This is a genomic window from Photorhabdus aballayi (assembly GCF_026153155.1).
Lineage (GTDB): Bacteria > Pseudomonadota > Gammaproteobacteria > Enterobacterales > Enterobacteriaceae > Photorhabdus > Photorhabdus luminescens.
Genome location: NZ_JAPFCD010000035.1, coordinates 1 through 56,730 on the forward strand (window position 1 = coordinate 1; position 56,730 = coordinate 56,730).

At 44.1% G+C, this 56,730-nt stretch carries 61 protein-coding genes and 1 pseudogene; 27 read left to right on the forward strand and 35 right to left on the reverse strand.

Annotated elements, in window-relative coordinates; translation table 11 throughout:
• Positions 1 to 310 (reverse strand): hypothetical protein (locus OO184_RS16345; protein ID WP_265380091.1); only part of this gene is annotated, 310 nt, incomplete at its 3' end.
• A gap of 486 nt (positions 311 to 796) precedes the next feature.
• Positions 797 to 940 carry a hypothetical protein gene (locus OO184_RS16350; protein ID WP_265380092.1) on the reverse strand — a complete coding sequence of 48 codons (144 nt, stop codon included), beginning with the start codon at positions 938 to 940 and terminating at the stop codon, positions 797 to 799.
• A 140-nt stretch (positions 941 to 1,080) separates the two neighbouring features.
• Between OO184_RS16350 and OO184_RS16355 the strand changes: the two genes are divergently transcribed.
• Together OO184_RS16355 and OO184_RS16360 are read left to right on the forward strand one after the other, a co-directional pair.
• Positions 1,081 to 1,485 carry a hypothetical protein gene (locus OO184_RS16355; protein ID WP_265380093.1) on the forward strand — a complete coding sequence of 135 codons (405 nt, stop codon included), beginning with the start codon at positions 1,081 to 1,083 and terminating at the stop codon, positions 1,483 to 1,485.
• Complete coding sequence (locus tag OO184_RS16360) at positions 1,482 to 1,715, forward strand: hypothetical protein (protein WP_139656339.1); 234 nt, start codon at positions 1,482 to 1,484, stop codon at positions 1,713 to 1,715. Before OO184_RS16355 ends, OO184_RS16360 begins: the two co-directional genes overlap by 4 nt.
• Before the next feature lie 69 nt (positions 1,716 to 1,784).
• On the opposite strand, the gene murA is transcribed toward OO184_RS16360, so the two are convergent.
• From murA to mlaF, 7 genes are all read right to left on the reverse strand, one after another.
• The gene (murA, locus tag OO184_RS16365; RefSeq protein WP_049582698.1) at positions 1,785 to 3,050 is read right to left on the reverse strand and encodes a UDP-N-acetylglucosamine 1-carboxyvinyltransferase; all 1,266 of its coding nucleotides are present in this window, start codon (positions 3,048 to 3,050) and stop codon (positions 1,785 to 1,787) included.
• A gap of 51 nt (positions 3,051 to 3,101) precedes the next feature.
• Complete coding sequence (gene ibaG / locus OO184_RS16370; protein ID WP_011148158.1) at positions 3,102 to 3,356, reverse strand: BolA family iron metabolism protein IbaG; 255 nt, start codon at positions 3,354 to 3,356, stop codon at positions 3,102 to 3,104.
• Between the two features lie 394 nt (positions 3,357 to 3,750).
• Positions 3,751 to 4,044, reverse strand: a complete 294-nt coding sequence (mlaB, locus tag OO184_RS16375; protein WP_265380094.1) for a lipid asymmetry maintenance protein MlaB — start codon at positions 4,042 to 4,044, stop codon at positions 3,751 to 3,753.
• 1 nt (position 4,045) lies between these two features.
• Entirely contained in the window at positions 4,046 to 4,675 is a 630-nt protein-coding gene (mlaC, locus tag OO184_RS16380) for a phospholipid-binding protein MlaC (protein WP_265380095.1), read from the reverse strand.
• Positions 4,676 to 4,708: 33 nt separating this feature from the next.
• The gene (gene mlaD / locus OO184_RS16385) at positions 4,709 to 5,215 is read right to left on the reverse strand and encodes an outer membrane lipid asymmetry maintenance protein MlaD (RefSeq protein WP_265380096.1); all 507 of its coding nucleotides are present in this window, start codon (positions 5,213 to 5,215) and stop codon (positions 4,709 to 4,711) included.
• A 4-nt stretch (positions 5,216 to 5,219) separates the two neighbouring features.
• Positions 5,220 to 6,002 carry a lipid asymmetry maintenance ABC transporter permease subunit MlaE gene (gene mlaE, locus OO184_RS16390; RefSeq protein WP_049582836.1) on the reverse strand — a complete coding sequence of 261 codons (783 nt, stop codon included), beginning with the start codon at positions 6,000 to 6,002 and terminating at the stop codon, positions 5,220 to 5,222.
• A gap of 10 nt (positions 6,003 to 6,012) precedes the next feature.
• Complete coding sequence (gene mlaF / locus OO184_RS16395) at positions 6,013 to 6,816, reverse strand: phospholipid ABC transporter ATP-binding protein MlaF (protein WP_049582702.1); 804 nt, start codon at positions 6,814 to 6,816, stop codon at positions 6,013 to 6,015.
• Between the two features lie 228 nt (positions 6,817 to 7,044).
• On the opposite strand from mlaF, the gene OO184_RS16400 reads away from it, so the two are divergent.
• The 12 genes from OO184_RS16400 (at position 7,045) to rnk (ending at position 15,609) form a co-directional block, all read left to right on the forward strand.
• Positions 7,045 to 8,019, forward strand: coding sequence for a calcium/sodium antiporter (locus OO184_RS16400; RefSeq protein WP_265380097.1), 975 nt, complete (start codon positions 7,045 to 7,047; stop codon positions 8,017 to 8,019).
• 23 nt (positions 8,020 to 8,042) lie between these two features.
• Positions 8,043 to 9,011: an arabinose-5-phosphate isomerase KdsD gene (gene kdsD / locus OO184_RS16405; protein WP_265380098.1), complete on the forward strand. Its 969-nt coding sequence runs from the start codon at positions 8,043 to 8,045 to the stop codon at positions 9,009 to 9,011.
• 17 nt (positions 9,012 to 9,028) lie between these two features.
• Positions 9,029 to 9,592, forward strand: a complete 564-nt coding sequence (gene kdsC / locus OO184_RS16410) for a 3-deoxy-manno-octulosonate-8-phosphatase KdsC (RefSeq protein WP_265380099.1) — start codon at positions 9,029 to 9,031, stop codon at positions 9,590 to 9,592.
• Between the two features lie 20 nt (positions 9,593 to 9,612).
• Positions 9,613 to 10,191: an LPS export ABC transporter periplasmic protein LptC gene (lptC, locus tag OO184_RS16415; RefSeq protein WP_049582706.1), complete on the forward strand. Its 579-nt coding sequence runs from the start codon at positions 9,613 to 9,615 to the stop codon at positions 10,189 to 10,191.
• Complete coding sequence (gene lptA / locus OO184_RS16420) at positions 10,172 to 10,705, forward strand: lipopolysaccharide ABC transporter substrate-binding protein LptA (RefSeq protein WP_088373734.1); 534 nt, start codon at positions 10,172 to 10,174, stop codon at positions 10,703 to 10,705. The genes lptC and lptA overlap by 20 nt, the downstream gene beginning before the upstream one ends.
• A 6-nt stretch (positions 10,706 to 10,711) precedes the next feature.
• The gene (gene lptB / locus OO184_RS16425) at positions 10,712 to 11,437 is read left to right on the forward strand and encodes an LPS export ABC transporter ATP-binding protein (RefSeq protein WP_265380100.1); all 726 of its coding nucleotides are present in this window, start codon (positions 10,712 to 10,714) and stop codon (positions 11,435 to 11,437) included.
• A 27-nt stretch (positions 11,438 to 11,464) separates the two neighbouring features.
• On the forward strand, positions 11,465 to 12,904 hold the full coding sequence (rpoN, locus tag OO184_RS16430) for an RNA polymerase factor sigma-54 (protein WP_265380101.1): 1,440 nt from the start codon (positions 11,465 to 11,467) through the stop codon (positions 12,902 to 12,904).
• Positions 12,905 to 12,927: 23 nt separating this feature from the next.
• The gene (gene hpf / locus OO184_RS16435) at positions 12,928 to 13,215 is read left to right on the forward strand and encodes a ribosome hibernation promoting factor (RefSeq protein ID WP_036775988.1); all 288 of its coding nucleotides are present in this window, start codon (positions 12,928 to 12,930) and stop codon (positions 13,213 to 13,215) included.
• A 125-nt stretch (positions 13,216 to 13,340) separates the two neighbouring features.
• Complete coding sequence (gene ptsN, locus OO184_RS16440) at positions 13,341 to 13,808, forward strand: PTS IIA-like nitrogen regulatory protein PtsN (protein WP_265380102.1); 468 nt, start codon at positions 13,341 to 13,343, stop codon at positions 13,806 to 13,808.
• A gap of 74 nt (positions 13,809 to 13,882) precedes the next feature.
• Positions 13,883 to 14,734: an RNase adapter RapZ gene (gene rapZ / locus OO184_RS16445; protein ID WP_265380103.1), complete on the forward strand. Its 852-nt coding sequence runs from the start codon at positions 13,883 to 13,885 to the stop codon at positions 14,732 to 14,734.
• Between the two features lie 3 nt (positions 14,735 to 14,737).
• Complete coding sequence (gene npr / locus OO184_RS16450; protein WP_088373738.1) at positions 14,738 to 15,010, forward strand: PTS phosphocarrier protein NPr; 273 nt, start codon at positions 14,738 to 14,740, stop codon at positions 15,008 to 15,010.
• Positions 15,011 to 15,198: 188 nt separating this feature from the next.
• Positions 15,199 to 15,609 carry a nucleoside diphosphate kinase regulator gene (rnk, locus tag OO184_RS16455; protein ID WP_049582713.1) on the forward strand — a complete coding sequence of 137 codons (411 nt, stop codon included), beginning with the start codon at positions 15,199 to 15,201 and terminating at the stop codon, positions 15,607 to 15,609.
• Positions 15,610 to 15,662: 53 nt separating this feature from the next.
• Here rnk and pmbA read toward each other — a convergent pair whose 3' ends face one another.
• Positions 15,663 to 17,003 (reverse strand): metalloprotease PmbA, encoded by a 1,341-nt coding sequence (gene pmbA / locus OO184_RS16460; RefSeq protein WP_088373739.1) that lies wholly within the window; start codon positions 17,001 to 17,003, stop codon positions 15,663 to 15,665.
• A gap of 201 nt (positions 17,004 to 17,204) precedes the next feature.
• Between pmbA and yjgA the strand changes: the two genes are divergently transcribed.
• The gene (gene yjgA, locus OO184_RS16465) at positions 17,205 to 17,744 is read left to right on the forward strand and encodes a ribosome biogenesis factor YjgA (protein ID WP_132343646.1); all 540 of its coding nucleotides are present in this window, start codon (positions 17,205 to 17,207) and stop codon (positions 17,742 to 17,744) included.
• A gap of 30 nt (positions 17,745 to 17,774) precedes the next feature.
• On the opposite strand, the gene OO184_RS16470 is transcribed toward yjgA, so the two are convergent.
• From OO184_RS16470 to mreB, 10 genes are all read right to left on the reverse strand, one after another.
• Entirely contained in the window at positions 17,775 to 18,044 is a 270-nt protein-coding gene (locus OO184_RS16470; protein WP_049582716.1) for a barstar family protein, read from the reverse strand.
• A 4-nt stretch (positions 18,045 to 18,048) separates the two neighbouring features.
• On the reverse strand, positions 18,049 to 18,513 hold the full coding sequence (locus OO184_RS16475; RefSeq protein ID WP_265380104.1) for a ribonuclease domain-containing protein: 465 nt from the start codon (positions 18,511 to 18,513) through the stop codon (positions 18,049 to 18,051).
• 42 nt (positions 18,514 to 18,555) lie between these two features.
• The gene (gene tldD / locus OO184_RS16480; protein WP_265380105.1) at positions 18,556 to 20,001 is read right to left on the reverse strand and encodes a metalloprotease TldD; all 1,446 of its coding nucleotides are present in this window, start codon (positions 19,999 to 20,001) and stop codon (positions 18,556 to 18,558) included.
• A gap of 5 nt (positions 20,002 to 20,006) precedes the next feature.
• Positions 20,007 to 20,864 carry a deaminated glutathione amidase gene (nit1, locus tag OO184_RS16485; RefSeq protein ID WP_265380106.1) on the reverse strand — a complete coding sequence of 286 codons (858 nt, stop codon included), beginning with the start codon at positions 20,862 to 20,864 and terminating at the stop codon, positions 20,007 to 20,009.
• Positions 20,861 to 24,658: an AsmA2 domain-containing protein YhdP gene (gene yhdP, locus OO184_RS16490; protein ID WP_265380107.1), complete on the reverse strand. Its 3,798-nt coding sequence runs from the start codon at positions 24,656 to 24,658 to the stop codon at positions 20,861 to 20,863. The genes nit1 and yhdP overlap by 4 nt, the downstream gene beginning before the upstream one ends.
• 47 nt (positions 24,659 to 24,705) lie before the next feature.
• A complete protein-coding gene (gene rng, locus OO184_RS16495) occupies positions 24,706 to 26,175 on the reverse strand; it encodes a ribonuclease G (protein ID WP_265380108.1) in 1,470 nt (489 codons plus the stop codon).
• A complete protein-coding gene (locus OO184_RS16500) occupies positions 26,172 to 26,759 on the reverse strand; it encodes a Maf family protein (protein WP_265380109.1) in 588 nt (195 codons plus the stop codon). The genes rng and OO184_RS16500 overlap by 4 nt, the downstream gene beginning before the upstream one ends.
• 208 nt (positions 26,760 to 26,967) lie before the next feature.
• Positions 26,968 to 27,456, reverse strand: a complete 489-nt coding sequence (gene mreD, locus OO184_RS16505) for a rod shape-determining protein MreD (RefSeq protein WP_049582722.1) — start codon at positions 27,454 to 27,456, stop codon at positions 26,968 to 26,970.
• Positions 27,456 to 28,490, reverse strand: a complete 1,035-nt coding sequence (gene mreC, locus OO184_RS16510) for a rod shape-determining protein MreC (RefSeq protein WP_265380110.1) — start codon at positions 28,488 to 28,490, stop codon at positions 27,456 to 27,458. Before mreC ends, mreD begins: the two co-directional genes overlap by 1 nt.
• Before the next feature lie 110 nt (positions 28,491 to 28,600).
• Positions 28,601 to 29,644 carry a rod shape-determining protein MreB gene (gene mreB / locus OO184_RS16515; protein WP_011148194.1) on the reverse strand — a complete coding sequence of 348 codons (1,044 nt, stop codon included), beginning with the start codon at positions 29,642 to 29,644 and terminating at the stop codon, positions 28,601 to 28,603.
• A gap of 673 nt (positions 29,645 to 30,317) precedes the next feature.
• Here mreB and acuI point away from each other — a divergent pair.
• From acuI to accC, 4 genes are all read left to right on the forward strand, one after another.
• Positions 30,318 to 31,295, forward strand: coding sequence for an acrylyl-CoA reductase (NADPH) (gene acuI, locus OO184_RS16520; protein WP_265380111.1), 978 nt, complete (start codon positions 30,318 to 30,320; stop codon positions 31,293 to 31,295).
• A gap of 209 nt (positions 31,296 to 31,504) precedes the next feature.
• Entirely contained in the window at positions 31,505 to 31,957 is a 453-nt protein-coding gene (aroQ, locus tag OO184_RS16525) for a type II 3-dehydroquinate dehydratase (RefSeq protein ID WP_265380112.1), read from the forward strand.
• A gap of 29 nt (positions 31,958 to 31,986) precedes the next feature.
• Positions 31,987 to 32,457, forward strand: coding sequence for an acetyl-CoA carboxylase biotin carboxyl carrier protein (gene accB / locus OO184_RS16530; RefSeq protein ID WP_265380113.1), 471 nt, complete (start codon positions 31,987 to 31,989; stop codon positions 32,455 to 32,457).
• A gap of 12 nt (positions 32,458 to 32,469) precedes the next feature.
• The gene (gene accC / locus OO184_RS16535; RefSeq protein ID WP_265380114.1) at positions 32,470 to 33,819 is read left to right on the forward strand and encodes an acetyl-CoA carboxylase biotin carboxylase subunit; all 1,350 of its coding nucleotides are present in this window, start codon (positions 32,470 to 32,472) and stop codon (positions 33,817 to 33,819) included.
• 67 nt (positions 33,820 to 33,886) lie between these two features.
• Here accC and lhgD read toward each other — a convergent pair whose 3' ends face one another.
• Complete coding sequence (lhgD, locus tag OO184_RS16540; protein WP_265380115.1) at positions 33,887 to 35,074, reverse strand: L-2-hydroxyglutarate dehydrogenase; 1,188 nt, start codon at positions 35,072 to 35,074, stop codon at positions 33,887 to 33,889.
• Between the two features lie 490 nt (positions 35,075 to 35,564).
• Between lhgD and OO184_RS16545 the strand changes: the two genes are divergently transcribed.
• The 5 genes from OO184_RS16545 to fis all read left to right on the forward strand — a co-directional run bounded on the left by OO184_RS16545 (position 35,565) and on the right by fis (position 39,748).
• Entirely contained in the window at positions 35,565 to 35,807 is a 243-nt protein-coding gene (locus OO184_RS16545; protein ID WP_265380116.1) for a YhdT family protein, read from the forward strand.
• Positions 35,797 to 37,242 (forward strand): sodium/pantothenate symporter, encoded by a 1,446-nt coding sequence (gene panF / locus OO184_RS16550; RefSeq protein WP_265380117.1) that lies wholly within the window; start codon positions 35,797 to 35,799, stop codon positions 37,240 to 37,242. Before OO184_RS16545 ends, panF begins: the two co-directional genes overlap by 11 nt.
• Before the next feature lie 41 nt (positions 37,243 to 37,283).
• Positions 37,284 to 38,174, forward strand: coding sequence for a 50S ribosomal protein L11 methyltransferase (gene prmA / locus OO184_RS16555; RefSeq protein ID WP_265380118.1), 891 nt, complete (start codon positions 37,284 to 37,286; stop codon positions 38,172 to 38,174).
• 286 nt (positions 38,175 to 38,460) lie between these two features.
• Positions 38,461 to 39,426: a tRNA dihydrouridine synthase DusB gene (gene dusB, locus OO184_RS16560; RefSeq protein ID WP_265380134.1), complete on the forward strand. Its 966-nt coding sequence runs from the start codon at positions 38,461 to 38,463 to the stop codon at positions 39,424 to 39,426.
• A 25-nt stretch (positions 39,427 to 39,451) separates the two neighbouring features.
• Entirely contained in the window at positions 39,452 to 39,748 is a 297-nt protein-coding gene (gene fis / locus OO184_RS16565; RefSeq protein WP_010847912.1) for a DNA-binding transcriptional regulator Fis, read from the forward strand.
• 135 nt (positions 39,749 to 39,883) lie between these two features.
• Here the strand turns inward: fis and OO184_RS16570 are convergent, their stop codons facing one another.
• Positions 39,884 to 41,086: a Bcr/CflA family efflux MFS transporter gene (locus tag OO184_RS16570; protein ID WP_265380119.1), complete on the reverse strand. Its 1,203-nt coding sequence runs from the start codon at positions 41,084 to 41,086 to the stop codon at positions 39,884 to 39,886.
• Between the two features lie 103 nt (positions 41,087 to 41,189).
• On the opposite strand from OO184_RS16570, the gene OO184_RS16575 reads away from it, so the two are divergent.
• A complete protein-coding gene (locus OO184_RS16575; protein ID WP_265380120.1) occupies positions 41,190 to 41,969 on the forward strand; it encodes an AraC family transcriptional regulator in 780 nt (259 codons plus the stop codon).
• Positions 41,970 to 42,297: 328 nt separating this feature from the next.
• Here the strand turns inward: OO184_RS16575 and OO184_RS16580 are convergent, their stop codons facing one another.
• From OO184_RS16580 to OO184_RS16610, 7 genes are all read right to left on the reverse strand, one after another.
• The gene (locus OO184_RS16580) at positions 42,298 to 43,557 is read right to left on the reverse strand and encodes an insecticidal delta-endotoxin domain-containing protein (RefSeq protein WP_265380121.1); all 1,260 of its coding nucleotides are present in this window, start codon (positions 43,555 to 43,557) and stop codon (positions 42,298 to 42,300) included.
• 29 nt (positions 43,558 to 43,586) lie between these two features.
• The gene (locus OO184_RS16585; protein ID WP_088373754.1) at positions 43,587 to 43,988 is read right to left on the reverse strand and encodes a hypothetical protein; all 402 of its coding nucleotides are present in this window, start codon (positions 43,986 to 43,988) and stop codon (positions 43,587 to 43,589) included.
• A gap of 833 nt (positions 43,989 to 44,821) precedes the next feature.
• Entirely contained in the window at positions 44,822 to 45,523 is a 702-nt protein-coding gene (gene livF, locus OO184_RS16590) for a high-affinity branched-chain amino acid ABC transporter ATP-binding protein LivF (protein WP_265380122.1), read from the reverse strand.
• Positions 45,524 to 45,525: 2 nt separating this feature from the next.
• Positions 45,526 to 46,299 (reverse strand): high-affinity branched-chain amino acid ABC transporter ATP-binding protein LivG, encoded by a 774-nt coding sequence (gene livG / locus OO184_RS16595; protein ID WP_265380123.1) that lies wholly within the window; start codon positions 46,297 to 46,299, stop codon positions 45,526 to 45,528.
• Positions 46,296 to 47,573 carry a high-affinity branched-chain amino acid ABC transporter permease LivM gene (locus OO184_RS16600; protein WP_265380124.1) on the reverse strand — a complete coding sequence of 426 codons (1,278 nt, stop codon included), beginning with the start codon at positions 47,571 to 47,573 and terminating at the stop codon, positions 46,296 to 46,298. The genes livG and OO184_RS16600 overlap by 4 nt, the downstream gene beginning before the upstream one ends.
• Entirely contained in the window at positions 47,570 to 48,496 is a 927-nt protein-coding gene (gene livH, locus OO184_RS16605) for a high-affinity branched-chain amino acid ABC transporter permease LivH (protein ID WP_265380125.1), read from the reverse strand. Before livH ends, OO184_RS16600 begins: the two co-directional genes overlap by 4 nt.
• Positions 48,497 to 48,545: 49 nt before the next feature.
• Positions 48,546 to 49,658, reverse strand: coding sequence for a branched-chain amino acid ABC transporter substrate-binding protein (locus OO184_RS16610; RefSeq protein ID WP_265380126.1), 1,113 nt, complete (start codon positions 49,656 to 49,658; stop codon positions 48,546 to 48,548).
• A gap of 443 nt (positions 49,659 to 50,101) precedes the next feature.
• Here OO184_RS16610 and panM point away from each other — a divergent pair, with 443 nt between their 5' ends.
• Positions 50,102 to 50,500: an aspartate 1-decarboxylase autocleavage activator PanM gene (panM, locus tag OO184_RS16615; RefSeq protein WP_265380127.1), complete on the forward strand. Its 399-nt coding sequence runs from the start codon at positions 50,102 to 50,104 to the stop codon at positions 50,498 to 50,500.
• Here panM and OO184_RS16620 read toward each other — a convergent pair.
• Positions 50,488 to 51,627 carry a glycerate kinase gene (locus OO184_RS16620; RefSeq protein ID WP_265380128.1) on the reverse strand — a complete coding sequence of 380 codons (1,140 nt, stop codon included), beginning with the start codon at positions 51,625 to 51,627 and terminating at the stop codon, positions 50,488 to 50,490. The two genes, panM and OO184_RS16620, sit on opposite strands and share 13 nt — an antisense overlap.
• Before the next feature lie 192 nt (positions 51,628 to 51,819).
• Here OO184_RS16620 and OO184_RS16625 point away from each other — a divergent pair, with 192 nt between their 5' ends.
• A complete protein-coding gene (locus OO184_RS16625) occupies positions 51,820 to 52,203 on the forward strand; it encodes a DUF2599 domain-containing protein (protein WP_265380129.1) in 384 nt (127 codons plus the stop codon).
• A 110-nt stretch (positions 52,204 to 52,313) separates the two neighbouring features.
• Here the strand turns inward: OO184_RS16625 and OO184_RS16630 are convergent.
• From OO184_RS16630 to ftsY, 5 genes and pseudogenes are all read right to left on the reverse strand, one after another.
• Positions 52,314 to 52,529, reverse strand: a pseudogene (locus OO184_RS16630) (hypothetical protein); the annotation flags it as partial.
• Positions 52,530 to 52,639: 110 nt separating this feature from the next.
• Positions 52,640 to 53,497 (reverse strand): RNA polymerase sigma factor RpoH, encoded by an 858-nt coding sequence (gene rpoH, locus OO184_RS16635; RefSeq protein WP_265380130.1) that lies wholly within the window; start codon positions 53,495 to 53,497, stop codon positions 52,640 to 52,642.
• A 445-nt stretch (positions 53,498 to 53,942) separates the two neighbouring features.
• A complete protein-coding gene (gene ftsX, locus OO184_RS16640) occupies positions 53,943 to 54,917 on the reverse strand; it encodes a permease-like cell division protein FtsX (RefSeq protein ID WP_265380131.1) in 975 nt (324 codons plus the stop codon).
• Positions 54,910 to 55,575, reverse strand: coding sequence for a cell division ATP-binding protein FtsE (gene ftsE, locus OO184_RS16645; protein ID WP_265380132.1), 666 nt, complete (start codon positions 55,573 to 55,575; stop codon positions 54,910 to 54,912). The genes ftsX and ftsE overlap by 8 nt, the downstream gene beginning before the upstream one ends.
• A 6-nt stretch (positions 55,576 to 55,581) precedes the next feature.
• A partial coding sequence (ftsY, locus tag OO184_RS16650; protein WP_265380133.1) for a signal recognition particle-docking protein FtsY occupies positions 55,582 to 56,730 on the reverse strand: 1,149 nt, incomplete at its 5' end.

Sequence of the window (56,730 nt, forward strand, 5' to 3'; positions counted from 1 at the left end):
GTGGCCATCGGTCACTTAAAGAAAGTGCATGAGCGGACGCACCCGGCAGAACGGCAAACACCGTCAGACGACAAACAGGCCGATAGCGACCAGCCGGACAGCCTGAAGCTGGATTGAACGCGCTGTGTTGCCGGACAATCTTAATGTTAGCCGGTTCCCTGTGAGCGCGTGGGGTGCAGTGAAAGGCAGACTGTGCGCGTCCCTGCGCACAGACTGCCTCCCTACCTTCGGCGTGCCCGGCAGTAAATGCCGGCCGCCCGGCGCTGAACATCGGCGTTCTCGGTGACAATCGTTGCCGGTCAGCCGCCATTCAACATAATGTGGCATTACGCGAAAGCGGGCTTGAACAGCCCGCCAACGCGCAACGGCACATTATGTCGGCGCCGCCCACCCAAGGGCGCTGCGCGGTTACCTGACCCCCGGTGCGCGGCTGGCCGCCGGGTTGGGCTTCTTAGCCCCTGTGGCGCGCAAGGCGGACGCCTTCCGCTGTCAGCTACTGCACTAAAACCCACCGCCGCAGTCGCCGCCATCCGTGGCGGCTCCGGTGCCCAGATCTGCCTGAAACCGTGGCCGGTCAGCCCGTCAAGGTCAACAACCCTGAAGGCAGGCCAGCAGGCTGGCGCAGTTTATGGCCCCCGCCCAACCCCGCTGCACTGGCTGCGTCCGGCTCGCAGTCGCAGGCTCCTCGCTCGTTCCCGTCCTCGCCATCTCCGCCCCGTCTGCCCCCGCAGGCAGGGGCTCCCCGCTTAACGGCTTCACCTGCGGGCCTCGCCGGCCCGCACCCGGCCAACCCGCGTCAGCGGCGCAGACAAGCTGCCCCGCCGTCGCGAGTTCCCGATAAAACCCCGGTTCCGGCAGGAAAAGGGGCTGAAACCCGGCGCTGACATCGGGGAAAAAGTGAGCTAAAATCGGCAAAATGCCCGTCGGGGCGAGTTGGCATGCTCTTTAACAGGGTGGGAAAAAACGGCGGAGAAAAAGGCTGTTAAATCAGGGGGAAAAGTCCGCTAACCTGTATGATGGTGTCGGGATAGTGCCGAAGACCCGCTCGGGCTAAATGGGGGTCCGAATCCTTACAGTTACGTGCATAACCCGGCAAACTGGATTGACCCTTTCGGGTTGGCGAGTTCACCTTCGCAATTATTAAATCGGAAACTTAGAGCCTTACAAAAAGCCCAAGGTTCCGCCGTGAATAACCGCGAATTACCTGATGGGCGAATTCGTTATTATGATAAGGAAGCGTTAGCTAGAACTGAAGGGCCAACGCGTGGACGTTCTCATGTCACAGAATGGAATCCATCAACAGGAAGTGTGAGGTCTTGGGAAGAAACTTACGACCATTCCAGCAAGGTTAATCGTGTACATCCTAAGATGAAAGATGGCCAGGTATTGGATTTACCTCATTATCCACCTACCAAAGCGGATATAGATTCAGGTATAGCAACAACCTCAGGAAAAGCTATCAAAAAATGTGGAGGATTGTCATGAGCGATCTAATCTATCTTTTTATAAGCGGCCTGAATGAAAAACTTCAAGAAAATTACGATACCTCTAACATTGCTAGATATGCATATGAATTTTACCTTGATCATGACATTGACGATGAGAGGCTAAGATATGTTGTTGATTATTTGAAAGGAATGGATGCAGATCCTGTATTTGAATTAAGTAAAGACGAAGTCACTTCTTTTGTTCGAGAAAATCTTTTTTACATCTAAAAACACCGGAAGATCCGCGTGATCTTCCGGCTTTCTTATCTTCACCGAAGCCTTACTAAGAAAACAAAATTACTTTCCCGTTGATTTCACTCGTTCAATGTTTGCGCCAAGTCCACGCAACTTATCTTCGATATGTTCATAACCCCGGTCAATATGATAAATACGGTCAACAACCGTTACTCCTTCGGCAATACAACCCGCCAGAACCAAACTTGCCGATGCGCGTAAATCCGTCGCCATGACCTGAGCACTGGATAATTTCTTAACGCCATGACAAAGCACGGTATTACTTTCAATTTCCGCATGAGCCCCCATCCGAATTAATTCAGGGATATGCATGAAACGGTTTTCGAAAATAGTTTCGGTGATCATACCAGCACCTTCAGCAACCAAATTCAGTAAGCTGAACTGTGCCTGCATATCGGTCGGGAAACCGGGGTGCGGAGCAGTACGTAATGTCACAGCTTTAGGGCGTTTACCGTGCATATCGAGGCTTATCCAGTCTTTACCAATTTCAATATCAGCCCCCGCCTCACGCAATTTAGCCAATACTGCATCCAGCGTATTAGGCTGAGCATGACGGCAAACTACCTTGCCACCGGATATCGCCGCCGCAACAAGAAATGTCCCCGTTTCAATCCGATCAGGTAGTACACGATATACACCACCACCAAGGCGTTCTACACCTTCTATGATGATATGGTCAGTGCCCGCCCCTGTGATTTTTGCGCCCAAGGTATTGAGAAAATTAGCTGTATCTTCGATTTCAGGTTCACGTGCTGCGTTCTCAATAACGGTTGTCCCTTCAGCCAACGTTGCCGCGGTCATAATTGTGACTGTCGCCCCAACGCTGACTTTATCCATCACTATGCACGCCCCTTTCAGACGCCCATTAACGGAAGCCTTAACGTAGCCCTCTTCCAGCACAATTTCAGCACCGAGTTGTTCCAAACCACTGATATGCAGATCAACCGGGCGTGCGCCAATCGCACAACCACCCGGCAAAGAGACTTGTCCCTGACCAAAACGCGCAACCAAAGGACCTAACGCCCAAATAGATGCACGCATGGTTTTCACTAGCTCGTAAGGAGCACAATATTGATTCACATCGCGGGCATCCACAAATACAGAACCATTACGTTCAACTTTGGTCCCAAGGCGATTCAATAATTTGATAGTGGTATCAATATCTTTCAATTCTGGAACATTTTGCAACTCAACAGGCTCTTCAGCCAACAACGCGGCGAACAGGATTGGCAGTGCAGCATTTTTTGCCCCGGAAATAGTAACCTCACCCGACAGACGAGTGGGCCCTTTCACACGAAATTTATCCATCTGTGACGACTCTCTTTATATAATTTGCTGTTCGCGGCGAGGCAAACAACATTAAAAACCGTTGAGCTTGCGATCTCGTTTCCAGTCATCCGGTGTGTAAGCTTTGATTGACAGGGCATGAATACGATTATCAGCAATGTATTCCATCAAAGGCGCATAAACGGCTTGCTGCTGTTTTACCCGGCTCATACCGGCAAACATTTCACCAACCACAATAACCTGGAAATGGCTGCCATCTCCGTTAACGATGACTTCATCCAGTGCTAATTTATCCATCAGCACTTGCTTAATCTCATTAGTATCCATAATTGCTCAATGTTCTGTAGTTATACCCGTTATCTTTCAAGTTGCCTCTTTGTTGGCTGCACTCGCTCACCCCGGTCACATAGTTCTCTATGCTCCCAGGGATTCACTCCCTTGCCGCCGCGATGCATCTTGAAATCCATAGGGTATAGAAATAATAGACAGCCATCTATCCTAATAGAATCCTGCTTATTCTTAAACTATGAAAACGCCCTTGTAATATTTCTGCTTACAAGGGCGCTGATTATACCCGTTATCTTTCAAGTTGCCTCTTTGTTGGCTGCGCTTACTCACCCCAGTCACATAGTTATCTATGCTCCCGGGGATTCGTTCCCTTGCCGTCGCGATGCAGCTTGAAATCCATAGGGTATGTACAGATAATTAATGAGATTATCGGTTAGCTATCAATGATCATTGTTTGCAGATCATAGAGTGTAATCAGGGTATTAAGTCGTTCATTGATGCCAGAAAAACGCAATTTATCCCCTCTCTTTTGCATATGATGTTTGAAACGGACTAAAAGAGCTAACCCGGTAGAATCCACATATTCAAGTTGTGACACATTGATGCTGTTGATATCAGCCAATAATTTCTCTTTTTGCTGCCAGAGAGGAAGCAAACTATCACGATCCAAAGTGCCCTTGAGAATCAATGTTTGCCCTGTTTTTTCCCAGATCAGACTCTCACCCATCTTATTTTTTCTCTTCCAGTGTGATTGGCTGACGGGCACTGATTTCAAGCTGCTTAGTTAGGCCAGCAACACCTTGCTGACGCAAGATAGAAGCCCATTCACCCTGTTTAGTCGTAATCATACTGACGCCTTCAGCAATCATATCGTATGCCTGCCAGTAGCCAGTTTTGCTGTTTTTGCGCCACTGGAAATCAAGACGGATAGGAGGACGGCCATTCGGATCGATAATGGTGACACGAATAGCAACAACATCACTGTCCCCCAACGGCCTTTCAGGGTCAATCTGGTAAGTTTGATTGTGATACATTGCTAAAGCCTGCCCATAAGCCTGCTCAAGATAAGATTCAAATGCAGCAAAATAAACCTTGCGCTGCTCTGGCGTCGTATCTTTATAGTATTTCCCCAGAACCAATGCGCCAGCATATTTAATATGGACATAAGGCAGTAGTTCTTCTTTCACCACTTGACGCAGATAATCTGGATTTTGACGAATTTGTGATTGGCTGTTTTTCAAACGAGTAAAAGTCTTTTCCGCCGCATCCTGCATCAACTTATAAGGATTCGTCTGATCAACCGCGCTCGCTAATGGCGCAACAACTAACAGCGCCACCATTAATAATCTCTTCAACATAATGGATTCCTCTTAATGATATTCAATTGCTGGCTAAGGTGTCGGCTTATGTTCTGCCCCACTTTGAGCATTATCGCCACTCTTATACAAGAACTGGCCGATAAGATCCTCAAGCACCATTGCTGATTTGGTATCCTGTACGCGGTCACCCTCTTTCAGAATACGGGTGTCCATATCGGGATCTTCAAACCCTATATTCAGGGCAATATATTGTTCACCTAACAAGCCAGAAGTACGGATGGAAAGAGAACTGGTATCAGGGATATGGTCATACTGCTTCATAATATCCAGTGCCACTTGCGGTGTATAAGTTTTTTCATCAAGAGAGATACTTGCAATTCGGCCAATCACCACCCCCCCAATTTTTACCGGCGAACGTACTTTCAGACCGCCAATATTGTCAAAAGTTGCATACAAACGGTAAGTTGGCTGGTTGCCTACCGATTTAATGTCTGCCACTTTTAGGCATAAAAAGACGATTGCAGCCAGTGCAATCAAGATAAAAAACCCAACCCAAATTTCACTTTTCTTGCTTTGCATTGACTTAGTTCCCGAACATAAGTGCTGTCAGCACAAAATCCAAACCTAAAACTGCTAACGACGCATGAACCACCGTTCTGGTCGTCGCTCGGCTGATCCCTTCAGAAGTCGGGATCGCATCATAACCATTGAATAAGGCAATCCAGGTCACAGTAATGGCGAAAACGACACTTTTAATAAAACAATTCAGCAAATCTTTCTGCCATTCGATAGCAGACTGCATTGAAGACCAGAAGAAGCCACTGTCAATCCCCTTCCAATCAACACCCACCATCGCACCTCCCCAAATACCTACCGCCACAAAAATCAAAGATAATAGCGGCATACTGATAAACCCTGCCCAGAAACGGGGAGCTATCACACGACGTAATGGATCTACCGCCATCATCTCCAGGCTGGAAATTTGTTCCGTAGCTTTCATCAAACCGATTTCTGCGGTCAAGGCTGATCCAGCGCGACCAGCAAACAACAGCGCCGTGACCACCGGCCCCAACTCACGCAACAGAGATATCGCCACCATCATACCAAGACTGGCTTCCGCACTGTATGTTGTCAGTACCAGATACCCCTGTAGGCCAAGCACCATGCCAATAAACAGCCCTGAAACCATAATAATCAACAATGACCGAACACCCACGCTGTAAAGTTGCTGTCGGAGTAACGGCCACTGTCTGGCAGGTTCTGGCCTGCCAATTATCGCGCGGAAAAGCATAAAACCTGCACGGCCAAAAGAGGCAAATACCTCAATAGCCCGTCGGCCAAGTGCCGCCAGCGCCTGTGTTAACATTAACATCCCATTATCCTAATAACTCAGTTTTATAATCTCCGGCCGGGAAACGGAAAGGTACCGGCCCGTCAGCAATACCATCAAGAAATTGCCGTACTCGCCTATCAGAATTAGAGTGCAACTGCTGAGCAGTACCCTCAGCAATAACCTGTTGTTCAGCGATAATATAAGCGTAATCCGCAATGCTCAGAACTTCCGGTACATCGTGGGAAACCACCACACAAGTCACACCAAGCGCCTTATTCAGTTCATCAATCAACTTCACCAAAACCCCCATCGTAATCGGGTCCTGGCCGACAAAAGGTTCATCAAACATAATCAGATCAGGATCAAGCGCAATAGCACGAGCCAGAGCTGCACGCCTTGCCATACCGCCGGAAAGTTCGGAAGGCATCAAATTGGCAGCGCCACGCAACCCTACAGCCTCTAATTTCATCATTACAGTCGTCTGTATAATTTCCTCAGGCAGGTTTGTATGTTCACGCAGCGGAAAAGCGACGTTCTCAAAGACACTGAGATCAGTGAATAACGCCCCAGATTGAAACAGCATACTCATCTTCTTGCGAGCAGCATACAAGCGAGAGCGGGATAAAGCAGGAATATTGTCGCCATCAAACCAGATTTCTCCGCGTTCAGGACGTAACTGACCGCCAATCAATCGTAATAGTGTCGTTTTCCCTATCCCAGAAGGCCCCATAATTGCAGTGACTTTCCCTCTAGGCACAACTAGATTAATATCAGCAAAAATCGAACGGTTACCACGGGTAAAATACATACCACGGATCTCGATGAGATTTGCTGTCTGTTGGTTCATTATTGATAGCCCTTAACGGTTAATAAATTGGCTTTAATATTTGGTTCACATATTAATCACATATACTACAAAAAAACTGGGGAATTTTCGCCATTAATGTGATGACAAATTTTACTTTTCTATCCGTCGCCGTCAGAATATACCCCATCTAACTGGGCAGGCAGTTTTTGTTTAGAAAATCAACCAGCGTTAACATTAATTCGGAATATACCTTACAAAGGACGCTTCATGCTTCTGACCTTTTTACTTTTAATTACCGGATTGATTTTACTGGTATATGGTTCCGATAGATTAGTATACGGCGCTGCAATTTTTGCCCGTACTCTGGGGCTGCCTCCATTTATTATTGGTATTACCATTGTCGGCATTGGAACTTCCCTGCCCGAATTAATGATTTCAGTTACGGCAATGCTAGATAGTCAACCTGATATGGCAGTGGGTAATGTTATTGGTTCCAACATTACTAATCTGCTACTGATAACCGGTGCTGCCGCATTTATTCGTCCAATGGAAGTAAAATCAGATATTCTGCGGCAGGAGCTGCTGTTGATGCTACTGCTCACCGCCTTCTGTGGTTATTTGATGAGTGATTACTATCTCAGCCGGATGGATGGGTTGGTATTACTCACTTCCGCCATAGTGTATATTTTATTGATGATAAAAATGGTTGCTCTACCACACCGTGCCGAAACGGATATTTACACGCAAGAACAGGCTTCCGAATTACCGGTAGAAGGCAATAAACACATTGCCCTACTTTGGATTCTATTAGGGTTACTTATTTTACCTATGGCAACCCGCATGGTTATTGATAATGCAACGGTTATTGCCCGTATTTATGGCATCAGTGAATTAGTTATTGGGCTTACGGTACTTGCGGTCGGTACCAGCCTGCCAGAATTAGCAACTTCTATTGCCGCAGCGTTCAAAGGCGAAGACAACATTGCATTCGGGAATATTATAGGTTCGAATATATTCAATATATCAACTGTTTTGGGCCTTCCCGCATTACTCTCGCCAGCAGCCATTTCGCCTGAATCTTTCCATCGTGACTTTTGGGTAATGATGGTAGCCAGCATAATATTTACTGCATTTTGTTTGGGTCGTAAACACCGATTAAACCGATTTAAAGGTGTCCTGTTATTAAGCTGCTTTATCGCTTATTTTATCGTACTGTTTATTTCTAATTACAGCATTGAATAAACACAAATAAGTAGGAAAAAGAAATGCCTAAGATTGATTTTCAGCAAGCGGGTAAAAAAGTATTACGCATAGAACGTGATGGATTGACAGAACTTGAACAACATATAAACGAAGATTTTGACCGTATATGTGAATTGATATTCAACTGCGAAGGTAAAGTGATTGTCATGGGGATGGGTAAATCCGGCCATATTGGGTGTAAAATTGCTGCAACTTTCGCCAGCACCGGTACACCATCCTTTTTCGTTCATCCGGGAGAAGCCAGCCACGGCGACCTCGGCATGATTACGCCTAAAGATATTGTTTTAGCCATCTCAAATTCTGGTGAGTCCAGCGAAATTTTGTCACTGATCCCGGCATTAAAACGCCAAAAAATTCCGCTTATCTGCATGACTAACAATTACCACAGTAATATGGGGAAAGCCGCAGATATCCACCTGTGTATCAAAGTGCCACAGGAAGCCTGTCCGCTAGGTTTGGCTCCTACAACCAGTACCACGGCAACACTGGTTATGGGCGATGCTTTAGCAGTTGCATTGCTCCAGGCGCGTGGCTTTACCGCTGAAGATTTCGCCCTATCACATCCAGGCGGCACTCTTGGACGCAAACTTTTGCTGCTAGTGAGTGATTTGATGAATACAGGCAATGATATTCCAAAGGTTAATCGTGATGCATCCTTACGCGAAGCACTACTCGAAATCACCCGGCAAAAATTGGGTATGACCGTCATTTGCGATGAAAATATGTATATTGATGGTATTTTTACTGATGGTGACTTACGGCGAGTGTTTGATATGGGCGTCGATTTGTACAATGTCAAAATTTCAGATGTTATGACAACAGGTGGTATCCGTATCAAACCGAATGCCCTTGCCGTTGATGCGTTGAACTTAATGCAGTCACACCATATCACCTCGCTACTGGTCGCAGAGGAAAATAAATTACTTGGTGTATTACATATGCATGACCTGCTACAAGCGGGTGTGGTTTAACCGGAGAAAACGCCTTAATGAACCAATTAGTTTATCTGGACACCTGTTATGGTCCAGTTAGTAAAGATGTTATTGAAAAAGCCCGTAAAATCCGCTTGTTGATTTGCGACGTTGACGGCGTTCTATCCGATGGCTTGATATATATGGGCAATAACGGTGAAGAGCTAAAAACATTTAATGTCCGAGATGGCTATGGAATTCGCTGCTTAATTACTTCAGGAATCGAAGTCGCTATTATTACTGGCCGTAAAGCGAAATTGCTGGAAGATCGAGCAAACACACTGGGGATTACACATCTTTACCAAGGACAAAGTGATAAGGTTTTGGCGTACAAAGAATTGTTAGATAAACTGGGATTAAAACCAGAACAGGTTGCTTACATCGGTGATGATCTGATTGATTGGCCGGTCATGGAACAAGTGGGTTTATCTGTCGCTGTGGCAGATGCACATCCATTACTCTTACCAAAAGCGCATTATGTCACCCAAATTGCAGGGGGACGCGGTGCGGTAAGGGAACTTTGTGATTTGGTGCTTTTTGCTCAGAATAAGCTAGAAGAGGCCAAAGGATTATCAATATAGTAGGTTGAAGTGAAACGAGAATGGATAGAATCAAATCCTGGTTGGTGATAACTCTGGTATTAATCATCCTGGCGCTAATTGGCTGGAACTTGTCTGATTCAGATGGGATTAAATCATCTTCTGCTACAGATAACAGTCAGCCAACCTATCAAAGTCAGGATACCATAACTTTTGTTTATGACCCTACGGGGAAACTGACGTATAAACTGGTCGCTGATGACGTCCAAAACTATGCAGAGTCAAAACTTACCTGGTTTACCAAACCAGTGTTAATTACCTATGACTCAAATGCCATTGCTACATGGACAGTTCGTGCTAACAAAGCCAAACTGACTAACGACAAAATGCTCTATCTTTACGGAGACGTACAGGTTGACAGTCTGACTAATACGTCACAATTACAACGTATCACCACAGAGAACGCTATTATCAACTTGGTAACTCAGGATGTTTCATCTGACGATCAGGTCACACTGATTGGTGTCGGGCTAAAATCCGTCGGTATGAAAATGCGTGGCAATCTGCGGAACAAAACCGCTGAACTGATTGAAAAGGTTAACACCTACTATGAAATCCAACATGAAAAACAGAATCCGTAATGCCTTTATCGCCAGTGCCATCTTTGCGGTCAGCCTTCCCGCTCTGGCACTGAAAGATGACACACAGAAACCCATTTCTATCGATTCTGTTAAACAGGCCCTTGACATGACAGGGAACACTGCCACATTTACAGAAGATGTGATCGTTAAACAGGGTTCTATTGATATCCGCGCTAACAAGGTTGTTGTGACTCGCCCAGATGGCGATTCTAAAAAAATGATTATTGAAGCATTTGGTAATCCGGTCACTTTCTATCAGCTACAGGACAATGGCAAACCAATCAAGGGCCGCGGTTCTAAAATGCGTTACGAAATGGATAAAGAGCTGGTTACACTTACTGGCAATGCCTATTTGGAACAGTTAGACAGCAATATAAAAGGCGATCGTATCACCTACCTAGTCCCAACTCAGCAGATGGAAGCGTTTAGTGACAAAGGTAAACGAGTGACAACTGTCCTGCTGCCTTCTCAATTACAAGAAGAAGGCACTGGGGTTAATAACAAGAGTAAATAACGATATATGGCAATACTAAACGCAGAAAACCTGGCAAAAGCTTACAAAGGCCGTAAGGTCGTTGAAAATGTCAGCCTAAACGTGAACTCCGGCGAAATTGTCGGCCTGCTTGGTCCGAACGGCGCAGGGAAAACGACAACTTTCTATATGGTCGTCGGTATCGTCTCACGGGATGCCGGGACAATTACCATTGATAATGAAGATATCAGCCTACTGCCGCTTCACGAACGGGCACGCCGTGGTATTGGTTATTTGCCTCAAGAAGCTTCTATTTTCCGCCGTCTAAGCGTATTCGACAACCTGATGGCTGTATTGGAGATCCGCCGGGATCTGACCCAAGAACAACGAAAAGAGCGTGCCGAAGAGCTGATGGAAGAGTTCCATATCAGCCATCTACGCGACAATCTTGGTCAATCACTTTCCGGAGGTGAGCGCCGCCGCGTAGAGATTGCCAGAGCGCTGGCAGCCAATCCTAAATTTATTTTGCTGGATGAACCTTTTGCCGGCGTAGATCCTATCTCAGTTATCGATATCAAGAAGATCATTCAGCATTTGAGAGATTATGGACTAGGGGTCCTAATCACCGACCACAATGTCCGTGAAACATTGGATGTATGCGAACGTGCTTATATTGTCAGCCAAGGGCAACTGATTGCTCACGGCACACCTAATGATATTCTTAATAATGAACAGGTGAAGCGCGTTTATTTAGGCGAAGGTTTCCGGCTCTAATTTAGCCAGGAGAATTGATTTAACGCTATGAAGCAAAGTTTGCAACTCAGGTTTAGTCAGCAACTGGCTATGACACCACAGCTCCAACAAGCTATTCGTTTGTTGCAACTTTCTACGCTTGAACTGCAACAGGAAATACAGCAAGCGTTAGAAATGAACCCTTTGCTTGAACAGGACGAAGATCATCAGGAAATCGGCAATCAGGAACTTCCCGATAACGAAACGGAAGCTATGGATACGCTTGATGCCTTGCAACAAAAGGATATGCCAGACGAGTTACCCCTGGATGCCAGTTGGGATGAAATTTACACCGCTGGCACACCTTCCGGGACACGTAGTGACTATAATGACGACGAACTGCCGCTTTACCAAGGTGAAACTGTTCAAACCCTGCAAGACTATTTGATGTGGCAGGCAGAACTCACCCCTTTCACGGAAACAGATGCCGCCATTGCGACATCAATCATTGACGCCGTAGATGACACCGGCTATCTCACTGTGCCATTAGAAGATATTCTTGCCAGTATTGGTCACGATCAACTCACTCTGGCAGAAGTGGAAGCGGTGTTAAAACAGATACAACATTTCGATCCTATCGGTGTCGCTGCTCGTGATTTAAAAGATTGTCTACTGGTCCAACTATCAATGTTTCCGCCAGAAACACCTTATCTGAAAGAGGCAAAATTGATCGTTTGCGAACATCTGGAGCTATTAGGTCATCGGGATTTCCGCAACTTAACCCGCCTTAGTTGTTTGAAAGAAGATGAACTGAAAGAGGTCATAAATTTAATCCAGTCACTTGAACCGAAGCCCGGTCTGGCAATAAACACCAGCGAATCAGAATATGTCATCCCCGATGTACTGGTTCGAAAAGAGAGCGAACACTGGCAAGTAGAATTAAATACAGATAGTATCCCCCGTTTACACATTAATCAGCATTATGCAGAGCTTGGGCAACATACGCGCAATGAAAGTGACGGTCAGTTTATCCGTAATAACTTACAAGAGGCTAAATGGCTTATCAAAAGCCTGGAAAGCCGAAATGATACTCTGCTGAAAGTTGCGCGTTGCATTGTAGAGCAACAACAGGAATTTTTTGAACATGGTGAAGAACATATGAAACCTATGGTTTTGGCAGACATTGCTTTCCAGGTTGATATGCATGAATCTACCATTTCCAGGGTGACTACCCAGAAATTCCTGCACAGCTCACGTGGTATTTTTGAATTGAAGTATTTTTTCTCCAGCCATGTCAATACAGAAAGTGGAGGCGAAGCCTCTTCAACTGCAATACGGGCTTTGGTGAAAAAACTGGTAGCAGCGGAGAATCCCGCCAAACCATTAAGTGACAGTAAACTGACGAGCATGATAGCCGATCAAGGCATCATGATTGCCCGACGGACTGTCGCAAAATATCGAGAGTCGTTATCCATTCCGCCATCAAACCAACGTAAGCGTCTGGTTTGAAATGAACAGATAAGGAAGACAATATGCAACTCAAAATAACCGGCCACAATATTGAAATTACTGATGCATTACGCGACATTATCACTGCAAAATGCAGCAAACTGGATCAATATTTCGATAGGATCAACCTGACTCAGGTAATCCTCCGAGTGGAAAAGGTACAACAAATCGCCGAAGCTACTGTACACATTAACGGAGGTGAGTTGCACGCATCATCAGAACATGAAGATATGTATGCAGCAATTGATGGACTGGTTGATAAACTAGCGCGTCAATTAACCAAACATAAAGATAAACTGAGACATCATTAACAGTCATTTAACAAAAAATGTAGTAACAACAGCGAAGTTTTGCTGTAAAACAGTGCGCAAATACCGGATGCCACAGATAACCTATGGCATCCGGTATCAATGAGGCACCTAAGTGAATAGAAAAAATGAATAATCAAGCAGATTTACTACTAAGTTCTGTGCTTTCTCTCGCATGTACCCGCAATAATGTACATTGTTCGAGCAAAAAACGGGCTTTAGAGATTATCAGTGAGCTAGCATCTCAGCAGCTTAAGTTACCAGAAAATGTCGTATTCGAAGCAATATTAACCAGAGAAAAAGTAGGTACTACTGGAATTGGCAGTGGTATTGCTATCCCTCACGGTAAGTTAGATGCAGAAAGCTCAGATCAAGCAGTCGGCGTTTTCCTAAATCTGGAACAGCCCATTGCTTTTGATGCGATTGATAATCAACCAGTTGATTTGCTGTTTGCTTTACTGGTTCCAAATGATCAATGCCAGACACACTTACACACATTGTCATTGATCGCCAAACGTCTTGCAGATAAAAACCTCTGCCGCCGTTTAAGAACGGCACAAAGTGATGAAGAATTGTACTCAATTATCACTAAATAACTGTTGCAGTGCATGGAGAGCAACAGATAAGAGTGGCTCATAATAACCACTGAGAAATTAAGGGGAGTCGCCTCATGGTGCTGATGATAGTCAGTGGCCGTTCCGGTTCAGGTAAATCCGTTGCCTTGCGCGCACTGGAAGACATGGGTTTTTATTGTGTAGACAACTTGCCGGTAGTATTACTACCGGAATTAGCAAATACGTTAGCTGAGCGCGATATTTCCGCCGCGGTTAGTATTGATGTAAGAAACATGCCGGAATCTCCTGAGGTTTTCGAAGAAGCCTTGACTAAACTACCCGCGAGTTTCTCACCGCAATTACTATTTCTTGACGCTGACCGTAACACCTTGATCCGCCGTTATAGCGACACCCGCCGTCTGCATCCGCTGTCAAGCAAAAACCTTTCTCTGGAAAGCGCGATTGATCAAGAAAGCGATCTGCTGGAACCCCTTCGTTCAAAAGCAGACCTAATTATCGACACTTCCGAAATGTCAGTCCATGAATTGGCTGAGATGCTAAGAACGCGTCTGCTAGGCAAACGGGAACGTGAGTTGACAATGGTCTTTGAGTCTTTCGGCTTCAAGCATGGCATTCCAATTGATGCTGACTATGTTTTTGACGTACGTTTCCTACCAAACCCACACTGGGACCCCAAATTACGGCCAATGACCGGCCTTGATCGTCCTGTAGCCGCTTTCCTCGACCGTCATACGGAAGTGCATAACTTTATCTATCAAACCCGCAGCTATCTTGAACTCTGGCTGCCTATGCTTGAAACCAATAACCGCAGCTATCTGACCGTTGCTATTGGCTGTACTGGTGGTAAACATCGTTCTGTTTACGTGGCAGAACAGTTAGCCGATTATTTCCGCTCCCGAGGAAAAAACGTACAGTCTCGCCACCGTACTCTCGAAAAGCGAAAATAAATAATGACTGTCAAGCAGAAGCTTGAAATCAAGAATCGACTGGGAATGCACGCCCGGCCAGCAATGAAGCTGTATGATCTAGTACAGCTCTTTGAATCTCATGTTGTTTTACGCAATGATAGCCATGTTGAAGCCGAAGCTAGCAGTGTAATTGCTATGCTGATGCTGGATTCAGAAAAAGGCAGCTATATTGAAGTTGAAGCCAGCGGCCCAGATGAAGAACAGGCTCTTGCCGCCATTATTAGTCTATTTAATTCGGGATTTGACGAAGAATAACGTCGCTCACTCACCTGTAGATTATCATGTTCTTTACTGTTTTCATTAGCGACACAAAACAGTTCGTGATCATGATCTCTTTCTTTTCCAGTAAGAACAGCCTACTATCAGGTTAATCATTTTAAATAACACCCCCCTCCTCATGGTGCGGGGTGTTATTTTGTGTTGGAATCCATTTGGAGTGTGGTATGACTAAACCAGCAATTATCATCAACGAATTAGACGCAGAACGTTTAGATTCCCTGTTGGAACAGCCAGCGTTTGCAGATACTAGTATCGCTGACGCTTTGAATGAGGAGCTGGATCGTGCAGAGATTGTACCTCCAGCAGAAATTCCATCAGATGTTGTAACCATGAACAGCCGGGTTCGTTTTCTTGACCTGACAAGCAATGAAGAGCGGGTACGTACTTTAGTTTATCCCGCATCACTGCAAGACAGTTCAGATCAGCTTTCTGTTATGGCTCCTTTAGGAGCTGCATTGTTGGGCCTTCGTATCGGTGACGAAATCAGTTGGGAATTGCCAAACGGCGAAGAAACCCGCGTCAAAGTACTAGAATTACTTTACCAACCAGAAGCTGCCGGTGAGCTCCACCGTTAATTTAGCCAGCCCATTTGTCCGGGCTGACTAAAATAATCGGAAACGAGTATCTCTTATTGACCAGCGATACTCATTTCCGGTAGTAAGACTGAACCGCACTGGATATTACTGCGAGTTTCAATATCATTCCCGATAGTAACCATATTGGCCCACATATCTTTTAGATTGCCCGCAATAGTAATCTCACTAACAGGATACTGAATCTCACCATTTTCTACCCAAAAACCAGCGGCGCCACGGGAATAGTCGCCGGTTACTGCACTGACTCCCTGCCCCATCAGTTCAGTGACCACTAACCCTGTTCCCATTTGACGCAGCAAACCTGCAAAATCCTGACCTTGCCCTGCAATGCACCAGTTATGAATTCCACCTGCATGGCCAGTACTTGCCATACCTAGTTTACGGGCAGAATAACTTGTCAGAAGCCAGGTCTGTAATACTCCATCCTTGATAATATCCCGATTACTGGTAGAAACACCTTCACTATCAAATGGAGAAGATGCTAAACCTGCCAGCAAATGTGGCCGCTCTTCAATTGTCAGCCATGATGGCAGGATTTGTTTGCCCAGATGATCAAGTAAGAAAGAGGATTTCCGGTAAATACTGCTACCACTGATAGCACCAACCAGATGACCGAAAAGGCCTGTTGCAACTTCCGCAGCAAACAATACCGGCGCTTTCATAGTTGGTAATTTACGTGGCGACAAACGAGATAACGCACGGCGAGCACACTCCTGTCCAACCCATTCTGGCGATTTTAAATCTTCAAAACGACGACTAATGGTATACGCATAATCCCGTTCCATATCACCATCAAGTTCAGCAATCACACAACTCGACATAGAATGACGACTCGAGCAATAGCTTTGCAACATACCGTGGCTGTTACCAAACACTCTGATGCCATAATGGCTGTTAAAACTGCCACCTTCGGTATTGGTAATACGCTTATCTGCCTGTAATGCAGCTTGTTCTGCACGAGCAGCTAGTTCAATCGCGTTATCAGCATCCAATTCTGTTGGATGGAACAGATCAAGATCTGGCGCTTCAAACGCCAGTAGCGCTTTATCTGCCGGGCCAGCACATGGGTCCTGAGAGGTATAACGAGCGATATCAATCGCAGCCTGAACAGTACGGGCAATGGCATCCGGGCTTAAATCTGTTGATGATGCACTTCCTTTACGTTGCTGATGGTATACGGTAATCCCTAAGGCACCATCACTATTGAATTCTACATTTTCTATTTCACCAAAGCGGGTACTGACACTAATACCCGTTGTTTTATTAACCGCAACCTCCGCAGCATCACAACCCGCTTTTGCCAGCTCTAGTGCCTGTGAAACTGCATTTTCCAGTTGTTTGCGTTGTTCCGCAATTTGATCCGTGATTTTCATTAATTACCCGCAATTTGATGAATAAAGGGAAAATCTGTCGGGAAAACAGGGCCGTTTTATCCACACAATCAATGCCGAGTGGTAATCAGGCGTTTTTCCCAGTTACAATACACAATATTAGGATGTTAACACCCACCGGGCTACAGGTCATGCACCAAAAATCAACCTGACAGCTCCGGCCTTTTTAAAAGGAAAACCACTATGGCAAAGCAGCCTGAAGATTGGCTCAATGATTATCCTGCTGAAGAGGAGGAAGAAGAGATAATTTGGGTCAGTAAAAGCGAGATTAAACGTGATGCCGAAGCATTGAAAAAGCTGGGTACAGAATTGGTTGAGCTCAGCAAAAGTGCGCTTGAACGCGTTCCGTTAGATGAGGATCTGCTGGCCGCCATTGAACTTGCACAGAAGATAAAAAGAGAGGGGCGCCGTCGCCAATTACAATTTATCGGCAAACTGCTGCGTACCCGGGATGTCGAGCCAATTACCACCGCGCTGGATAAACTGAAAAATCGTCATAATCAACAAATCACTCTGCTCCATAAATTGGAAGAATTACGTGATAAATTGATTGATGGCAATGATGATGTTATTGATGAGGTTGTGACGTTATTCCCACAAACTGATCGCCAGCAATTGCGTACCTTGATCCGCAATGCTAAAAAAGAAAAGGCGGCAAATAAGCCACCTAAATCTTATCGTCAGATTTTCCAGTATCTTAAAGATATGGCCGAATCCGATTAACAACCTAAAACTCATAAGGTTATAATTCTGTTAGGGGAAAATATTAAAACTAAGTTCCCCTTCCAGCTCTTCTTCAGCTTCTTCAAACAAGAGTACTAATGAAGCAAAATCGTGTCTTTTCTGCTGCGTAAAATGGATAAAATTGACCTCTACAGGTAAATCAATTCCTCCTGTCACAACATCCCACAGAGCATCCAGATTACTACCAAACTCGTCTCCTAACTCAAATTGCTCAGAAAACTGCTGATAGAACATTTTCAGATCAGGGATACGGTCAAAATCAAACTCCACTTTATGCATAGAATTACTCCATTAAGGTAAAACTTCTGTAATGATCCAACGTCAGATAAATCAGACCATCAGATGAATAAAGCAATCTGTCACTCCCTCTGTGCCCACAACGGTAGTTAACATCTGCTTCAAACCACTGACGTTTCGGTTTCATTGGTAGCTTCTTTTCACGATTAGTAAATTTGTCGCCACCAATCGCCCTACCCGGCAGAACCTGACATAAATTTCCCTGTTTTGCATTCCAGCCAAGGTCGCGGGCCTGCATCTTAGTAATATAAATATCGGGCAATTTATTATTCTGTCGTAAGTAAGCCACCACATTATTCTGTTCAGTTAGCCCTTCAATCCGTTGTATTGCTGAGGTATTCCTACCTGTTTCTGGAGCCTGCAACAGTGTCTTATCAACACCTTTAGCAAAAGTACCACAAGTCACAACCAAAACAGTCAGTAACACACCTGCTAGCCAAGTCTTCTTCATGACTATCCTTATAATGATCTATCTCGGATAAACAGCCAAAAATCAGGCTGTTCCTCCAACGGTCAAGTTGTCCAGTTTCAAAGTAGGCTGACCAACACCAACAGGTACGCTCTGGCCCTCTTTGCCACAAACTCCGACACCTTTATCTAGATCAAGATCGTTTCCTACCATAGAGATCTGCTGCATAGCCTCAATACCGGAACCGATAAGAGTTGCACCTTTCACTGGTTTGGTAATTTTACCGTTCTCAATCAGATAAGCCTCAGATGTCGAGAACACGAATTTACCGGAAGTGATATCCACTTGACCACCACCAAAATTTGGCGCATATAAACCATTTTTCACACTACCGATGATCTCTTCCGGTGTGGAATGGCCTGCCAGCAAATATGTATTAGTCATACGAGGCATTGGCAGATGAGCATAAGATTCACGGCGACCATTGCCAGTCGGCGCGACTCCCATCAGGCGCGCATTCATTTTGTCCTGCATGTAACCTTTCAGAATGCCATTTTCAATCAATACATTGTATTGTCCAGGAACGCCTTCATCATCAATTGCCAATGACCCACGACGACCTTTTATCGTGCCATCATCAACCACAGTACAGAGTTCAGACGCGACCTTCTCACCAATCTGGCCAGAAAACACCGAAGTACCACGGCGGTTAAAATCACCTTCCAACCCATGACCAACAGCTTCATGCAGCAACACTCCCGGCCAACCAGCCCCGAGAACAACCGGCATAGTACCCGCAGGCGCAGCAACAGCGGAAAGATTCACCAGCGCCATACGAACAGCTTCGCGCGCAAATTGTTCTGCACGGATCTGACCACTAACCACTTCCAGAAAATATTCATAACCGTAACGACCACCACCACCGCTGGAGCCATGTTCACGTTTGCCATTATCTTCCACCAGCACCGTGACAGATAAGCGAATGAGAGGGCGAATATCAGCCGCCAAAGTCCCATCGGTCGCCGCGACCAACACCCGTTCATAGATCCCTGTCAGACTGGCATTGACTTCCTGTACCCTTGGATCTTCCGCGCGAGCTACCTGATCCACACGCTGCAATAACGCGATCTTTTCTTCACGGGAAAAACTTTGCAGCGGATCAATTGCCGCATAAAGCGGAGAATAGGCCACTTCGCCAAAGGTATGGACTTTACCATTTCCTTTTTCATGGACGATGCTACGGGCAGCCAGCGCACTTTGTTGCAGCGCATTCAACGTGATCTGGTCTGCATAAGCAAAACCCGTTTTTTCACCACTGATTGCCCTAACGCCAACTCCTTGATCAATATTATAGGAGCCATCCTTAATAATCCGATCTTCCAACACCCAAGATTCATGGTAACTGGACTGAAAATAGAGATCGGCATAATCCAACTGACGTTCAGTCAGTTGACCGAGTACTGAAAACAGATCTTGATGGCTTAATTTATTTGCAGCCAGTAAGTGTTCACTGACAGAAGTTAAACTCATAATTGCTACTCTTTAATTTGCGGTATTTTTTCAATCAAGGAAGTCAACTGCGGCCGGAAGCGGTTATGTTTCACCACTTTCATCTGCTCACGCATAACCTTCAAACTATCTGCCCTGACATTCAGTTGCAAGGCACTAACTGCATCGGGGTTTTTCTTAATTACTTTCCCCCAACCGTCTACTGCCATTGAGTGACCCCACGTCTGACGGGTTCCATGTACACCAACCTGAGCCGGCGCTAACAGAATACATTGGTTTTCAATAGCACGGGCTCGTAACAGTGGCTCCCAATGTGCTTTTCCTGTCAAACGAGTAAATGCCGCAGGAACAGATATCAACTCAGCGCCTTGCTCACGTAGCGCCTGAAATAACCCAGGGAAGCGCAGATCATAACATATGGCCATCCCGAGACGACCAACAGGGGTATCCACAACGGTAATATGTTCTCCGCGTTGGAAAACAGATGATTCGTTATATGATCCATGTTCATCATTAATATTGACATCAAACATATGGATTTTGTCATAACGGGCGCAAATCTTACCCTGATCATCAAACAACAGGCTACTACTGGTGAGCCGTTCAGAATTTTCACGACTGATAAGCGGCATAGAACCGATTAATAACCAAACACCATAACGGCGTGCAATCTCACTAACAGCCTGCTGTAAAGGCCCATTCCCTTGTTGTTCCGCATGCTTACGATAGCTATCAGCATTAGCAAACAACAATGCATTTTCCGGGGTCATGACAAACTTGATAGTATCTGGCAACTGCTTAATTTGCTGTTCAATTTGCGCCAAATTATGTTTGATATTCTCACCGCTACATAACTGCAAGAGTGCAACATTGACGTTTCTCATGTTCCTCTATTCTCCTTAAGCTGACGCAGAACTTCATCAATTTTCGGTTGTTCAAGATTACCAGTAATTCGGTAACGAATAACGGATATCTTATTCCATAACGGTCCCAAAACCTTGGTCGCTGCGAATAATGCAGCACCTGCCATCGGATTGATGACAAAAGCCGTCGCTACTCCCACAGTAGCAGAAATCTCCGGCGTGACGATGGCTTCTATATTTATCTGCTGGCGAACAAGATCGATCTCACCTTTCGTTATCACATCGGCAATCAACCCATCGACCCGTAAGTTTTCTGTCTTGAGTATCCCATTTTTTACCGAAACATCACCACGAATTGAATCAAATTCAAAATCCTGGCTAAAGGTATCGCTGAAATCGAGCTGTAATTTACGTAACAGAGCATCAAAACTGACTAATTTTAGTAACTGACCAGCACTTCCCCCACCCAATTTTTCAATAGCGCCTTTACCTAAGTCGCTTTTAAGATTGCCATTCAACGTCTGAAAATTGGGTTTCCACGGTGTATCCCACCAATTAAAATCAAAGCGGAAGGTAAATGGCGAATTAACAATCGGTACGACTATACCAAGGTAAGATGCCATCTCATCAAACTTTTCACCAGAAAATTGCCCCATAATACGCGTATTATTCCCTACAGCACCTTCTTGCCAACGACCTGCCAAATTTAATTTACTGACACTGTTTTCTACTATTCCATCCCTTAATACCAGCGAATTACCTTCTGGAATCAGAGAGCCAGACACCTTCCCAAGCTTCAATCCCATAATCCAACATTCAGAACAGGTGATATCTAATGAAGGCCACTGATTCAGCGAATAACGTAGAGTTGTACCTGTCTGAGATTGTTTAGCTAAATCCGATTCATCTTGCAGAGGACTGTTTTGTAAAGGACTATAATAAAGATAGCTCAAATTCATTTGCCAAGGGCCGCTATTACGGATATTAAGTTTACCGTTGATTTCCCGACTATTAGCTGTGATCTGCGTTCCCCAAGACTGTTTTTCCACATCCAACGATAACTGATTCCAACGTTGTCCCCCCACATCCAGTGATGGAAGTGATATCCGCAAATGCTGTGGCAACATTGACATTCCCGCCAATGAAGAACCTGAAGTCAGCGGCGCAATCAGCCCTAACCACTCTTCCCCCTCAATTGCCGGAAGATTCAGTTCCAATAGGGATTTTTCAGGTAAGTCAGGAACGTTGCTACTGTTACTTTGTAAAATTCCCCGTAACAATTGAGTGCTTTTCCCTGCTAAACGCCATTGAGTATTAAATGTATACTGCTTATCTAAAATGCCTTTTACTCGCAACTGCTCCATATCACCATCAGCCAGTATATGAAAAGCGCGTCGTTCATCCGCTTTCAAAGCAGGTAAATGACTATCCACTTGTGATAAGTCAGCGTCGATTTTCACATCATATTGAGGCTTACCCTGAAACGGCAAATTGATACCAACCTTTCCTTCCCAATCAACAGAGCCAGAAAACACTTTAGCAATCACCGGTGAAAATCCAGATAATTTTGCAATAGCCCAACGCGCATTCAGACCAACATTTACTCGATAGTTTTTGGGTAAACTCTCAGTAGAAAAATCAACCGTAACAGGCTGCCCAAGCCATTGGGCCGATAATTTGCCGCTTTGTAAATTGCCATTATCAAAGCGGAATCGGCCACTCACATTTTTCATTTCGCTATCTAAAGGTTTAATCAACAAATGATTATTTTTTAAAGTCACCTCACCGCGAACATTTACATTGCCTCCATCGAGTGGAATATCCAAATGTAAATTACCCGCGATTTGACCACCAACCTGCAATGTATCCAGCGTTTCACCAACAGAATTTGCTAACGGGCTGCGGGTAAAATATTCATGAATATCTTTGCCATCTCCCAGCAGATCAGCGTCGATTAATAATTTCTTGCTACGATAATTAGGAATTACGGCTGAAAGATTACTGGCTTTCACTTTACCAAGCGCCGTTTGCGGAGCAAGCATCCATAGACCGTTATTCTGGAAATTAAGATCAATATTGAGATCCAGCAATGCCGGCCAATTTGGTTGGTACTGGAACGTCGCATGACGCAATGGAGCAAAAACTTGAAACTGCCCATTATTCTTCGCAAATGGGAAATCTTTTGGATTGCCTTGAAAAACAAAAGTCGCGTTTTCTATCTGCCCTTTAATAATTGAAGCTGTCAGATAGTCAGTCAGAGGTTTCCCCATCAAAGGTTCTGGAAAATATCTCCAGGCATCACCTGCATCATAAACCCGTACTCCCGCCAGAATACTCAGCGATGGGGGCTGTTCTTTAGGCTGTTGATAACGAAAATCACCATTAACCCACAATGATTTCGCTTGCAAATCCAACCCTTGACTCCAAAGTTGTAAACCTCGCTCACCTTGCCGCCAGAGTATTTCGCCGTGACTTTGGGATATCTCAAACGGCGCCAGGAACATATTTCGATAATCAACGACACTATCCTGCAAAGCAAAACTCAGTTTGCCTTGCCGCAAGCCGCCATTGAGAGAACCTGAGAAATTATCAATAGAGGGCAGTTCCTGCCAGCGCTGCCAACTGACATTCTGCCATTGCATACTGATTCGGGAATCATCTGCCATTTTGGGTGTAATATCGAGAGCAAGATACTTTACCAATCCTTGTGGCTGACGACGCTGCCAATCCTTCACAACATCAGGAGTCAAAAAAGAAAAAGTCGGTAAAATGCTACTTAGCCGTTCAAGTTGAATGTTTTTTGCCCGGACACGCCAATGATCATGACCATCAGCTCTCTTGGTTTCCGGCAGATAGAGCACTGATACTTTTCCCGACGGCCATTGTTGACCATCAGTGTTCAAATTTGCCAGCTCAGGTGCATCAAACAACCAACCACCATCTTGGCGACGCATCCGTAACATCAGATCAGTGACCGAAAGGTTGTGAGGTTTGCCAGCAACTTTCCAATTAGCTTCTCCCTGACGGAGTTGTAACTGGCCGCCATCAATTCGACCATCTTTAAGCATAATCCAGCTAGACAAACTAAACTCAGCATCCTTCAACCCAGTATTATCCTGCAACCAATGACTTAACCACGGGTGAATATCAACATTATCTGCCTGCAAATAAATAGTACCGTTATCCAGTACGCCATTAGTGTCATGCAAATCGAATTTAACTTGTATATCTCCGTGCTGATTATTGATAGAAGAGAGACTAATTTTCCCTTGAGCACGGTGGCGATTATCTTTATTCAGCCAGGTTAATTGTGGTAACAACAGATCAGCACGTTCACCGGAGGGAGTGAGGAAAGTAAAACGGCTATCTTGCAGATTAAAATGATCAAACTGCTCTAGAAACAGATCAGAAAATAGATCCGATTGGGAAAACATATTACCGCTTTGATTATTAAACAGCGGTTGATAGTAATCTACTTGTAACTGATAAAAAGTAAGATCGCGGAAACTCCAACGCATTCTTAGCAAAGATAACCAGATATCCAATGCAACCGTGATCTTTTTGGCTTTCACATCTGCATTTGCAGTTTTTACACTGATATCACGTAATTCAAAAACAGGCCCAAAAGATTCCCATTTTCCCGCAATATATCCAGCATCAATAGGTACACCAATAATTGACTCAACTTTAGCGGATAATTGTGGGCGGTAATCATTAATATGTGGCAGTAGAAAACGTAATCCACTAACAAGCAAAGCCACAATGATAATGACTATTGCGGCTGTCGCTAATAATACTCCCGGCAGTCGCCTCACACACATCTCCTCGATTACCTATGCTGTTATGACAGCAAATCAAATGGTTACATCATAACTACGTCAAATTGTTCCTGACTGTAGAGCTGTTCTGTCTGAACTTTTACCTGTTTACCGACAAAAATCTCCACTTCCGCCAGGGCATGAGATTCCTCCCCTCTCAGCGCTTCGGCCACTGCGGGTGAGGCATAAATAAGGAAACGATCTGCGTCAACTGCCCGGTGCACACGCACAATTTCACGCATAATCTCATAACAGACAGTTTCAACCGATTTTACAGTTCCCCTTCCCTTACAAGTAGGACAGTCGCTGCAAAGTATATGCTCTATACTTTCACGAGTCCGCTTACGGGTCATTTCCACCAGTCCAAGTTGGGAAAAACCATTAATCGTCGTTTTAACACGATCTTTACTCAGCGCGTGTTCAAGAGAAGCTAATACCCGTCGACGATGCTCTTCGCTATTCATATCGATAAAATCAATAATAATAATACCACCCAGATTACGCAGCCTTAATTGCCTGGCAATAGCTTGCGTCGCCTCAATATTGGTATTAAAAATAGTTTCTTCCAAATTGCGATGCCCGACAAATGCGCCAGTATTAATATCAATTGTGGTCATCGCTTCAGTTTGGTCAATAATCAAATAACCGCCTGATTTTAATTCAACTTTGCGATCGAGTGCTCGCTGAATTTCATTTTCTACATCAAACAGATCGAAAATAGGCTGACTACCGTTATAAAGTTCCAATCTGGCAGTCATTTTAGGAATATATTCGCGAATAAATTCCTGTAATTGAGTAAACGTCAAACGAGAATCCACACGAATACGATCAAGGGCTGCTCCGGCGAAATCACGCAAAATACGATGGGCCAGAGCCAATTCGCCATAAAGTTTATTTTTAGTGACATTGCGCTTTTTACGCTCCATCACCTTACTCCACAATCGTTTCAAGAAAGCCGCATCTTGAGCTAATTCTTCGTCACCAACGCCCTCGGCAGCCGTCCTAATAATGAAACCACCATGTTCATCACAATAGTCAGCAACAATATTTTTCAGACGATTACGCTCTTCTTCACTTTCAATACGTTGTGAAACCCCGACATGAGATGCACCGGGCATAAATACAAGATAACGGGAAGGTAAAGTAATATCGGTCGTTAGTCGAGCGCCTTTAGTGCCAAGAGGATCTTTCACCACCTGAACCATTAAATCTTGTCCCTGGCGAACCAACTCAGCAATATCTTTGACATGAAAGTTCTTTTGCTCCTCACCGGCAATACATTCCGTATGAGGCACAATGTCTGAAGCGTGAAGAAAGGCAGCTTTTTCCAGACCAATATCCACAAAAGCAGCCTGCATCCCTGGTAATACCCGGCTTACACGACCTTTGTAGATATTGCCGACAATTCCTCTTTTGGCTTCCCTTTCTATATGGATTTCTTGCAAAATCCCACCATCAATGTAAGCAACGCGCGTTTCGGATGGTGTAATATTGACTAATAACTCTGCTGTCATGTGTTCCCCTTTCCATCAACTAACGCAAAAAACTTTGTGATTAATTCGTGCGTTTCCACCAATGGCAGACCAACAACTGAGTGATAACTACCATTAAGCGTTTTAACAAAGCAACCCGCTTTTCCCTGAATACCATAAGCACCCGCTTTGTCCATCGGCTCACCGGTTGCTACATAATCCAAAATTTCCTGTGTGGATAATTGGCGAAAGGTCACATCTGTAATGACTATATCACTTAAAGTACGCTGATTATCTGATAAAGCAATAGCGGTAATCACCTGATGACACTGACCGGAAAGTGCGCTGAGCATTTCAACGGCATGTTGTTCATTGCGCGGTTTTTCCAAAATCTTACCATTCAATACAACAACAGTATCCGCTCCTAGCACCGGAAAATCTTCTGGCGCAATAGCAACCCCCGCCTGAGATTTATCTTTTGCTAATCGGCTAACATATTGACGCGGAGTTTCACCCTCTTGCCATTGCTCCTTTACCTGAGGAGAAAGAATTTCAAATTTAAAGTCCAATAACTCAACCAGCTCACGCCGCCTTGGTGAGCCGGAAGCCAGATAAAGGGTTTTCATGATGATATCGTCCTTACTACTACCTATCTCATTAGGCTATTTCATTTGCCATTTTGAATCTGGAGCAGAGCTTAATCCTCACGTAATCCAGGCACGCTTCGGTTACACTCTCTACTCGCATCCTCAAGTTACTTGGAAAGAATGGCCTGCATCAGTAACGCCTGCTGGAATAAGCTCTATCAGGACATTAAAAACTGCGATCCGACCACTAATGTACATTAAACTGACGACGGATTTTTCGCATTAACAGGAACAACCACGGCCAAAGAATACCATTGACCAAACTGTTCCAGAATACTTCTGGATGAAAAGCAACATTTGATAACAAAAATTCTGCCCAAAACACACTGAAATCCATCAGTACCGATAAAGCAATGACGACCAAAGCCTGCTGCCAAAGCGCCATATTGCGGAATAATTGAAACTTAAATGACACCAAATAACTCACAAGACTGTAAGCCAAAGCGTTAACACCCAGTGTCGCCCCCTGAATCAAATCTACGATGATCCCCAATACAAAACCGGTCCCAACACTGACTCTATGAGGTAACGCCATTACCCAATAAATCAACAATAGCGCCGACCAAGTTGGCCGATACATATAAATTTGCTCCGGCCACGGCATAATTTGCAGCACCATTGCAACCAAGAAAGATAACCAAATGATCCAACGCCCATGACTCCGGTATTGATTCATTAACGATTTCCCGAATTTATAAATTTAGCAGACGTTATTGTCGATTCAGCATTTTTCACTCTTTCTGTTGTCTTGGTTGTTTCATCAGAAACAGACGATGGCGCTGGTGGTCCCACTTCATTCGCATGCGGCAATACCTGAGGCATCATTTGCATTAAACGTTCATTGGCTACACGATAAACCTCTGATGGAGGCAATGGTTCGGATGGATTATTATCCGCTCCCCACAACAACAACAAATAACGCAAACGCTGTAATTCTGCCGTTGGTCGAGCGTGAATCACAGTATAGGCTCGCTGATTATCGACTTTAACTGACGAAACCACCGCTACCGGATAACCTTCCGGGAAACGCCCCCCTAACCCAGAAGTCACCAACACATCTCCAACCCGAATGTCTGTGTTGCTTGGTAATAGCTCAAACTGCAAATCATCAGTACAACCCGCACCCGCAATAATAGCCCTGATATCATTACGTAAAACTTGAATCGGCAAAGCATGAGTCGTATCACAAATCAGTAATACCCGGCTAGTAAACTGACTGACAGCAACAACTTGACCAACAATGCCTTTGTCACTGATAACAGGTTGTCCTTCATAAACACCTTCTCTTGATCCTTTATCGATGACGACCTGATCACTATAAGGATTAGCCCTACCGGAGATCACCTGCGTCACCATCATGTGTTCATCCTGACGTAAAGGCGACCCCAATAGCTCACGCAAACGGGAATTTTCCTGTTTAAGTTGCCCTAATAACAGCATATCACTGTTTTTCATCAATAATTCTTGGCGTAAAGCACGATTTTCCAATCGAAGTTGTTCACGGGAAGCAAGGGTTTCTGACACGCCATCAAGCACTTGACGCGGGCCATTGGCGAGAAAATAAAATGGACTGACCACCGTATCCATATAATTACGGACTTTACTGAGAGCATCAAGGCGGCTGTCTGCCACAACCAAAGCAATGGCAACAATAACAGCAAAGAAAAGTCGTAATTGCAGGGAAGGCCCCCTGCTAAAAATTGGCTTCATAAGCTGCGCTATTCCAAACTGTACTGTTTCATAAACAATGGAATTCCCAGACAGCAATCGCAAGGAGGTCTGAGCTGCCCGTCATTCCTCCCTCACTTGCAAGTTAACACTCACTCCTCACTGAAGAGTTCACCGCCATGCATGTCGATCATTTCAAGCGCTTTTCCGCCACCACGGGCAACGCACGTCAATGGATCTTCCGCAACAATGACAGGAATACCCGTTTCCTCTATCAGTAAACGGTCAAGATTGCGCAATAATGCACCACCACCAGTCAAGATCATGCCGCGTTCTGAAATATCGGAAGCCAATTCTGGCGGACACTGCTCAAGAGCGACCATGACAGCACTAACAATACCCGTTAAAGGCTCTTGCAGAGCTTCAAGAATTTCGTTGGAGTTAAGCGTAAAGCCGCGTGGGACACCTTCAGCCAAGTTACGACCACGAACTTCAATCTCCAACATCTCATCGCCGGGATAAGCAGAACCGATGGTGTGTTTAATACGCTCAGCGGTTGCCTCGCCAATCAACGAACCATAATTACGGCGAACATAATTGATAATAGCCTCATCAAAACGATCACCACCGATACGTACAGAAGATGAATAAACAACCCCGTTCAAAGAGATAACCGCCACTTCCGTGGTGCCGCCGCCAATATCCACAACCATTGAGCCCGTGGCTTCAGAAACAGGTAAGCCAGCGCCAATCGCCGCAGCCATAGGTTCTTCAATCAAAAATACTTCTCGAGCACCGGCACTGAGTGCCGATTCACGGATTGCCCGACGCTCAACTTGAGTTGCGCCAACAGGTACACAAACCAAAACTCGCGGGCTTGGACGCATGAAACTGTTGCTATGAACTTGCTTAATAAAGTGTTGCAGCATCTTCTCAGTAACATAAAAATCAGCAATCACCCCATCTTTCATCGGACGAATTGCCGCAATATTACCCGGTGTTCGACCCAGCATTTGCTTTGCTTCCTGCCCAACGGCAGCAACACTTTTCGATGAACCTGCACGATCCTGACGGATTGCGACAACCGAAGGTTCATTCAATACAATACCCTGACCTTTGACGTAGATAAGGGTATTGGCGGTACCCAAGTCAATAGACAAGTCGTTGGAAAACATGCCACGAAATTTTTTAAACATAGCGAAAGGATAATCCTGCAAGCTGGGGACGGAACAAAACCCGTCTACTCTACCAACCACATGAAGCAGCGACAAGGCGCACAAGCACCTGCTTCAATAAAAAAGTGGCTACGTTATTCATATCAACAGCGCGATATTCTACGTTACTTCTCCCAAACGGAGCAGAAAAAAACTGCATAAAAATGGGTTAATTTTACCAATTGTTCCATAACGAAATGCAAGAACCACCTAATTTTGCATAATTCAACATTATGGTGCCACTGGATGATACCACTGGCACCGTACCGGCTAAATCCGCTGCTGCTTTTTGACCAATAGCTATTCCGGTAAGCTCATATCAAATTCATGCCTATAAACTCATACCTCTGCTCGCCATTACCAACACTTAACCACAAGTACGTAGTCTGTGTAGTGAGCAAATTAATGATGTAATAAACTACGACTAAAATACAATACTTTCTGCTAAAAAATAATAAAAAACAGAATTTTCTGAAATAGAACGCCATATGCAACTAATGCTGGAATATGACAATGAGATTACAGATAAAAATGCGGATAAATTCTGTTTTATAATCCATCAACACTTTATTTTTTCTTATCTACCTTATGTAAATTACTCATTTTTATCTATCCTTATTTAATGACAAAATTGATTACAGAGAACGGAACAATAATGAAAGCCCTGCTACTCAAACAACAACAGAACCAATTATCAGCGTCCATAGAAGAAATTGATGCTTCTCATCTTCCCGTGGGAGACGTTACCGTCGATATTCACTGGTCAACTCTCAACTATAAAGACGCATTAGCAATCACAGGCAAAGGGAAAATTATCCGCCAATTCCCGATGATACCGGGTATTGATTTCTCTGGCATTGTACACAGTACCGAAGATCCCCGTTTTCATATCGGTCAACATGTATTATTAACCGGCTGGGGTGTAGGAGAAAATCATTGGGGTGGACTGGCGGAACAAGCCAGAGTTTCAGGCGAGTGGTTGACACCTTTACCTGCCGGTCTGGATAGCAGACAAGCAATGATCATTGGTACTGCTGGTTTTACCGCAATGCTGTGCGTTATCGCCCTGGAACAAGGCGGCGTTAAGCCAGAAAGTGGTGATGTTGTTGTGACAGGCGCCAGCGGTGGTGTAGGGAGTACGGCGATAGCCCTACTCTCACAACTTGGCTATTCCGTTGTTGCCGTTAGCGGTAGACAAGAAAATCATGAATATTTGTTATCCCTAGGAGCAAAAAAAGTTTTGCCACGCCATGAATTTAGCCAACCACCTCGTCCACTGGAAAAACAGCTTTGGGCCGGAGCTATTGACACTGTAGGCGATAATGTACTGGCAACAATACTGGCTCAAACTCACTATAACGGCACCGTTGCAGCCTGCGGCCTCGCCGGTAATGCAAATCTGCCAACCACAGTGATGCCATTTATTTTACGTAACGTACGTCTGCAAGGCGTAGAGTCCGTCACCGTTCCATCAGCCAAACGACCTGCTGTGTGGCAACGCCTGCAAGAGCTGTTACCCGCTTCTTTTTATCGGCAGGCAACAACTGAGATAACACTGGAGCAAACAGTGGAATATGCTAATAAATTGATAGCTAACCAGGTTACAGGACGTACTTTAGTAAGAGTTCGTTAAGAATTGTGATTAGCCTCTAAAGTAGAGTGGTTTTATTCTTGACATTTTTTCTGATAAGACCAGTATTTAGCTGCTAAATGCTACGATATGATTATAATGTCGCGCTTTATCGTGGAAATAAACTGAGTAGCTGTTACAAAAAGATGACAAATCGTTAATATCGGATTATGTTGGAGCATTGTTGACAAATCGCCGGAGATACCAGCACAATGGCAGACAAGTTTCACATTTTACTCCTTAACGGCCCTAACCTGAATATGTTAGGAACCCGGGAGCCTGATATCTATGGCAACTTAACACTTGATGATATCGTCAGCAAATTGTCTGAAGAAGCCCACCAATTAGGGGTCAAATTCAGCCACCTGCAATCTAACGCAGAATTTGAGCTGATAAATAGAATTCATTCTGCACAGGGCAACATTGATTTTATCTTAATTAACCCTGCTGCATTCACGCATACCAGCGTGGCACTGCGTGATGCATTGTTGACAGTAAAGATCCCATTTATTGAGATCCACCTCTCCAATGTTCACGCGCGCGAGCCATTTCGTCATCACTCATATCTTTCAGATATTGCCGTTGGTGTAATCTGCGGTTTAGGGGGAGATGGCTATAGCTTTGCATTACAGGCAGCGGTAAACCGCTTGTCAAAACTCAACTAAATAAAACAGAAGAGTACGGAATCACACTCATGGATATTCGTAAGATAAAAAAACTGATCGAGCTGGTTGAAGAATCTGGCATTTCTGAACTGGAAATTTCTGAAGGGGAAGAGTCAGTGCGCATCAGCCGCGCATTAGCCCCCCAGAGTTTTCCGGCAGCTCAGCAATATATTCCCGTCCAAGCACAACAACCTGCATTGTCTAACGCTGTTGCGCCTTCTCAGGCTCTGCCAGAAACAATCAGCGATAGATCAGCCGCAATCGACGGTCACGTCGTTCGTTCTCCAATGGTAGGTACCTTCTATCGTACGCCTAGCCCAGATGCAAAACCGTTTATCGAAATCGGCCAACGCGTCAATGTGGGTGATACCCTTTGCATCGTTGAAGCAATGAAAATGATGAATCAGATCGAAGCCGACAAAGCAGGTGTGGTTAAAGCGATTCTTGTGGAAAGCGGTCAACCCGTTGAATTTGACGAGCCGTTGGTCGTCATCGAATAACGAGGCGTTCCCATGCTTGATAAAATTGTAATTGCTAACCGTGGTGAAATTGCCCTGCGTATCCTGCGAGCTTGTAAAGAATTGGGGATCAAAACCGTTGCGGTACATTCCTCTGCGGATCGTGACTTAAAACATGTACTGCTGGCAGACGAAACTATCTGTATAGGCCCGGCAGCTTCTGCAAAAAGCTATCTGAATATCCCGGCGATTATTTCTGCGGCAGAAATCACCGGCGCAGTAGCCATTCACCCTGGCTATGGTTTTTTGTCTGAAAATGCAGATTTTGCTGAACAGGTTGAGCGTTCCGGCTTTATTTTTATCGGTCCAAAAGCAGAAACGATCCGCCTGATGGGTGATAAAGTTTCTGCTATCAATGCGATGAAAAAAGCAGGCGTTCCTTGCGTACCTGGCTCTGATGGCCCATTGTCTGATGACACAGAGAAAAACAAAGCCTTCGCTAAACGCATCGGCTATCCTGTCATCATCAAAGCATCCGGCGGCGGCGGCGGTCGCGGTATGCGCGTCGTCCGCAGTGATAAAGATCTGGAACAATCAATCAATATGACCCGTGCGGAAGCAAAAGCTGCTTTCAATAACGATATGGTTTATATGGAAAAATTCCTTGAAAATCCACGTCATATTGAAATCCAGGTACTGGCTGACGGTCAAGGTCAAGCAATTTATCTGGCTGAACGTGATTGCTCTATGCAACGCCGTCACCAGAAAGTTGTCGAAGAAGCCCCTGCACCAGGTATCACGCCAGAAATGCGTCGCAGTATTGGTGAACGCTGTGCTAACGCATGTATCGAAATTGGCTATCGTGGCGCCGGTACTTTCGAATTCCTGTATGAAAACGGCGAATTCTATTTCATTGAGATGAACACCCGTATTCAGGTCGAACATCCAGTGACAGAAATGATTACCGGTGTTGACCTGATTAAAGAGCAGTTGCGGATCGCCGCAGGTATGCCGCTTTCCATTAAACAGAAAGATGTTGTTATTCGTGGTCACGCTATTGAATGTCGTATCAACGCCGAAGATCCGAACACGTTTCTGCCAAGCCCAGGTAAAATTACCCGTTTCCACTCACCAGGTGGATTTGGTGTACGCTGGGAATCGCATATTTATGCTGGCTACACCGTCCCTCCTTACTATGATTCAATGATTGGTAAGCTGATTACTTACGGTGAAAATCGTGACAATGCTATTGCCCGTATGAAAAATGCATTGGCAGAATTGATCATTGATGGCATCAAGACAAATATCGAGCTTCAACAGACGATTATGAATGATGAAAACTTTCAGAATGGTGGCACTAATATCCACTATCTGGAGAAAAAACTGGGATTACAGGAAACTTAAAACTGGTTTAATAACATCAACATATTTTAAGGAGCGTCCAAGCGCTCCTTTTCATATTATTTCACATTCACACAGGCAAATATTGGTGAACAATTTCACGACCTATTTCAATTGAAGCAGTCGCTGCTGGTGAAGGCGCATTACAAACGTGTAGTGAGCGCATACCCGTCACGATATGAAAATCATCAACCAGCTTGCCATCGGCAGTCAGTGCTTGAGCACGCACACCCGCGGAACCAGGAACAATATCCTCAGCATTGAGTTCAGGTATCAGGCAACGAGCATTAGCGACAAACCGTTTTTTACACAATGAACGGTATATCTCCGCCATTCCTTCACTAAAATAGGTACGCGCAATTTTCCAAAAACCACGATAGCTCAATATTTCTCTCAGATCTGTCAGATCAATATCGGTTTTTCTGTAACCTTCGCGCTTAAATGCCAGTACTGCATTCGGACCAATATCGCGTTTACCGTTATACATACGGGTAAAGTGTACACCAAGGAAAGGAAAATCTGGATTAGGTACTGGATAGATCAAATGGTTGACCAAATAGTTTTTTTCACTATTCAACACATAATATTCACCACGGAAAGGAATGATCTTCATGCCTGTATCATAGCCCGGCAAACAAGCGATACGATCACTATGCAATCCGGCACAATTAATCAACCATTTTGCCTGATAACTATTCTGTGGCGTGACAACTTCTACTCTGTCACTACCTTCTTTAATGGCGGTAACCATTTGACCATAAATCAGGGTAGCGCCACGCTGCTGGATAATTTCCGCCAGTTTATCCGCCACCTCTTTATAGTTCACAATACCAGCATCAGGAACAAGTAACGCTTCCAACCCATTAACATGCGGCTCGCGCTCATTGAGTTGCAAACGATTTAGGCGACTAACTTCCAGACCATTTTGCAATCCGCGCTGATAGAGATTTTCCAGTAATGGTAATTCTTTCGGCTGTGTAGCAACAATAACTTTGCCGCAACGATCATGGTACAAACCATGCTGGCGACAAAAAGAGAACATAGTTTTATTACCACGTGTCGCCAGACGAGCTTTCAGACTACCGGGTTTATAATAAATGCCTGAATGTACTACATTGCTATTGTGACCGCTTTGATGGCTGGCTGGTGTATTCTCTTTATCCAACATCAATATCTTGATACTCGGCTGAGCTTCCTGCAATGCATTAGCAACACCAAGCCCAACAATACCAATACCGACAATAATATAATCATACATACCTTATTCCCTATTATTGATTCAGATACCGAGCAGCCCATTTTTCTAGATTTTTGCCAATGAGTAAAACTACACTAATACTAATGTCACTATTGGTAAAATGTTTTACCGATATTTTCAATTTTTCCCTCAATAGCAAACATGATAACCAATATCAGATAAATTATTGTCGGAAATAATTTAATTTCATTGTATTTCATATTGCTTTTCACAGTATTAGCCACCAATAAATAAACAATCTAAATTTGTCTATAATATTACCAATCATCTTGTGGGAAAAATATGATGAAAATGCGATCAACATATTCCCAAAATGCATTTCCTTATATGGGTTATGCTACAAGAATACGAGATAATCTATTCATGTAGAAAAGTTTTTAAGCAAAACTCAAATGACTTACTCAATATCACATTTTTCCTGAATAAATTCGCATCTTGCCGTACAATCCTTCCCTTCTCATCCTAATTTATCTAATTACCGGAAGAACGAATGGACAGACGATTTGTTCAATCCCATAAAGAAGCACTTTGGGCTGTGTTGTTAACGCTTGCTTACCTTACAGGCTGGCTATTGACAGCCTATTTACCCAGTGATGCTCCCGGTGTCACTGGCTTACCTCGCTGGTTTGAAATGGCATGTCTATTATTACCAATTGTATTCATCATCCTCTGCTGGTTAATGGTGAAGTTTATTTTCAAAGAAGTCCCGCTGGAGGATGAGAATGCAAAGTGAAGTTATCTTACCTCTACTTGGCTATCTAGCACTGGTATTTCTGCTATCAGTTTACGCCTATCGACGCCACCGGAAAGGCGCCTTCCTGACTGAGTATTTCCTTGGCAACCGTTCAATGGGCGGTTTTGTATTGGCCATGACCATTACTGCCACCTATATCAGTGCCAGCTCATTCATCGGCGGGCCAGGAGCAGCCTATAAATATGGTCTGGGATGGGTATTACTGTCGCTGATTCAATTGCCGGCAATATGGCTTTCTCTGGGTGTGCTAGGTAAAAAATTCGCTATTCTCGCACGCCGCTATAATGCCGTTACGCTTAATGACATGTTGTATGCCCGTTATGGCAGTCGTTTTCTGGTTTGGTTTGCCAGCCTAAGTCTTTTAGTCGCTTTTATCGGCGCGATGACCGTTCAGTTTATTGGCGGCGCACGCCTGCTGGAAACTGCTGCGGGTGTCCCTTATGGCACTGGGTTAATGATTTTCGGTATCTCTATCGCTCTCTATACCGCATTTGGGGGCTTCAGAGCGAGTGTCCTCAATGATGCTCTACAAGGGCTGGTAATGTTGTTAGGCACTGTTCTGTTGCTGGTAGCGATTATTTATAAGGCGGGAGGTCTGTCGGAAGCAGTCACCACATTACGAACAATTAATCCTGAGCTGGTTTCCCCACAAGGCGCAGACCACATCCTCAGCGGACCTTTCATGGCATCATTCTGGGTACTGGTCTGTTTTGGCGTCATTGGCTTACCTCATACCGCCGTTCGTTGCATCTCCTATCGCGATAGCAAAGCTGTTCACCGAGGGATCATCATCGGCACCATCGTCATGACGATCCTGATGTTTGGTATGCACTTAGCAGGAGCGCTTGGTCGAGCGATTATTCCTGATCTGACCATTCCCGATCAGGTTATCCCAACATTGATGATCACCGTATTGCCGCCATTGGCTGCTGGAATTTTTCTAGCCGCACCAATGGCCGCCATTATGTCCACAATTAATGCGCAACTGCTGCAATCTTCTGCAACCATCGTCAAAGATCTCTACCTAAACTTATTTCCACAACAAATCGTACAGGAAAAAAGACTCGCCCGAATTTCCAGTTTTTCTACCCTGATTCTTGGTTTGTTGCTACTTTTAGCCGCCTGGCGTCCACCCGAGATGATTATCTGGCTGAATCTATTAGCCTTCGGCGGCTTACAGGCCGTATTCCTCTGGCCATTAGTACTGGGCCTATATTGGGAAAAAGCCAATGCCTATGGCGCTATCAGTTCGATGATTACAGGGGCAACAAGCTACACTCTGCTCGCTAGTTTCAATATCCATCTATTGGGCTTCCATCCAATCGCGCCATCATTGCTACTTAGCTTGTTGGCTTTCTGGATGGGCAATACCATCGGTCAGCGATTACCGCAAAAAGCAGTCAGACCACACTAAGTTGGTCACTTTTAATCTATTTCAGTTAAGGAGAATTTTTTATGCCTTGGATACAACTTCGATTAAATACTACAGGACAGCTCGCTGAATCCCTTGGAGATACTCTAATGGAAAATGGAGCGGTATCAGTCACCTTTCAAGACAGCCACGATAACCCGGTATTCGAACCTCTACCGGGGGAGACGCGTTTGTGGGGAGATACAGATGTCATCGGGCTTTATGATGCTGAAACGGATATGAAAGCCGTCATCAACCAGCTCGAACAAGTTCCTGAGTTGGGTGAAGGATTTATTCATAAGATTGAGCAATTGGAAGACAAAGACTGGGAACGTGAATGGATGGATAACTTCCACCCAATGCGTTTTGGCAACCGCTTGTGGATCTGTCCAAGCTGGCGCGACGTTCCTGATCCAGATGCTGTCAACGTTATGCTGGACCCGGGACTGGCTTTTGGTACAGGTACTCACCCAACCACATCGTTATGCCTGCAATGGTTAGACAGTCTCAATCTGGAAGGTAAGACAGTTATCGATTTTGGTTGCGGTTCCGGCATACTGGCAATTGCCGCGCTAAAACTCGGTGCAACGCACGCTATTGGCATAGATATCGACCCACAAGCTATTCAAGCCAGCCGAGACAACGCAGAACGTAACGGCGTTCTGGAGCGTTTAACGCTATATTTGGCGAAAGATGCGCCAAACGATCTTGAATCTGATGTAGTAATTGCTAATATTTTGGCAGGCCCTCTGCGTGAACTCGCTCCTGTAATTGGCGCATTACCAAAACCGGGCGGCCTGTTAGGTCTGTCGGGTATTTTAACAAATCAGGCAGAAAGTGTTATTCAGGCCTATACTGATAAATTCGTCATCGATCCTGTCGCGGAGCATGAAGAATGGTGTCGGATATCTGGGGTAAAAATAACAACAAATTAAAATTATTTTATTTTGTTATAATTGCAAGAGTGAATTTTGATCGCTTATTGATGGTAATCCGTGCTATCAGCAAACTTGCTGATAGAAAAATCCTAAGTGACAAACTTTACCAATAACATATAACACCATGTTATTTATGAATAATTATATTTACCACAGAAGAAAAGCTGGAAAAAAGTTGTAACAAATGACGATTTGCTCAAAGTTTGGCCTTTCATATTTTGCGAAAAATGCGTAATATACGCGCCCTTGCAGTCACAGTATGGCCACTCTTTCTTCGTCTATTATGCGTATCGGACAATACCAGCTGAAAAACTGTCTTATTGCGGCCCCAATGGCTGGCATAACTGACCGCCCGTTTCGGTCGCTATGTTACACAATGGGTGCAGGTATGACAGTATCGGAAATGCTATCTTCCAACCCACAGGTCTGGAGGACAGACAAATCCCGGCTACGTATGGTTCACAGTGACGAACCGGGAATTCGTTCCGTGCAAATTGCTGGCAGTGATCCCGATGAAATGGCAGCAGCAGCGAAGATTAACGTCGCTAACGGTGCTCAGATCATTGATATCAACATGGGGTGTCCAGCCAAGAAAGTGAATCGTAAGCTAGCAGGTTCGGCTTTACTACGTTACCCAGAATTGGTGGAGAAAATTCTTTCTGCCGTTGTAAACGCAGTAGATGTTCCTGTTACGCTGAAAATCCGCACTGGATGGTCGCCAGAAGAACGAAACTGTGTAAAGATTGCCCAATTGGCCGAGCATTGTGGTATTCAAGCTCTGACGATCCACGGCAGGACTCGTGCCTGCTTATTTAACGGAGAGGCAGAGTACGACAATATTCGGACAGTTAAGCAGACTGTTGCCATTCCGGTTATTGCCAATGGTGACATTACTGACCCGCTTAAGGCCAGAGCAGTGCTTGAATACACCGGGGCTGATGCCCTGATGATAGGCCGCGCTGCTCAGGGAAGACCCTGGATCTTCCGGGAAATCCAGCACTATCTGGCAACAGGGGAATTGCTGTCACCGATGCCGATTGGCGAAGTGCAGCATTTAATGAACGAGCACATACGGGAATTGCACGACTTTTATGGTCCAGGCAAGGGAGCCCGTATCGCACGTAAGCATGTATCCTGGTATCTCCGGGAACATGCTCCTGATGACCAGTTCCGGCGCACATTCAACACCATAGAGGATGCCAGCGAACAGCTGGAGGTGTTGGGGGCATATTTCGAAAATTTTGCGTAATATAAAGAAAAGAGCTGACAGAACTATGTTCGAACAACGCGTAAATTCTGACGTACTAACCGTTGCTACTGTAAATTCACAAGATCAGGTAACTCAAAAACCTTTACGTGATTCAGTTAAACAAGCACTGAAGAACTATTTTGCTCAATTAAACGGTCAAGATGTTAATGATCTGTATGAGCTGGTATTGGCTGAAGTGGAACAGCCATTGTTGGACATGGTGATGCAATACACCCGTGGCAACCAAACACGTGCTGCCCTGATGATGGGCATCAACCGTGGCACACTGCGTAAGAAATTGAAAAAATATGGCATGAACTAATCACTAAAGTTAGTTCATTAAAAAAGGCGCTGTACCTCTTGGTAAAGTGCCTTTTTTGCCAAACCAAAAATATCTACGAACCTGACATGGCAACGTCTACGCTATTTTCGTTCCCAAAAATCCACATTATCTGCATTAAATCTCCCTTTTACCTGATTGATTTACCATAATTCCAAATCCTCTCAATGTCAGGTTATTTTCAGCTCTCATGAATATGAAATAATTGGTTACAGCCAACAATAAGATAAAACAACCACAACATATCAAGACAACACCAAGATGTTGGTTCCAACCTGCTAGCGCCAAACCTCCACCTAATATCAAATAATATAGCAAACCCAATAATGCTCCTGCGGTTCCCAATCTATCCGTATAATCAATCAATGCAGAAGCCAAGATGTTAGGAATTGCAATTCCGTAGGCCACAACAATCAAAATCATAGGCAGAATAAACAACCAGGTATCTTCCAGAACCATTATCAATCCGCCTCCTATCAGGACAATGATAGAAGCAAACAACACTAAGTTTGATGAACTCCATTGTTTGTTCAGCAAGAGTCTATTCAACCACGCGCCAATGCCTACACCCAATGCCAAAAATAATCCCGTGTAGCCAAATATCTCAGGAGAGAATCCTAACCGCTCAAAATTAAATGGAGCCAATTGGTAATAACTGAACAAACATAGATTAAAGAGGGCTATCAACAACGCATTACACCAAATTGCGACATCCTTAAGCATCATCATTAAGGTACCTATTAGCGGTATTGTTACCATTGACGCAGGGCGAGTTTCAGGCAGACAAATAGCAGACCAACCTGATAGTAATACCGCAAGTAAAGACAAGCCGGAAAAGACGCCCTTATACCCCCAGAAGTACACCAAAATAGAACCACTTATCATGCCAACTGCTGGGCTTGCAGCCAAGGCGACTCCCATAATAGAAAATACCCGAGCTAATTCACTTCTCTGGTAAGAGTCTCTCAGCATGGTTTGCGTTCCTACCGAGCCCACTGCGGCCCCAAATGCAGATAACATTCTAGCAGCCAGTAACAACTCAAACTGACGACTTAGTAATGCCATTAACGAAGCGCCGCTATAGAGTAACAATCCACTCAATATAGTTGGCCGTCTGCCTATGAGATCACATAGACGCCCCCAAACAACCACTCCGATAGCAAAAGCGAAAAAATATAAAGATAAAGTTTGAGCGGCTTGCTCGGCACTCACTTTAAATTCCTTTGCGATATTGGTTAATGCCGGGCTATAGATGGTTTCTACAATTTGTGGAAACATCATCAGCGCTGTTGCCAGCGTAAGTCCAAGTTTACGTTGCATTGTATTTTTCTTAATCAATTAAACAATAAAACGTAAATTAGCACGCTCTTAATTGTCGCATTATAATAATAAAGACAATTTATTTATTAAATCGGACATAAATATGGCATGGCTTTCCCGTGATGATAGTTTTGATCCTGATAACCTTGGGGTACCGGTAGTGGGGATTGCTGCTGAACTAGGTCAGCATGACTCAGGATTTCATCAACATGAGATGGGGCAATTATTATTTACCCAGCAAGGATGCATCAATATCACCCTGGCAGATCACTTATGCATACTTCCACCCACTCGGGTTGCCTGGATTCCACCACGAATTATTCATAGAGCAGAGATAAAAGAATCCGTCGGGTATCGCTCGATTTATCTAAATATAAATCAGATCGAATGCTTAGCAGAAAACGTTGAAGTATTGGAAGTTACACCTCTGTTACGTGAAGTATTAGAACGAATAGCACTGTCACCTTTCAATACAGATTGGTTACATAGACCTGCGGCTAACCTATTGGCCGTCTGTCTTGACGAAATCCATCTGGCAAAAAGAGAACCGACATTATTACCGCTCCCTTTCGACCGTCGTTTAGCCAGCATCCCGATGACCACACTGCCACCACCGCTCAAAATACTAGCAATGAATATCGGAGCCAGTGAAAAAACGATTAGTCGGATATTTCGCCGGGAAACCGGTCTCAGTTATCAACAATGGCGACAACAGTGGCGCTTGATTAAGTCTATAGAATTACTGGCAAAACAGGGCAATTTGTCATCTGTCGCCAATGAATTAGAATTTGCCAGTGACAGTGCCTTTGCAATATTTTTCAAGAAAATGACCGGTCGATCACCAAGGGAATATATGTCTGCTTATAAGGAACGTAGTTATTGAAGTAAGTAGTTATTGAAGTAAATAGTTATTGAAGTAAATAGTTATTGAGATAATATACAAAAAATTGCCGACATCAAAAAAACTATTCATCAAAGGATATTCACCATATGAACAGAGACGCCGGCAAGTACATCAAATAAAGAAGATAATCAAATATACCCTATGGATTTCAAGATGCATCGCGACGGCAAGGCAGCGAATCCCCGGGAGCATAGATAACTATGTGACCGGGGTGAGTGAGTGCAGCCAACAAAGAGACAACTTGAAAGATGACGGGTATAAAAGCTAATAACATTCTACATACATAGAATATACTTATTAAAAGCTATTATTTTTCATCATCATTTATCAACTGATAAGATACAGCAATATTCGCTGCCTGACCTGCTAATGGGTTGTAATCACTGGACAAATATATCCCTGAAATATAGTGACTATCACCAACATAAAATTTCCTATATCGAGATGTTCCAGGATCGCCAAACAACAAAAACCGACCATCACTCAAAGTAAAGACGGCTCTATCAACAGCACCATTGCCCCATACTTCCAAACTGGTAATTCGACTACCATTCAGAGAAATAGATGCCGTCTCACCAGATATTGTACCTAATCGATGGCTACTGCCGTCATCAAATACAACTGTCAGCCCTCCTACTCTCGGAGCCCCTCCAATACGCACAATATGCCCCATCAAAGATTCTATCTTTCTTCTCTTCCCTCCATTAAGAGCTGGTTTGAGGGGTGGAGCCATATCTTGCTCTGGAGTCAATGCCTGAATTCTAGCTTTTGCTGTTTGACGGTCAAAGAAAGTAGAATAACTTAAAACATCAACATAGATTCTATTATTTACAGACTCAGATTCACTTAATCTATCCCAAATACTGATATATTCAATCCCATGTAAACGACAGTGACCATGAACAGACATAACATTATTTGCAACAGTGTCAGCAGTCGAGTTATTAAGAGCATCATTAAGTTCTCTATCATAGATACTATTAATATAACTATTAGCCTGTTCTACCGTCTTTTTGATTAATCCTCGAACTTTTTCAATATCAATATCACTAAGCCCAATTTCAGCTCTTCTCTCTAAACCAGTAACCCAATATGTTATCTGCATCATAACCGTAGTAGAAAACATGGGTAATATTTGATAGTTAACATCATTCGAAAAATTATTAAATTTTTTGTGATAACCATCTATATTTTCTGCCAGGTTATTAAAAGCACTCCTCGCTTCGTCAGATCCTGGATGCTTATCAAGAAGATCAGCAACGGTCGCCATCCGCTCTTGTATATAGGCAATATCACCAGCAAGGATACCTTTAATCGTCTTTAATGCAGACTCTTCTATCATCCTCTCAATTTGTTTAACGATTCCTTCCCATATATTTTCTTGCGATTGAGGCCAGAATAAACCGACTAAAAAAGATATCGCGGGACCCACCGAAGGTATAAAAGATATACCTCCTATGATTGCATTTTTTACAATATCAGTAACATCCCACTCTAATGCACTCGTTTTTACCGCATATTCATTAGCCACAATGGTTCTGAGGTTTAAAACATTTTCTGTATGCATAATGAAACCCTTAAATTAAAATAAGATGTTTAAACCAAATTTGCCGTAACATAAGCAACTCTATCCGTATTATTATAGATAACAAATTTACTATAATAAAAAGAGCTGCTAGGCACGTTTAATACCTTATCTTCTCCCAATCCTACATCTATAGAACCAGCCTCAAACCATTCAGAAGTAAAACTATGAGACCAGTAAAATTTAGCCGTAACACTATTTGCCAGCCCTGTATTTACAACTCTCAGAGAGCTTCTGGATTCTGGAATTATTGGGGTGTCTATTCTAAATACTTCCACACTAGCATGAGGTGATATAGTCACATCACTCAAAGGACCAACTGCATTTAAATCTCTATGTGCTGGAACAGGAGAATCAGAATAAACTTCTGCTTTCTGTGTATCTGAATCAACAACAATGGTTATTCTAGACATATTTATTTTCCTCATTAAAATTTAAATAAAATATACTCAACTTACATATAAATATTTTCAAAAAACAGCATTACACTTAATTAAAGATACTCTTTAACCATCATAGAACCACTATTATCTTTGAAATTTAATTCCCCGATATATTACGTGGATTTTACATACCACAATAAATCACCAGAACATTAAGATAGCCATATTATAAGTAAGTCATTAATGAGACATATCTAAAAAAATCACAATAATATAAAAACTATAGCAGAAATATAGTTCGTGTCAATGTTCTACCTCAATGAAACCACTATTATTTAAGAACCATTGAAATTATATAAAATATAAACAATATATACAGAAATATTAAAATGGAAATTATTGTAATTACGTTATTAACCTGGAATTAATAATATATACTGCTATAGCAGTATATAATACTAGTTTTTATTTTCTAACTTCACATTTATATAGTGACTATAATAATTCACAAATTCACTCACAATATTAAAATGACAATTAATAAAACAGTCTATTATCCTGACCATATATTTTCATCATACCCTAATCAATAATATTTTAATCCCCAATAGATTATATCTTTTATAAGATAACGAATGAATATTCTTAAAAGCATTCCCTTTTTGATGAAATAAAATTAACTTAATAATAGAAAAATAAGGGCAGATTTCAAAACATTTGAAACCATACTCGTTGCCCCGACCCCAAATAATAAAAACTTAAAGCATTATTAATGACATCCTCACCTTGGAAAAAACAACCTTCCTAGTACTACGAGGATAATCAACCATCTAAATTCCCTTCCTGTGAAAAAGAATACGTCTCTATCCTCCCAAATACGCATTTCTCACAGCTTCATTAACCAATAATGCAGACCCACTATCTTCCAGTACGATCTTGCCGTTTTCCAGTACATATCCTCGGTCAGCCAGTTTCAATGCCTGATTTGCATTCTGTTCAACCAAAAAGATTGTCATCCCCTCTTCCCTCAATTGTTGAATAGTATCGAAAATCTGAATGATAACTATCGGCGCCAGTCCCAATGAAGGCTCATCCAACAACAATAACTGCGGCTGGCTCATTAAAGCGCGACCAATTGCCAACATTTGCTGTTCACCGCCGGACATCGTTCCAGCCCGCTGGTTACGCCTTTCTTGTAGGCGCGGAAATAAACCATAAACCCGTTCAATACGCTGCTGATACTGAGTTTTATCAGCAAAAAAACCGCCCATTGCCAAATTCTCTTCCACTGTCATACGAGCAAACACTCTGCGCCCTTCAGGAACAATAGCAATATCCTCACGCATAATACGTGCTGTCGACCATTGAGTGATATCTTTGCCACGAAAAACAATGGAACCTTCAGTTGCTCTGGGTTCACTACATAACGTACTGAGTAATGTTGTTTTTCCTGCGCCATTTGCACCAATCAGAGTGACGATTTCTCCCTGCTGAATATTCAGGCTGACCTGATGCAATACCTGAACTTCTCCATAATGGGCAGATACCCGCTTAAATTCCAACATAATTAATACACCTCGCCCAGATATGCCCGGATAACATCCGGGTTGTTACGAATCTCTTCTGGCCGTCCTTGCGCTAAAGACATTCCCTGATTAACAACATAGATACGATCTGAAATTCCCATCACCAATTTCATATCATGCTCAATTAACAGTACAGAAACTTGATGATGTTCCCTCAGTTCAGCAATTAAAGCATTAAGCTCTGCTGTCTCTTTCGGATTCAACCCCGCAGCAGGCTCATCCAGCATCAAAATTTCCGGACGAGCTGCCATACAGCGGGCAATCTCCAAACGCCGTTGCTGGCCGTATGCCAGATTACCTGCCTGTCTGTTTGCCATTGGTAATAAACCAATCCGTTCTAACCAAGTGATGGCGCAATCTATCGCCTTAGATTCTGCCCGGCGGAATGCCGGCGTTTTCAAAAGGCCGGCAAAAAGGCCCCTTTTCAGATGCTGATGTTGCGCCACTAATAGATTTTCAATCACCGTCATCTCTCGGAACAATCGCACATGCTGGAATGTTCTAATAACACCCATACGCGCAATAGCCTGCCCAGATAACCCTTCCAGATGTTTCTCCCGCAACTTTATAGTACCGCTATTCGGACAGTAAAATCCGGTCAAGCAATTAAAGATCGTGGTCTTCCCTGCACCATTAGGCCCAATAAGAGAAACAATTTCACCTTGATTTAGCCTCAAGGCTACGTTATTAACCGCCAGCAAGCCGCCGAAACGCATGGTCAGATCGGAAACTTGCAATAATGGTGTCGCACTCATGCTTGCTTTCCCTCCTGTACCTGTCGTTCCAATTTGATATGACGGCGTTTTGTCGGTAGCAATCCTTGCGGGCGCCAAACCATCATCAATACCATCATTGCCCCTAGCAACAACATACTGTAGGCATTCAGATCACGCATCATCTCACGGGAAACCACCAACAAAATGGCCGCTAGAATCACCGCCGTCTGCGATCCCATCCCTCCAAGCACCACAATCGCCAGCACAAAAGCAGATTCAGCAAAAGTGAAGGACTCTGGGCTGACGAAACCCTGCCGGGCAGCAAATAAAGTACCAGCAAAACCGGCAAATGCAGCACTGATAGTAAACGCCGCCAGTTTAATTCGGGTTGGACTTAAACCAAGAGAACGGCAAGCAATCTCATCTTCACGCAGAGCTTCCCATGCACGACCTAATGGCATACGTAGTAGTCGATTAATAATAAATACTGTCAGCATTACCAACAGTAACACCACCAGATAGAGGAAAATGACCCGATCGCTTGGATCGTATTTCAAACCAAAGAAGTTGTGGAAAGTATCCCAACCTCCCTCTTTCACACTGCGGTTAAATTCCAGCCCGAAGAAAGTCGGTTTTGGGATCTGGCTGATGCCATTCGGACCACCAGTTATTTCAGTATTATTCAACAGCAGAATGCGAACAATTTCACCAAAACCAAGCGTAACAATTGCCAGATAGTCACCTCGCAATCGCAATACCGGAAAGCCGAGTAAAAGCCCCGATAAAGCCGCTGTTAACCCCGCCAATGGCAAACTCTGCCAAAATCCTAGTCCGTAATAGTGACTTAGCAAAGCGTAGGTATAAGCACCGATAGCATAAAAACCTGCATACCCGAGTACTAACAACCCCGACAAACCAACCATCACATTCAAACCCAACCCTAGCATGACATAAATTAACGTCAGCGTAGCAATATCAACACTACCACGGGAGACAATAAACGGCCAGACAATTGCAGCAATAATGACCAATATTGCCAGTAACTTTTGTCCTTTGGTTGAACCATTGAAATCCGACAACGACCAGCTTTTAATCGGTACTTTCTTCATTGTCTGCTGAACAACCGGACGCAATAGTTGGAACAGAAAAACAACCGCACAGCCAATGCCGATCCATAACCATCGCACTTCATCGGCACGGTGGACGACCAACTTCGGACCGTCCAGCGACAACTGCATCCCCATCATAAAGGCAGACAACACAAATAAAACGACTGAAGCAATAATGGCATTCACCCAATGAGCATGTTTCATATCTTTTCTACCTCTGGACGGCCTAAAATCCCAGTCGGCATAAACAACAACACAACAATAAGTAGAGCAAAAGAAACGGCATCTTTATATTCAGTGCTCAAATAAGCGGAAGTTAGGGCTTCAGAAATGCCCAAGATCAAGCCACCAATCATCGCCCCCGGGATACTGCCAATTCCTCCCAATACGGCGGCGGTGAAAGCTTTCATTCCTGCCATAAAACCGATATACGGATTTATCACACTATAGAACTGCCCCAACAAAACACCCGCTACCGCGGCCATGACTGCACCGATAACAAAGGTTAAGGAAATCACTCGGTTAGTATTGATCCCCAACAAACCGGCCATTTTCAGATCTTCCGCACAAGCACGGCAGGCACGTCCCATACGGGAATAGCGGATAAATATTGTCAATATCAGCATGGCAAGAAATGTCACTATCCAGATGGTCAGTTGCATTGCGCTAAGACTGGCAGAAAATCCATCACTTTCGCCTAACACCCACTGTCCGGTAATCAAGCTTGGCAATGCCAGATCGCGAGAACTTTGTGACAGACTGACATAATTTTGCAAGAAAATAGACATCCCAATCGCCGAAATCAGGGCAATCAGACGTTTAGAATGACGAACTGGTCTGTAAGCCACTCGCTCAATGCTCCAACCATAAGCAGCGGCAATGACAATTGATGTTAAAAAAGCAGCCGTAATCAGCAACCAGCCCAAATCAATTCCCATCATCATTAGAGCCGCAATGACAATAAAAGAGACATAGCTACCAATCATGTAAACTTCACCATGAGCGAAGTTAATCATCCCGATAATGCCGTAAACCATCGTATAACCAATGGCAATCAAGGCATAAGTACTGCCCAGAGTCACTCCGTTTAACATCTGTTGTAGAAAATAGAGAAATTGCTCTGACATACGTTGTACCTCTGGAATAGCAGCTCCTGATCAACAGGAGCTGACGACTTTACTTCACAGAAGTAGAAGAACCATCTGCATGCCATTCAAAAATACCGAATTCGAACCCTTTCAGATCGCCAGCTTTATTCCAGCTCAGTGTTCCCATTACGGTATCCACTGGATTCGCTTTCAAGTCTTTCACCAAATCAATCGGTTCCATGCTACCGGTACGATTCATTGCCGTAGCCAGAGATTGCAGAGCAGCATAGGTGGTCCAGACGAACGGACCTGTTGGATCGCTTTTCTTACCTTTGATCGCCTCAACAATAGCTTTGTTCACCGGCACCTGATCGTAACGCTTAGGTAGTGTGACTAACATGCCCTCAGAAGCGGCTCCGGCGATATTGGATAGCGAGGAATTACCCACACCTTCTGGTCCCATAAAGCGAATATTCAGGCCAGCCTGCTTAGCCTGACGCAGAATTTGCCCCATTTCAGGGTAGTAGCCGCCAAAATAGACAAAATCCACATTTTCTTTTTTCAGGCGGGCAACCAAAGCCGAAAAATCTTTATCGCCAGCAGTAACGCCTTCAAACAAGACAATATTGACTCCCGCTTTTTTCAATTTATCGAGAACAGATCGAGCCAACCCTTCACCGTATTGCTGTTTATCATGAACAATAGCTATACGCTGAGGTTTAATCTTGTCAGCAATATATTTCGCTGCCGTTGGTCCCTGATCAGAATCCAACCCGGTAGTACGCAGAATCATCTGGTAGCCACGAGTCGTCAAATCGGCATTGGTTGCCGCCGGAGTAATCATAATGACACCTTCATCTTCGTAGATGTCAGATGCCGGTTGAGTAGACGAAGAGCACAAGTGGCCGATAACATAGCGAATGTTGTCATTAATCACTTTATTAGCGACGGCCACAGCCTGTTTCGGGTCACAGGCATCATCATATTCAACGCCCACCAGCTTATTACCATTAATACCACCGTTAGCATTGATATCTGCAATTGCCTGACGGGCGCCAGTAAATTCCATATCACCATATTGAGCAACCGGACCAGACATTGCCCCTACAATCGCCACTTTGATCTCTTGTGCCGACAGTGAGTGACTCATCATCATAGCAATACAGCCTGCTAATAGTGTCTTACCTGTTATGATTTTCATTTTATTTATCCCCGTGTTGTTATTGGTCTAATTTATTGTGCTTACCTTTAAGATCACCCATTATCTGACAGGAAATCATGATCTTTTGTGATTACTGGTTAGATAAAGTGATTTTTATTAATAAGATTTTATTTTTCATATTATTAAAATAGCATTTCATGCTTAAAATCAAATTAACAAGGTAGATAAAAGCATTAATTACAGAATAAAATACGGCAAAAATTGATTGGATTTTAGACAAAACATAGTGTGATATTCTGGTTAAATATTAGTAAAGCAATCTTTAGCTCGAAATATCGACTATGTTAAAAACATTTTTTCGGTAACGTAAAAAAGCGGTTACACAACACACTGTCTATCTATACCCTATTGATTTCAAGATGCATCGCGGCGGCAACTTGAAAGATAACGGGTATATTCATTTAAACTGATATGGAAAAGCCATGAAGCTAACTATTGAACAACTTACTGTTTTATCAACACAAGATATGATTGATCTAAAGAAAATCTGGCCTCAACAGGCACCTGAGCAATGGCAAATTTGGTTAAAAAATGGAAATAAACTATTTGCTGCTCGTTTTAATGATAGATTACTTGCCGCAGTAAAAATGACTCTTAATGATCAATCCGGCCTGCTTAAAGATTTATGTGTCCGTGAAATAACACGCCGCCGGGGAGTGGGTTTATATTTGATAAACGAAATAAAAGCTCAACATCCCACAGTTAACCAGTGGAAATTAAGCCTTGAAGGGTTCTCAGATGCTGACGAGCCAGCATTAAAAGGTTTCATGAACGCCTGTAGTTTTTACTACGATGCCAAGTCAAATTCTTATTCTAGCTGACCCATCTTCCAGACCGCAGCCACATTGCGGGCAGTCACCCTCAAATTCTCATGCCCGCAAGCAAGCGCGTCAGAAAGAGAACAAACGCCGGGCATAATTGAGAAAACGGCATCCAATCCGTGCTGATGAACAACACCATAGTCCCGACTCATACCGCCAACCAACGCAATAGTCGAAATAGCATGTTTTTTGGCCATACGAGCAACGCCGATTGGCGTTTTACCATAAATAGTCTGGCTGTCCATCCGTCCTTCACCAGTAATAACCAGATCAGCGTCTTGTACTGCCTTTTCCAATTCCAGCGTGGAGATAACAATATCAATTCCCGGTTGCAATTTAGCGGCTAACCAACCAAGTAAAGGAACACCCACTCCCCCTGCTGCTCCGGCACCAGGTACGTCAATGACCTTAATGCCGGTCAGTAATTCAATTTTTTCACCATAATGGCGTAGAGCCGCATCTAACTCTTTCACCATCTCTGGTGTCGCTCCTTTCTGTGGCCCGAAAATAGCAGATGCGCCAAACTCACCACATAACGGGTTAGTTACATCACAGGCGACGATAATTTCGGTTCGATTCAAACACGCGTTCAAACCGGAAAGATCAATTTTAGCCAGCCGACTTAGCGCAGCCCCGCCAGACTCCAACTCTTTACCATCAGAATCAAGTAAACAACCCCCCAACGCCTGCATCATACCGGCACCGCCATCATTAGTCGCGCTACCGCCAATACCTAAAATTATCTTGCTGACACCTTGATCTAAAGCAGCCAACATCAGCTCACCGGTACCATAAGTCGTAGTTATCAGCGGATTACGCTTTTCCATCGGCACCAGATGTAAGCCAGAAGCCGCCGCCATTTCAATAACCGCGGTTTCTCCATCACCTAGCACACCGAAAAAACTATCTACCGGCTGATTTAATGGATCGGTGACTGACAGACGTACAATTTTTCCACCGGTGGCTGCCACCATCGATTCAACTGTACCTTCCCCTCCATCTGCCATCGGCAATTTAATGTATTCAGCTTGTGGATAGATTTCACGAAATCCTTGTTCTATCGCTTCAGCGACTTGTAAGGCGCTGAGGCTTTCTTTAAATGAATCAGGCGCAATAACAATTTTCATAGATCCTCCGCAAGGAAATCCTCGACTTTAAAGGGTGTCGCAAAAAGCCAACATTGAAAATAAACCCACAGTGATTCACATTGTTTTATGTGCAACATTTAATGTACACATAGTAAAAAAATATTTTTCAGTATCATAATCATAACTGGGTAAGCACATTGGCCACAATTTATGGGCAGTTTAGGAGGTGATATGAAAAGGATAGGGTTTGTATTGTTGGTGTTATTCTTCGGCATGGCTGTTTTCCCTGCGAGCGCTAACAATGGGCACAGTAACTGCCGCCACGGGCCGTATATTGAATCGGGCAAGTGGATAAAGCGCTTTGGCAAGATGACATTGGCGGTTGTGCCAACCAAATGTGGTCGCAATCTTCACTTCGGTAAAACCAATGAGGCATTCAACGAACTGAAGCGTAAGTTCGGGAACAGCCCACACTGGTACAATACGAAAGGTATGCGTAATCAGTTCGATTGCCACGTGGATATTGCCCGTAACAAAGATAAATGGAATCTCGATCCTTACCGTAAACATGTGGGATATAGCGCAACGAAAAAAGCTGGCTGCAATCCACAATAATCAATAATATTGTAAAAAAGGAGCTAGCTGATTCAGCTCCTTTGCTTTTTTAGTGATGCTTCCAATTTAGTAGAACATATGCTGTTCAATGAAAGCGCTGATGACTTTTTCAAGCTGGTCATCGGCCAACGTCCGGTAATTTCGCGCTTCAAGTGGGCCAGATTCATTGGTTCTTGTTGGAGGTCGAGTGGTGTGATGGAAATCCGGTTTGTATCGAAATCTAGCGGGAGATCTTCATCGGGGTTACGATAACGGTCAGCATCCACCACCCAGATTTCCTTACAACGTAAGCGTTTTCGTAACGCCTGCAAGACACATATTTCATAGAATTAACTGAGTGAGTGACAACAGTGAAAAATGAAACAAAAAAGGCGATAAACCATTATCGCCCTTTTAATTTATTAATTATGATTGCGTTAACGCAAAATCACTCTATTTATGCCTCAATTGCCACACGCAATTTTTTCATGGCATTTTTTTCAAGCTGACGTACCCGCTCCGCAGAAACACCGTACTTATCCGCCAACTCTTGCAAGGTAGACTTATTATCATCATCTAACCAGCGGCAACGAATAATATCCTGACTGCGCTCGTCTAAACTTTCTATCGCTACCGATAATTTATCAGCCGCATGGTTTTCCCAATTGTCCTCTTCAATGCCATCTGCAAAATCAGAAGCTTTATCTTGAAGATACAGCACTGGCGCAACCGGTTGACCTTCCTGACTATCATCATCGGCAGACATATCAAACGCCATATCCTGCGCTGACATACGAGATTCCATCTCACGCACATCTTTACTGGTCACACCAAGTTCTTTGGCGACCATTTCTACTTCGTCCTGATTGAACCACCCTAAGCGCTGTTTAGTTTTACGCAGATTGAAGAACAGCTTACGCTGTGCTTTAGTTGTTGCAACTTTAACAATACGCCAATTACGCAGTACATATTCATGGATTTCAGCTTTAATCCAGTGAACGGCAAAAGAAACCAGACGCACCCCAACTTCCGGGTTAAAACGACGTACTGCTTTCATCAGGCCAATATTCCCTTCCTGAATTAAATCCGCCTGAGGCAGCCCATAACCAGCATAGCTACGAGCGACATGAACAACGAAGCGCAGATGAGACAGAATCAGCTTCTTAGCTGCATCCAGATCCCCCTGGTAATGCAGCCTTTCAGCCAGTTCCCTCTCTTCCTCTGCTGTCAGCATCGGATAGGTATTAGAGGCACGGATATAGCCCTCTAGACTTCCTTGAGGAACTAACGCTAAGGTTTGCATTTCTTTGGCCATTCAAATCCTCTCAAATAAGGCTCAAATCGTTAGTATGGATTAGATTACATCAGTGTATATGAACACACAGCGGTACAGTCTATCACCAGAATGTGTATATTCAAGTTACAGATCCGTGGAAGAGTAATAATTTCAGCACCGACCATCCCTACAAAGGGATCACAGGACAAAAAATAACAGATAGTTTTATATTTATGCAACTAACTTTATTTGTACTATCCACGACAAATATTAATTCCATTTCACAAAATGTGTCCGCCAGGTTCACCGGAAGAGTACAAATTAGGTAATGAATTCAAGCACCTTATTCAATTAATTCTACACAGAAGAAAATCGTGATTTTGGATTTAAGTCAATGAATAGAAATTCTTACCCTAGAAAAAAAAGGAGATGGTTATTGCGTTGTCAGGCTGATCTCGCTCAGCCTGTTGAAAAGATTACCGTTTTATTCTGGCGTAAAATGGCGCAAATGCTGAGTTGTCGCCAACCAAGCAGCAACCCAACCAATCATCGCAGAGAGCAGAACTAGCAGCAGGGACTCATCCCATGAAAGCCCATGTAAATTAAATGTCGTGCCAAACACGCTGGCAACCTGTGTGACAACATCAGAAAGTTTCCATACCAACAATGCGGATAAAATTAACGATAAAATTGCCCCCAAAGCCCCTAACAAAGCACCACCATTGAGGAACGGACGCAAAATAAAGCCATCCGTTGCACCAATAAGCTTCATCACGTTAATCGTATCACGATGACTGAAAATACTGAGACGCACACTATTACCAATGACTAAAAACAGTGCAACGATCATCAGAATACCGATCACTGTCGCAATCTGACCGATAAGACCAGTCAGCGCCGCCAGACGGGCAAACCAGCTATCATCCATCCGAACTTCTTCAATACCTTTAACCTGAGAAACTCTATCGCGCAGTGTGGTTAGCGTCTGTGAACTCTGAAAATCAATTTTCGGTGTGATAATCGCCACCGCGGGCAACGGATTCTCTTCCAACATATCCAGCGCGCTACCAAAACCAGACCAGGCGCGGAATTCTGTCATTGCTTCCTGACGTGAGAGATAGTTGACATTATCCACACCATCAAGTGCTTTCAGCTCACTTATTAATTTCTGAACACTGCTATCATCCAGTGATTTATCGAGATATACCGTCAGTTGAGGAGTGGGATACCACTTTTCCGCAGCCTGACTGACATTCTTCCACACAATGTAACAAACACTTGGTAATGTCAGGGAGATCGCAATCACCATCACGGTCAACAACGTCGCCAAAGGCTGACGTGACATATCTGTCAACGTATTCATCCAAGCATAGCGCCACTGCTCACGCCATCCTCCTTGTAAAACTTTACTTTTCGATCTTGTTACTTTCCCCGCTGCCTTACGCACATTTTTAACCATGATGCTCTCCCACCATACGGCCCTGGCTCAGAGTCAGAAGACGATATTTCCGTCTTTCAATCAGTGCCATATCATGGGTTGCCATCAGCACTGTCACCCCTACCCGATTAAATTCTTCAAACAGTCGTAAAATACCCTCAGACAACTCACCATCCAGATTACCGGTAGGTTCATCCGCCAATAAAACAGTCGGCTTATTCACAACCGCACGAGCAATGCCAACACGTTGTTGTTCACCGCCCGAAAGCTGAATTGGGAAATTTTTCGCTTTGTCCAGCAGACCAACCTTATCCAGAGCAGCAGAAACCCGACGACGGATATCTTCAAAACTGGCGCCTGAAATAATCAGCGGCATTGCCACATTATCGTACACCGTCCGATCCAGCAGCAGATGATGATCCTGGAAAATCATACCAATCTGACGACGTAGAAAAGGTACCTCACGGCTTTTTAACCGACTGATATCATGACCGGCAAACCAGATATGTCCGGCGCTAGGCCGCTCAATGCCACAGATGAGTTTCAGCAAGGTACTTTTACCTGCCCCTGAGTGACCGATTAGAAATGCCATTTCCGCAGGGCGCAAATGAAAATCCACCCCTTGCAGGGCTTGCCGTCCCCCCAGATAAGCTTTACTGACCTGTTCAAAGCGAATCATAGGTAATTAATCCTCTCGGGCAAAAAGCGCCTCTATAAAGTCGTCTGCCTTAAATGGCCGTAGATCTTCAATTCTTTCACCAACCCCAATATAACGAATAGGAATTTCAAACTGATCAGCAATGGCGAAAATTACCCCGCCTTTGGCGGTACCATCCAATTTTGTCAATGAGATACCTGTCAATCCAACAGCTTCATGGAACAGTTTAGCCTGACTTATCGCATTCTGACCGGTACTCGCATCCAATGTCAGCATAATTTCATGTGGAGCATTTTCATCCAGTTTTTTCATCACCCGGACAATCTTCTTCAATTCTTCCATCAGATGAGATTTATTTTGCAAACGACCAGCGGTATCTGCAATGAGTACATCTACACCTTTAGCTTTAGCTGACTGAATAGCGTCGAAAATCACGGAAGCGGGATCAGCGCCAGTATGTTGCGCTACCACCGGAATATGATTGCGTTCCCCCCACACCTGTAGCTGTTCAACGGCGGCTGCCCGGAAAGTATCTCCAGCGGCCAGCATGACAGATTTACCTTGTGCCTGAAATTGACGAGCCAATTTACCAATTGTGGTGGTTTTTCCCACACCATTAACACCAACCATCAGAATGACGTACGGTGTTTTTCCTTCAATGTCCAAGGGCTTATTCACTTTAGCCAGAATCCCAGACATCTCTTCTTTTAGTTTGGCATACAACGCTTCCGCATCTTTTAGCTCTTTACGGCTGGCATGCTCTGTCAAACTGCTAATGATTTTACGGGTAGTATCGACACCAACATCGGCAATCAATAACTGTTCTTCCAATTCATCAAACAGATCATCATCGATCTTTTTACCACTGAATAGGCTGAGAAAACCGGACCCTAAATTCTGACGAGTTTTAACCAAACTGCGTTTCAAACGAGAGAAAAAGCCTTCTTTAGTCGGGCGCTCTTGCTCTTTTAATATAACTGGCTTTGGCTGTTCAGTTTGTGCCTGCTCCGCCGCTAATCTTGCAGCTTCCTCTGCAAGGCGTTGCTGTTCCGCCTGCTCCGCCGCCAATCTTGTAGCTTCCTCTGCAACACGCTGTTGTTCTGCCTGTTCTGCCGCTAATCTTGCAGCTTCCTCTGCAAGGCGTTTCTGTTCCGCCTGCTCCGCCGCTAATCTTGC

Bases quoted from the DNA above. Each gene is read 5' to 3' on its own strand.
- lptB (WP_265380100.1), top strand. From the start codon at position 10,712: ATGGCAATACTAAACGCAGAAAACCTGGCAAAAGCTTACAAAGGCCGT.
- nit1 (WP_265380106.1), bottom strand. From the start codon at position 20,864: ATGAGAAACGTCAATGTTGCACTCTTGCAGTTATGTAGCGGTGAGAAT.
- aroQ (WP_265380112.1), top strand. From the start codon at position 31,505: ATGGCAGACAAGTTTCACATTTTACTCCTTAACGGCCCTAACCTGAAT.
- livG (WP_265380123.1), bottom strand. From the start codon at position 46,299: ATGAGTGCGACACCATTATTGCAAGTTTCCGATCTGACCATGCGTTTC.
- OO184_RS16360 (WP_139656339.1), top strand. From the start codon at position 1,482: ATGAGCGATCTAATCTATCTTTTTATAAGCGGCCTGAATGAAAAACTT.
- mreC (WP_265380110.1), bottom strand. From the start codon at position 28,490: ATGAAGCCAATTTTTAGCAGGGGGCCTTCCCTGCAATTACGACTTTTC.
- npr (WP_088373738.1), top strand. From the start codon at position 14,738: ATGACTGTCAAGCAGAAGCTTGAAATCAAGAATCGACTGGGAATGCAC.
- livF (WP_265380122.1), bottom strand. From the start codon at position 45,523: ATGTTGGAATTTAAGCGGGTATCTGCCCATTATGGAGAAGTTCAGGTA.
- OO184_RS16625 (WP_265380129.1), top strand. From the start codon at position 51,820: ATGAAAAGGATAGGGTTTGTATTGTTGGTGTTATTCTTCGGCATGGCT.
- kdsD (WP_265380098.1), top strand. From the start codon at position 8,043: ATGCCTAAGATTGATTTTCAGCAAGCGGGTAAAAAAGTATTACGCATA.
- OO184_RS16400 (WP_265380097.1), top strand. From the start codon at position 7,045: ATGCTTCTGACCTTTTTACTTTTAATTACCGGATTGATTTTACTGGTA.
- OO184_RS16575 (WP_265380120.1), top strand. From the start codon at position 41,190: ATGGCATGGCTTTCCCGTGATGATAGTTTTGATCCTGATAACCTTGGG.
- OO184_RS16470 (WP_049582716.1), bottom strand. From the start codon at position 18,044: ATGCATAAAGTGGAGTTTGATTTTGACCGTATCCCTGATCTGAAAATG.
- OO184_RS16580 (WP_265380121.1), bottom strand. From the start codon at position 43,557: ATGCATACAGAAAATGTTTTAAACCTCAGAACCATTGTGGCTAATGAA.
- panM (WP_265380127.1), top strand. From the start codon at position 50,102: ATGAAGCTAACTATTGAACAACTTACTGTTTTATCAACACAAGATATG.
- fis (WP_010847912.1), top strand. From the start codon at position 39,452: ATGTTCGAACAACGCGTAAATTCTGACGTACTAACCGTTGCTACTGTA.
- panF (WP_265380117.1), top strand. From the start codon at position 35,797: ATGCAAAGTGAAGTTATCTTACCTCTACTTGGCTATCTAGCACTGGTA.
- yjgA (WP_132343646.1), top strand. From the start codon at position 17,205: ATGGCAAAGCAGCCTGAAGATTGGCTCAATGATTATCCTGCTGAAGAG.
- OO184_RS16585 (WP_088373754.1), bottom strand. From the start codon at position 43,988: ATGTCTAGAATAACCATTGTTGTTGATTCAGATACACAGAAAGCAGAA.
- OO184_RS16545 (WP_265380116.1), top strand. From the start codon at position 35,565: ATGGACAGACGATTTGTTCAATCCCATAAAGAAGCACTTTGGGCTGTG.
- accB (WP_265380113.1), top strand. From the start codon at position 31,987: ATGGATATTCGTAAGATAAAAAAACTGATCGAGCTGGTTGAAGAATCT.
- mlaD (WP_265380096.1), bottom strand. From the start codon at position 5,215: ATGCAAAGCAAGAAAAGTGAAATTTGGGTTGGGTTTTTTATCTTGATT.
- rpoH (WP_265380130.1), bottom strand. From the start codon at position 53,497: ATGGCCAAAGAAATGCAAACCTTAGCGTTAGTTCCTCAAGGAAGTCTA.
- OO184_RS16610 (WP_265380126.1), bottom strand. From the start codon at position 49,658: ATGAAAATCATAACAGGTAAGACACTATTAGCAGGCTGTATTGCTATG.
- hpf (WP_036775988.1), top strand. From the start codon at position 12,928: ATGCAACTCAAAATAACCGGCCACAATATTGAAATTACTGATGCATTA.
- mreB (WP_011148194.1), bottom strand. From the start codon at position 29,644: ATGTTTAAAAAATTTCGTGGCATGTTTTCCAACGACTTGTCTATTGAC.
- OO184_RS16600 (WP_265380124.1), bottom strand. From the start codon at position 47,573: ATGAAACATGCTCATTGGGTGAATGCCATTATTGCTTCAGTCGTTTTA.
- lptA (WP_088373734.1), top strand. From the start codon at position 10,172: ATGAAAAACAGAATCCGTAATGCCTTTATCGCCAGTGCCATCTTTGCG.
- mlaB (WP_265380094.1), bottom strand. From the start codon at position 4,044: ATGGGTGAGAGTCTGATCTGGGAAAAAACAGGGCAAACATTGATTCTC.
- rng (WP_265380108.1), bottom strand. From the start codon at position 26,175: ATGACAGCAGAGTTATTAGTCAATATTACACCATCCGAAACGCGCGTT.
- OO184_RS16350 (WP_265380092.1), bottom strand. From the start codon at position 940: ATGCCAACTCGCCCCGACGGGCATTTTGCCGATTTTAGCTCACTTTTT.
- lptC (WP_049582706.1), top strand. From the start codon at position 9,613: ATGGATAGAATCAAATCCTGGTTGGTGATAACTCTGGTATTAATCATC.
- rapZ (WP_265380103.1), top strand. From the start codon at position 13,883: ATGGTGCTGATGATAGTCAGTGGCCGTTCCGGTTCAGGTAAATCCGTT.
- rnk (WP_049582713.1), top strand. From the start codon at position 15,199: ATGACTAAACCAGCAATTATCATCAACGAATTAGACGCAGAACGTTTA.
- OO184_RS16620 (WP_265380128.1), bottom strand. From the start codon at position 51,627: ATGAAAATTGTTATTGCGCCTGATTCATTTAAAGAAAGCCTCAGCGCC.
- livH (WP_265380125.1), bottom strand. From the start codon at position 48,496: ATGTCAGAGCAATTTCTCTATTTTCTACAACAGATGTTAAACGGAGTG.
- OO184_RS16570 (WP_265380119.1), bottom strand. From the start codon at position 41,086: ATGCAACGTAAACTTGGACTTACGCTGGCAACAGCGCTGATGATGTTT.
- ibaG (WP_011148158.1), bottom strand. From the start codon at position 3,356: ATGGATACTAATGAGATTAAGCAAGTGCTGATGGATAAATTAGCACTG.
- dusB (WP_265380134.1), top strand. From the start codon at position 38,461: ATGCGTATCGGACAATACCAGCTGAAAAACTGTCTTATTGCGGCCCCA.
- OO184_RS16475 (WP_265380104.1), bottom strand. From the start codon at position 18,513: ATGAAGAAGACTTGGCTAGCAGGTGTGTTACTGACTGTTTTGGTTGTG.
- mlaF (WP_049582702.1), bottom strand. From the start codon at position 6,816: ATGAACCAACAGACAGCAAATCTCATCGAGATCCGTGGTATGTATTTT.
- prmA (WP_265380118.1), top strand. From the start codon at position 37,284: ATGCCTTGGATACAACTTCGATTAAATACTACAGGACAGCTCGCTGAA.
- acuI (WP_265380111.1), top strand. From the start codon at position 30,318: ATGAAAGCCCTGCTACTCAAACAACAACAGAACCAATTATCAGCGTCC.
- tldD (WP_265380105.1), bottom strand. From the start codon at position 20,001: ATGAGTTTAACTTCTGTCAGTGAACACTTACTGGCTGCAAATAAATTA.
- OO184_RS16500 (WP_265380109.1), bottom strand. From the start codon at position 26,759: ATGAAAACCCTTTATCTGGCTTCCGGCTCACCAAGGCGGCGTGAGCTG.
- accC (WP_265380114.1), top strand. From the start codon at position 32,470: ATGCTTGATAAAATTGTAATTGCTAACCGTGGTGAAATTGCCCTGCGT.
- mlaE (WP_049582836.1), bottom strand. From the start codon at position 6,002: ATGTTAACACAGGCGCTGGCGGCACTTGGCCGACGGGCTATTGAGGTA.
- ptsN (WP_265380102.1), top strand. From the start codon at position 13,341: ATGAATAATCAAGCAGATTTACTACTAAGTTCTGTGCTTTCTCTCGCA.
- lhgD (WP_265380115.1), bottom strand. From the start codon at position 35,074: ATGTATGATTATATTATTGTCGGTATTGGTATTGTTGGGCTTGGTGTT.
- rpoN (WP_265380101.1), top strand. From the start codon at position 11,465: ATGAAGCAAAGTTTGCAACTCAGGTTTAGTCAGCAACTGGCTATGACA.
- kdsC (WP_265380099.1), top strand. From the start codon at position 9,029: ATGAACCAATTAGTTTATCTGGACACCTGTTATGGTCCAGTTAGTAAA.
- ftsE (WP_265380132.1), bottom strand. From the start codon at position 55,575: ATGATTCGCTTTGAACAGGTCAGTAAAGCTTATCTGGGGGGACGGCAA.
- murA (WP_049582698.1), bottom strand. From the start codon at position 3,050: ATGGATAAATTTCGTGTGAAAGGGCCCACTCGTCTGTCGGGTGAGGTT.
- mlaC (WP_265380095.1), bottom strand. From the start codon at position 4,675: ATGTTGAAGAGATTATTAATGGTGGCGCTGTTAGTTGTTGCGCCATTA.
- mreD (WP_049582722.1), bottom strand. From the start codon at position 27,456: ATGAATCAATACCGGAGTCATGGGCGTTGGATCATTTGGTTATCTTTC.
- pmbA (WP_088373739.1), bottom strand. From the start codon at position 17,003: ATGAAAATCACGGATCAAATTGCGGAACAACGCAAACAACTGGAAAAT.
- ftsX (WP_265380131.1), bottom strand. From the start codon at position 54,917: ATGGTTAAAAATGTGCGTAAGGCAGCGGGGAAAGTAACAAGATCGAAA.